The organism is Parafrankia sp. FMc2, assembly GCF_041008525.1.
Taxonomy (GTDB): Bacteria; Actinomycetota; Actinomycetes; order Frankiales; family Frankiaceae; genus Parafrankia.
This window is the reverse complement of the sequence record NZ_JBFLUG010000044.1, coordinates 1-57,671: the sequence shown is the minus strand read 5'-3', so window position 1 is coordinate 57,671 and position 57,671 is coordinate 1. Positions and strand designations below refer to the sequence as shown.

The window sequence follows — 57,671 nt, the reverse complement described above, 5'->3', positions numbered from 1 at the left end:
GGGCGGACGGATCCACAGCCGACGGCGTTCGGTGAGCAGGACGCCGGTCGGCACGAAAGCGGTTGACTGCGCCAGCCGCTTTCCCACCACGTCCCCAACGCGGACCCGTGTCCCGACGATCGCCCCACGCGATTCCAGCCAGCCCGCCAGGGCACAAACGGCCTCGCTGGCATAGCCGTCACGCCGATAGGTGTGACTCACCCGCACCCCGATCGCGGCCCGCGCACCGTGGGCGTCCGCCGCCAACAGCCCCAGAGCCGCGCCGTCCGTGTTGCGCAGCACCCAGGTCAGGATGCCCCGGCCCGCGCCCACCCGGCGACGCAGCTCTCTGCGCACGCCGGTGGGATCGATGGCGGCGGAGTCCGCCGGCCCGGCCGCGGCGGAGTCGAGCGCGCCGCCGAACAGCTCTCCCGCGGCCAACCGGACCGGCTGGCCGCGACCGGCCGCGACCATGGCCTGCGCCAGTTCCTCGGCGACGAAACCGGAGTTCCAGACAGTCAGGGGAAGCGCGCGCATCCGCGCCGTCGTGAGGGTGGGACCCTCACCCACGACGCGCAGGTTCCGCGACGCCGAGCAGCCCACGGTCTCGCAGCCAGGCGCCCGTGCGGCGCATGCCCTCGTCGAGATCCACCCGGGCCTGCCACCCGACGAGCTCGGTGATCCGCCGGCCGGAGACGGCACTGGCCCTGGTCAGATCCTGGATCGTCAGAGGGCCGAGATCCACCCGGATCCGCGGGTCCACGTGGGAGGCCAACGCCGCGCCGAGGCCCCGCAGCACACCGGGGCGGCGGGCCGCCGACGCGGGCCGGCGGCTCGGCAGGCGGTCCACCGCGTCGACGACCTCGCACAGCCGGGCGGGAACGGATCTCGGCGGTCTGACCTCGGCCAGCGCGGCGTAGCGGCCGAAGAACTCGGCGCCCGTCGACGAGCCCGGGCCTGTCACATGCAGCACCTGGCCGGCCACGACCTCGGTGGGCGCGGAGGCGACGGCGGTCACCGCTGCCACCACGTCATCGACGTGGACGGGACTGAGCTGGCCGCGCCCGCCGTCGACAAGGACGAAGCGGCCGGCGCGCATGAGCAGCACAGGCCACAGCGTCCAACGCCCGGCGCGCGGGCCGTAGGCGTCCGCGATCCGCAGCACTGTGACCGGCGCGCCGTGGGCCGCCGCCGCGCTGGCGGTCTGCTCGGCAGCGGCGATCGCGTCGGCGCGGGGCTCGCCGGTCAGGCCGATCGGCGCGGACTCGTCCGCCAGCGGCGGTGCGTCGTCGCCGAGCGCGCTCACGCAGGACAGGTGGATGACCCGCCGGACACCGGCGCGCTGCGCGGCGTCCAGCACTGTCGCGGTGCCGCCGAGCAGCACCCTGCGCATCTGGGCGGCGGTGACCCTGCTCGGCGGTGTCGGACGCCCCGCCCGGACCGGGGTCAGTTCACCCACGCCCCCCATACCGACCGCTGCGGCGTGGATGAGCAGGTCAGCGCCGTCGAGGGCCTTCTCCCAGTCGCCGGAGGCGGTGACATCGGCCAGGGTGATTCCGGGGCCGCGCCGGACGTCGAGTGCGACGACCTCGTCGCCGCGCCGACGGAGCTCATGCGCCACAGCGCCGCCGAGGAATCCGGCCGCGCCGGTGACCACCGACCGAGCCAATAGCCCTCCCACCCGCTGCCCAACCACCCGGCTGGTCCGCGCTCCGCGCGCGCCGGTGGCCGGGACCCGACACACCAGTCCGTTCCGGACCAGACAATACGTGATCTACTGGCGCCCACCTGGCCGGAGCAGGAGTACCAGGCAGCGGCCGCGCTCCGGTGCCGCAGCGCCGCAACGGCTACGGCGTGCCGAAGTCCTGCACCCAGTAGGTGCCGTAGTCGCCACCACTCGCCCGCCCGACTCCCACCTGAGTGAGCTCGCAGTTCAGGATGTTAGCGCGGTGCCCCGGGCTGGCCATCCAGTCCGCCACCACGGAGGCCGGGGCCCGCTGCCCGGCCGCGAGATTCTCGGCCGCGACCGAGAAGGAGTACCCGGCCGCGGCGATCCGGTCGAACGGCGACCGGCCGTTCTGTGCCGTGTGAGCGAAATAGTTGCCGGCAGCCATGTCCTCACTGTGGGCCTGGGCGGCTGCACTCAGCCGGACGTCGATCGCCAGCGGCGGGCAGCCGGCCGCGGCGCGTCGGGCGTTGGTCCGCTCGACCAGCTCCGCGATGAGCGCCGTGTGCTCCTCCCCGGTCCCGCCAGCGGACTCGGCCGGACGTTCGCCGGACGGCACGGACGGCACGGGAGCCCCTGGAGCCGCTGGAGCCGGCTCGGCCGGGGCGGTTTCCGGACGCGACGTGTCTGCGCCGGTATCGGTACTCGCCGCGCTGGCGCCGTCCACCGGTGCCGCTTCCGGAACCGCGGCTGGCACCGGCCGCGGATCCACCGGCGGCGCGCTGGTGGATCCGAGACGATCCTGCTCCGGATCGTCTGCCTCGGGACCGCCTGGCCCTGGACTGCCCGGACCTGGACCGCCCGGACCTGGATCCGCGCCAGGTGATGCGGCGCCGTCCGGATCCACGCGCGGAGCGCTGGGGCCGGAACCGCCCGGCTCGGGCGGCACTGGTGCAGGTCGGGCCGCGTCGGCGGGGGCTGCCTCGGAGGGGGCAGGCAGCCCAGGCGCGGCTTCGGGTCGGACAGGCCCGGTACCGACCGCTCCGGACGGCGCCGCGGTCGGGGCCGGGCGGCCGCCGCGCTCGGCGGGTTCCGCGGAACCGCGAGCCCGCGGCGGTGTCGTTACTGACGGCGGCGGGCCGGCCGCGGCATGCGTGTCGGCTCCGGGTGGGTTGGCGATCGGTACCCGCGCGGCTCGCGGCGCGTCGGGGATGGCCAGCGCGGCTCGCCGGTCCCTGGAAGCCGGTGTGGGGCTCAGGTCCCCGCCGCCGGTGGAACCGCCCGGCCGTGGGCCGGCCTCCGGTGGGAACGGCCCGCCCGTTCCCACGAGGACCGGTGGGGACTCCAGGAAGGCCACGCCTCGGGAGGGGACACCGACGCCGGCCGCGGCCACCAGCCCCAGCAGCACCACCGTCATGACCGCGCATCCGCCGGCAGCACGGCGCTGCCGGGCGCGGCCTGACCAGCCGACCGCACCGAACGGCCGTAACCGTCGCGAAGGCCGGGACGAGCCGGGCGCCCGGGGGCGCTCAGGAGATGCTGACCGCATTCCGCCTTCAGTGTGATCGGCAACCTGACCGCTCGCCCGCCTGATGGGCGCGGCGATCAGTAACCGTACGGATCGGCCGCCGCCAGGAGGAACGACACCCACCCAGCAGGAAAGCCACCCGGACCCCCCCTGTCAACCGGCACTCGTTCCGCCTGTGCCCTCCGCTCCCCGCAGCCGCGCCACCCGGCGCCGGAGCAGTTCGCCGGCCACACCGGCCAGGACGGAGACCACGATGACCACGATTCCGATCCACAACGCGGCGTCGCGCAGGCCCGGTACGGAGGACGCCGCGTAGCCGAGCAGGACGAGGCCGGTGCCCCACACCAGCGCCCCGGTGACCACGGCCGTCCCGAAGCGGTGCCGGGGCATCGACACGGCGCCGGCCAGCACCGGGGCGAAGGTCCGGGCCCAGGGGACGAAGCGCGCGGCGACGAGGGTGGCGGCACCGAACCGGCGGTAGAAGTCCTCGGTCCGGGCCAGCGCCGTGGTGTGCCGGCGCTCGAGGTACGGCCGACCGAGCCGATGACCTGTGATGTATCCCACAACGGCGCCGAGGGTGGCGGCCACCGGCACACCGATCGCGATCACGACGATCGACACGTTCGCGGCCGGGTCGGCCGCCAGCAGACCTGCCGCGAACAGCACGGTGTCACCGGGAAGCCAGAAGCCGACCAGGACCCCGCTCTCGACGAATATCACCGCGAAGAGGATTGCGTACAGGGTCATCCCAGACAGGCTCTCGATGTCCACAGACCCAGTCTGCCGGCCGGCGGCGGCCCCGAGGCGACATCCGAGCAGCATCCGGCGATGTCGCGTGGAACCACACCCGTCCGAGCCGGGTGACGACATACCCTTCGGCAAACACCTGCCGTCGGCACGCGTCGGGCGCGACCGGTCTCCGGGTATCCGGGGCCCGGTGGCGGGTTCGGCGGCGCATCCGGTGCCACGGCCCACGGTGGCTTCGCGTCACCTGGCGGCCGGGCGCCCCTACACCTTTCGAGGAGCTCCACCGATGCCCATCGCCAGCCCAGACGTCTACGCCGAGATGCTCAGCCGGGCGAAGTCGAACGCCTATGCCTACCCCGCCATCAATGTGACATCCTCGCAGACCCTCAACGCCGCGCTGCGGGGCTTCGCCGAAGCCGGCAGCGACGGAATCGTCCAGGTATCGACCGGCGGCGCCGAATTCCTCTCGGGAACTACCATCAAGAACATGGTGCTCGGGGCCGAGGCTCTCGCCGAGTACGCGCATCATGTCGCCAAGGCGTACCCCGTGAACATCGCTCTGCACACGGATCACTGCCCCGCGGACAAGCTGGACACCTATATCCGCCCGCTCATCGCCATCTCTCGGGAACGCGTGTCGCAGGGACGCGACCCGCTGTTTCAGTCCCACATGTGGGACGGCTCCGCGGTGGAGCTGGAGGAAAATCTCAAAATTGCGGACGAGCTGCTCGCCGACTGTCGCGCCGCGCGCATCGTCCTCGAGGTCGAAATCGGTGTCGTGGGTGGCGAGGAGGACGGTGTCGTCGGCGCGATCGACGAGAAGCTCTACACCACCCCCGGCGACATGTTCCGCACCGCGGAGGTGCTCGGCACCGGGGAGAAGGGAAGCTACATGCTGGCCGCGACGTTCGGCAACGTCCACGGCGTGTACAAGCCCGGAAACGTCAAGCTCCGCCCCTCGATCCTCCGGGAGGGCCAGGAGCACGTTGCGGGCAAGCTCGGCCTCGCGGCCGACGCCAAGCCGTTCAACCTCGTCTTCCACGGCGGAAGCGGATCAGATCTCTCGGAGATCCGCGAGACGCTCGACTACGGCGTCATCAAGATGAACGTGGACACAGACACCCAGTACGCCTTCACCCGGCCCATCGCGGACCACATGTTCCGTAACTACGACGGCGTCCTGAAGGTGGACGGCGAGGTCGGGGTCAAGAAGGCCTACGACCCGCGCACCTACGGGAAGGCCGCCGAGGCCGCGATGGCCGCCCGCGTGGCCCAGGCCTGTGAGGACCTCCGCTCGACCGGCCGCTCGATCGGGGTCTGACCCGCAGACCGGACGAGGGTCCGCTTTCGTTCTCCCGGGGGCGCTCGTGTCCCCCGGGAGTATCCCTCCCGCGGCAGCGCATCTCTGGCGCACTGCACGACGCCCCACCGCCCCACCTCTTCCTCTTCACCTTCCTCTTCACCTCTTCACTGCGTTCACTGCGCATCGGCGCTCCCGGTGGCCCGGGCGGCCGGTTGTCCGCCGCCCGGACCGGTCACCCGAGCCGTGTGACGACACACCCGCCCGGCGATGCCGCGCACCGATGACCATCCGCACCGCCCTGTCCGCCGGGGTGCACCGCCCTGTCCACCGGGGTGGAGGAGCGGACAGCCGGTCCACCCGGCGGCATCCCAGGAAGATCATGCGCCGCTCAGGCGCACCACCCCTCGGCATAACCGCCCAGGACACCATCAAGGGCACAGCAGCCCGCCCGTCCGCGCGCCTGGCGCTCGCGGGCCTCGTTCTGGCCGGACCGGCCTCGAGTGGCCGGACCAGCACCGAGCCGGCGGCCGTGCACCGGGCACCGGGCGCCTGCGCCGCAGCCCCCGCGAACGGGCTGTGGCCGCACCGTGTCCTCTTCTCCAGAAGTAGTCCCGCCGTGTCTGGACTCCTGAGTGGTCATACCGCGGATCCCATCCGTCCCGGTACGACCCTCCGAGACCAAAGAGACACAGAGAGGCACCAAGTGGGTCGAGGTCGCATGACTTCGCAGGCCCGCACAGATGCCCCGCAAGATCCACAAGGCCGCAACGGAAGCGTCACTCGACGCACCCGGAAGACCCCCCAGCACTCCGGGCATGGCAACGCAAGATACACTTGAGTTAACACATAGTTACAGTTGCGTATCTCACACCACGCGGCACGCGAGGTCCCATCAGCACGACGATATGAATTCTTTGACTCGCTGCTGACAGCGCGACGCCGGCCGGATAGCGTCGGCGCATATTCCGGTCGATTGACCACAGCGCAGGCATTGCCCGCGATCTTTCGCGAGCGTGATCAGCCGTCTCTAATCGCCCGTCCCGGAGCGCCAGCCAAGTTAATGAGCGCGCCTGCGCGCGCGATACCAGCGGCCCCGACGAACCTCAAGGAGGCTCGCCGCGGTGTGCTCTTCTTCACGTAGGGCATTCAATGCTTGTCGCCGGGCCGGACAGCGTGGTTATGGTCTTCGCCGTGCCCGGAGACAGGCCGGGCACCCGACGGGTGGCACGCCGAATCCCTGCCCCCATCCGCCGGAAACAGAAACCCGATGGCAGGAGCGGGGGAACCAAATCCCGGGCGCCGAAGTCAGGCGTCCTTGGGGTGAAGCCGCGAGGCCGACGACACCGATGAAGAAAATTCTTCCTCGCTGCCGAAGGCACAGGATTTCCGGAGTTCCTGGCACGCGGCCGGGCTTGTTCCCTGCCCGAACCCGACAGCTCACCTCGCAGGCGTGGGGAAGGAAAACTCACGCATGTCCGACGCACGTACCAGTGGCCGACAACGCCGCAGCAGTACCCGCAGCCGGGCCCGCACCTTCGTCCCCGTAACCGCCCTTGTAGCGGCGGTCGGAGGCACAATCGCCATCAGCCAACCGGCGAGCGCCGCGACGACCTGGGAAGGTCTGCGGCAATGCGAGTCCGGTGGCAACTACACGACGAACACCGGTAACGGCTACTATGGCGCTTACCAGTTCTCCCCCAACACCTGGCGCAGCCTCGGGTACTCGGGGCTCCCACACACGGCTCCGCCCGCCGTGCAGGACGAGGCAGCCCTGAAGCTCGCGCTCCGCTCCGGGTTCGGCCAGTGGCCGGTCTGCGGCAGCGGAATGAGTGGCAGCCAGCTTCTCCCCGGTTCCTCGTCGTCAGGCGCGGGCAGTCAGGCCTCCCGCGCGGCGGAGCGCACATCCCTGGTCGCACAACCCGCCACCGCGGGCCTGCCGACTCTGGGGCGCGACTACGCCCCGTCCGTTCACAACCAGGTCAGCGACGAGGTCAGGACCTGGCAGAGCAAGATGAACTCGCTCGGATACCCACTGACGGTTGACGGTTGTTACGGGCCTCTGTCCGCGGCCGCAGCGCGTGACTTCCAGGCGGCACGTGGCCTGATCGCCGACGGGATCCTTGGGCCGCAGACCTGGGCGGCCACCTTCGGCTGACGCCCCCATCCCACGCAGCGGACCGCCCGGTCACCTGCCCGCGCCCGCCTACCGGCGAACACGGCGCGCTGGCTGACTGCCGCCGGACACGTTGCGCCCTTCCGCGAAGGCCGCCAGTTCTCCCGCCAGGCTCTGCCAACCGACCGGGGAACCAGGCTGGACAACGCGCATCCCGTGCGAGCACAGATCACCTCCGGGCCCGGCGCCTTCCCCGCCGGCCTGCCTCAGGCCGAGCCCACGCGCCGACTTCCCCGCTCCGGTCCGGACAGACCCCGTTCCGCGCAGCCCGAGAGCCCTGGATGCAAGCGCACTCGCACCTGCCAATCGCAGCCGCCCCGTCACCACGCGGCCGCTGACCGGTCTCCCCTGATGTGCGACGGACCGACCGCCCGGCGTTGACCCCGCCGCAGGCGGCGGAACGCGACGCGGACCGCCCCAACGATCCGTGTGTCGCAGCACCGGGCGGCTCCCGCCACAGCAAGATCAGTACGGTGGCGGGGGCCTTACCACCATCTCGGGCCATGGGTACCGGTCACAACGATGCGGCGGTTCCCCCCGCGGTCCTTCTCCACGACCGCCGCCGCCCAGCCCGTCGCCGTGCCGAGCCACGCCAACAGCACCGGTCCTGGCCAGACCGACGCCGCCACACGCCGGTGACCCCGGCGGGCGAGCGTGGCTCGGCGCGATCCCCCGACAGCCCCGCCCCGTGCCCCCGGGCGCTCACATCTCCTTCACGACCACCCCGGCACCAGCCCGCCGCCGTCCCGACCAGCCCGCCGAGTTCACGCCCAGCTCGACGGCTTCACGCCCACCTCGACGGGACATCCACAACGACCGCATCCGGCCGGTCCGCGCCAGACGGGACCCGCCGCGCGACGCCCGTCGCGGCAGCGGTAACGTTGTCGGGATCAGGCGTGATGACCGCCTCATCCTTCTGTAGGGGAAAACAACCCCTTCGGGTGGCTCTCATGTGGTCCTTCCTGATACCTCACAACCACCCGGATTTGCGCCGCCCAGGGAGATCTCGCTACAGTTCCGCCCACTCGCCTCCCCCGGGGCGAGGTCGCGTGGACGGACGCCGAGTCCTGCCCCCGTCCACCCGGCCGGAACGAGAGCGGACGATACAAGGGCAGGAGCGGGGGACCCACATCCGGACGCGCACCACGCGTCCTAGGGGTTAAGCCACCGCCACAGGTACAGCGCACCGGAACGCGCCCGTCCGAGGAGACGGGCTCCGGGCACCCCTGGACGGCGACCGGGCAGCTTCCAGCCCGAACCCGACAGCTCACCCCGCAGGCGACGGGAAGGACACCTGATGCGGTCGCACGATCGTGATCCCGTCCGTTCGAACGGCCGCGGCGGCAGACACCGCGCCGTGCAGCCACCCTCGGCGGCCACTCGCGCGCTGCGGACCACCGGAGCCGTCACGGCACTGGTCGGCACCGGGCTTGCCGTCACCGCGGCCCCGGCCGGAGCAGCCACCGCCGAGGACTTCAGCCGGCTGCGCCAGTGCGAGTCCAGTGGCAACTACGCCATCAACACGGGCAACGGCTTCTACGGGGCCTACCAGTTCGACCAGCGCACCTGGTCGGGGCTCGGCTACCCCGGCCGGCCGGACCAGGCACCGCCCGCGATGCAGGACGAGGCGGCCTACAAGCTCTACAACAGCCGTGGCTGGTCGCCGTGGCCCGGCTGCACCAGCAAGCTCGGCCTCACCCGCAACGGCCCGGCGCCGGCGTCCTCGGGCGGCGGGGGCGATGTCATCGCCCAGGCGCTGACACCCGCCGAGCCGCCCATGACCCTTGACCGCGCACGGTCCGAGGTCGGCAGCAGCTTCGGCGGCGAGGCGCTCAACGTCGGGATGGGCGACGAGGTCCGCGCCGACGCCTTCGTGTGGCAGGCGGAGATGCGCGAGCGCAGGTTCGTCCTGACCGTCGACGGCAAGTTCGGCCCGGAGTCGCAGGGCATCGCCGCCCTGTACTCGTACCTGACGAGAGTCAGCGACGGCCAGGCCGGTGTGGTCGGGCAGAACCTCTGGGGCGCGACAGTCAACGGCTGACGGGCGACGGGCCCGTCATGGCGGGCCCTCCCCCGGGCCTCATGCCTGTCTGGCAGGTCGCGATATGCCTGTCTGGCACGAGGCCCTCCTGCTTCGTCCCCAGAACTGACCAGGACCGGTCCAGCGCGGCTCCGCCGGGCCGCACCGCCCGGCGACGGCGGCGGGCGGGCGTCCGGCAGGATGGTGCCCATGACGACACCGCCCGCAAACCCGAACCTGTTGTCGGGCCCGCCGCCCACGCTGCTGCCGTCGGACGCGACGGTGGCTGAGGCGGTCGCCTCGGGTGCCGCCGCGGAGACCATCGCCGCCCGCTTTCCCGCTGCGAGCATCGGCTGGGCGCTCCTCGCCGAGGAGGCGATGCGGGACGGTCGGCCGGTGGCCGCGTACGCCTACGCGCGAACCGGCTACCACCGGGGCCTCGACCAGCTGCGGCGCTCCGGCTGGAAGGGGCATGGGCCCGTTCCGTGGTCGCATGAGCCGAATCGCGGGTTCCTTCGCGCGCTCGCCGCGCTGTCCCGTGCCGCCGCGGAGATCGACGAGACGGACGAGGCCGCCCGGTGCCGGCAGTTCCTCAGCGACAGCGACCCGGTAGCTGCGCGTGAACTCGGCCTCGCATAGTCACCGACGAGGCACCTGACGTGGCCGGCTGGCCCGGCTCTCTTCCGGACAGGCCCCGACGGGCCGATATCCCTAGTAACCTCGCCCGGTGCCCGCTCTAGTCCTCATCGGCGCCCAGTGGGGTGACGAGGGAAAAGGAAAGGCGACCGACCTGTTGGGCGGCGCCGTCGACTACGTCGTCCGCTACCAGGGCGGTAACAACGCCGGCCACACCGTCGTGATCGGTACGGAGAGCTACGCTCTGCACCTGATCCCGTCCGGTGTGCTCCGCACCGACTGCGTACCCGTGATCGGGAACGGTGTCGTCATCGACCCCGGCGTGCTGCTCGCCGAGATGGACGGGCTGCAGGCCCGCGGGGTCGATGTCACCCGGCTCCTGATCAGCGCCGACGCGCATCTGATCATGCCGCATCATCGCGCGCTGGACCGGGTCACCGAGCGGTACCTGGGCAAGGCACGGATCGGCACGACCGGCCGCGGCATCGGACCGGCCTACGGCGACAAGGTGGCCCGTACCGGCATCCGTGTCCAGGATCTGCTCGACCCGGGCATCTTCCGGCAGAAGCTGGAACTCGCGCTGCGGGAGAAGAACCAGGTCCTGACGAAGGTCTACAACCGGCGCCGGATCGAGGTCGACGAGGTCGTCGAGGAGTACGCCGCCTACGCGCGGCGGCTGACGCCGCACATCGCCGACACCGGCCTGCTGCTCGACACCGCCCTACGCGACGGCAGGGTCGTCCTGCTCGAAGGCTCGCAGGGCACCCTGCTGGACGTCGATCATGGCACGTATCCCTTCGTGACCTCCTCGAACCCGACGGCCGGCTACGCGGCGACCGGCGCGGGGATCGGCCCGACCCGCATCAGCCGGGTCGTCGGGATCATCAAGGCCTACACCACGCGGGTGGGGTCCGGCCCGTTCCCGACCGAACTGGACGACAAGGTCGGCGAGGAGCTGCGCCGCATCGGCGGTGAGTTCGGGGTGACCACCGGGCGCGCCCGCCGCACCGGCTGGTTCGATGCGGTGATCGCCCGGTACGCGGTGCGGGTCAACGGCCTCACCGACCTCTTCCTCACCAAGCTCGACGTGCTCTCGGGTTTCGACACCGTGCCGGTCTGCGTCGGCTACGAGATCAACGGTCGGCGGACCAACGAGATGCCGATGACCCAGACGGACTTCCACCACGCGAAGCCGATCTACGAGGAACTGCCCGGCTGGCACGAGGACATCTCGCAGGTCACCGATTTCGACGATCTTCCGGAGGCCGCACGGGCCTATGTGTCGACGATCGAGGAGATGGCGGGCGCCCCGGTGTCGGCCGTCGGCGTCGGCCCGGGCCGCACGCAGACCCTGGTGATCAACGAGCTGATCTGACGCGAGGGCTCCACGCCAGGCGCCGTTCCCCGCCGGCTTGCGCCACGGAGAGCTACGGTCGACGCTTACATCGTCACAGTGGGCGACGACCGGGGGTGATACCGATGGCGGGGCTACCACCACGTGCCTCCTGGGATGACGAGGGCGCCAACACCATCGAGAACGCGTCGGTCCCGTCGGCGGAACTCGACACGACCGGCCCGACCGCCCTGAGCACGTCGACCACACCGACCGCGCCGCGCCAGCCGAGCCCCGCGCGCTGGTCGCCGACGGTCCGGCCGGGCGGCTCGTTGCGACGCGGGATCGACCCGGCCACCTGGCCGGTCGGCTTCTCCCCCACCGGGGAGGCGCTCCCAGAGACGCTGACCGACGTCCTGCTGCGCGGCAGCCATGCGATCCGCAGCTCGAAGCGCGCCGAGGCCCTGCGACTGGAGCGGGCCGCGGCCATCGCCGATCATGTCGAAGCTCAGATCCTGGACTTTCTGACGTTCTGCACGACGGAGGATCTGGTTCCTCCGGTCATCGTCCGCACGAACGGACGTCGCCCGGACCGGGCCTGGGAAAGCGACCTGGCGGCCGGTCTCCCGGGACGGTCGCACGGGCTCGCCGCCGCCGAGGAGGCCGGGCTCGACCAGGACGAGGACCAGGACGACGATGATCGCGCTCCCGGCCACGGCGCCGCCGGGGGCGATGACGCGACACGGCGGCCACCCACGGCCCGCCCCCGGGCACCGCGGGCGGGAACGCCGTCCGGGCGCCGGCGGCGGCTGCGCCGGGAACGGCTGCAGGCCTGGCCGCTCCTCTACTGGCGGTGTGAGAGCTTCCCCGCGCCCGGCCGGTCCCTGCACCTGTTCGTCGAGCCCGGCGGGCGCACCTTCGAGGGCCGGGACGACCCGGCCCCGCTGACCGTGCTCGGCCGGGAGGTCCGGGTGTGGCAGGTCGACGCCCCCGCGATCGTCGCGGGCATGGCCGAGGTGGATGCCCGGCGCTGCGCGTTGCACCTGGTGCACGGGATGGCTCACATGCTGTGGCAGGCGGGGGTCGGCCTGTAAGCCTGGTGGAGCAGGGACGTCCGATGCCGACGGCGGCATGACCGTGGTCTCGTGTTGCGCCAGCGCAAACGGCCGTTGCCGAGGCCGGCCAGGGGCCGGGAGACTCGTGGGGCACCGCCGACCGCGCAGTCCCGCGCACAACGGCAAAGGATGATCAACGTGCACGCTAACCTGGACCCCGTGACCTCCTCCTGTCCCTCCTTGTCCCTGCCTGTCCGCACCGGCCGATGAAGCTCCTCGTCGTCGGTTCCGGCGGGCGGGAGCACGCGCTGTGCCGCGCGCTCGCCCGGGACCCGGCGGTGGACGCGATCGTCTGCGCCCCGGGCAACGCCGGTACCGCCCAGATCGCCGAGCCACGCCCGGTGCAGGTGGCTGATCCCGACGCGGTGGCCGGGCTGGCCGAGGCCGTCCAGGCCGACCTGACCATCGTCGGTCCGGAGATCCCGCTGGTCGCCGGCGCGGCGGACGAGATCCGGGCCCGGGGCATGGCGGTCTTCGGCCCGTCCGCCGCGGCAGCCCGGCTGGAGGGCAGCAAGGCCTTCGCGAAGGAGGTCATGCGCGCCGCGGGCGTCCCGACCGCCGACTCCCGAGATCACACCGAGATCTCCTCGGCGCTGGCCGACCTCGACACGTTCGGCCCGCCCTACGTCGTCAAGTACGACGGCCTGGCGGCGGGCAAGGGCGTCACGGTCACGACCGACCGGGATGCGGCGGTCGAGGCTGTCCGAGCGAGCCTGCGCGACCCGGAGGACCGGGTGGTCCTCGAGGAGTACCTCGACGGGCCCGAGGTCTCGCTGTTCGCCATCGTGACCACCGCCGGCGCTGTCGTACCGCTGCTCCCCGCCCAGGACCACAAGCGGGTCGGTGACGGCGACACCGGGCCGAACACCGGCGGGATGGGCGCGTACACCCCGTTGCCGTGGGCGCCGCCGGGCCTGACGGCCGAGGTGGTCTCGACCGTGGTCCAACCGACCGTGGACGAGATGGCCCGGCGCGGGACGCCGTTCAGCGGGCTTCTCTACGTCGGGCTGGCTCTGACATCCCGTGGCCTTCGTGTGGTCGAGTTCAACGTCCGGTTCGGCGATCCCGAGGTGCAGGCCATCCTGGCCATGCTGAACACGCCGCTGACCGAGGTCCTGTCCGGCCGCCGGGCTCCGGTGTGGCGCTCCGGTGCCGCGATCACCGTCGTGGTCGCCGCCGCCGGGTACCCGGCGAAGCCGCGGCTCGGTGATCCGATCCGTGGTCTCACCGCGGCCGGCGCGCTGACCGGGGTCGACATCCTGCACGCCGGGACCCGCCGCGACGAGCAGGGGCAGGTCGTCACCGCGGGCGGCAGGGTGCTGTCAGTCACGGCCATCGGCTCGAACCTCGAATCCGCGCGAGGATCGGCCTACGAGGCCATCAGCCGGATCTCGCTCGACGGTGCCCACTACCGCACCGACATCGGGGATCCGTCCCGGATGCAGCACCGCAGTACCCGCACAGCCGGCAGGACGTCAGAGGAGTGAGCGTGTCACAGGGCAGGTCGTCGCAGGGCAACGGATCGCGCACCGGTTCCGCCGGGCCACAGGTGGCGATCGTCTACGGCTCGCCGTCGGACACCCAGACCATGAGCAAGGCCGGCGCCACGCTGGAGCGGTTCGGCGTCACCTACGAGGAGGTCTCGCTCTCGGCGCACCGCGCCCCCCGCACCCTGGCGGAGTACGTCGGCCAGCTGCGCACGCGCGAGATCTCCGTGGTGATCGCGGGCGCCGGGCTCGCCGCCGCGCTGCCCGGGGCCGTCGCCGCGATGACCACGCTCCCGGTCATCGGTGTCCCGATCTCCGGTGGAGCGCTGGACGGCATGGACTCGATGCTGGCGATCGCCCAGATGCCGCCCGGAGTGCCGGTGGCGACCGTCGGGCTGAACAACTCGACGAACGCGGCCATCCTGGCGATCCAGATCCTCGCGCTCGGCGATCCGGACCTGGGCCTCAAGCTGGCGACCTTCAAGGACGAGTTCGAGCAGGCGGCGGCCGACTCGCTCGCCGACGTCGCGGCAGCGCGCGCATGATCGGTCGTTACACGCTGCCCGACATGGGCCGGGTGTGGTCCGAGGCCAACAAGTACGAACTGTGGTGCAGGGTCGAGGTCCTCGTCATGGAGGCGCACGCGGCGGCGGGGCGCATCCCGGCCGACTCGGTCGATCCGGTGCGCGCCGCACCGGCCCCGACACCCGAGGCCGTCGCCGAGATCGAGGCCGTCACCCAGCACGACGTGATCGCCTTCCTCACCGCCTGGGCGGACCGGACCGAGCCGCGGTCGGCCGCTGCCTACGTGCACTTCGGCATGACCTCGTCCGACCTGCTCGACACCGCGCTCGCCTGCCAGCTCGTCGAGGCCACCGACCTGCTCCTCGCCCGCGCCGACCGCCTCGTCGCCGCGCTGCGCGACCTCGGCCTGGCGCACCGGGCGACCCTGCGGGTCGGGCGCACCCACGGCATCCACGGCGAGCCCACCGTGTTCGGGCACCGCGTCGCCGATCTCGCCTTCGGCATGGCGCGCTGCCGTGACCGGCTGCGTGCCGCGCGCGCGGACGTCGGCGTCGCCAAGATCTCCGGGGCCGTCGGCACCTACTCCAACATCGACACCGACGTGGAGAGCTACGTCGCGGACCGGCTCGGGCTGACCGCGGCCCCCGTCGCGACACAGGTCGTGCTGCGGGACGGGATCGCGTCCTGGGTGGCGGCGCTCGCCGGCCTCGCGACCGTCTGCGAGGCGATCGCGCTGGAGGTCCGGCACGGGCAGCGCACGGAGGTCCGTGAGCTGTCGGAGCCGTTCGGGTCGGGCCAGAAGGGCTCGTCCGCGATGCCACACAAGAAGAACCCGATCATGTCGGAGCGCATCGCGGGGCTCGCCCGGATCGTCCGGGCCCAGTACGTGCCCGTCCTGGAGGGGGTCGCGCTCTGGCACGAGCGGGACATCTCGCACTCGTCGACGGAGCGGATCGCGCTTCCGGACGCGGCCTGTGGGGTGGACTACCTGCTGCACCTGACCACCCGGCTCGTCGACGGCCTCGTCGTCGACGGTGCGCGGATGCGCGCGAACCTCGACGCCACCGGCGGGCTGGTCTACACGTCCGCGGTGCTGCTGGAACTGGTCGAGACCGGGCTGTCCCGTGAGGACGCCTACGCCGTCACCCAGGCGGCGGCGATGGAGACCTGGCAGACCGGCGTGCCGTTCCGCGAGACGCTGCGCAAGCACGCCGGTGACCGCGGCCTGCCGGTCGACGAGCCCCGCCTCGACGAGGTCAGCCGGCCGGAGCGCTACGTCGAGCGGCTCGCCCCCGTCTTCGACCGGCTCGCCGCGCTGAGCTGAGGCGCAGCCGGGCGCAGGCCCGGCCCGGCCGGGTCCGGACAGACCCGGCCGGGAGCCGGCCGGGAGCCGTCGTCCGCGGTGGTCCGGCCCCGTGGCCTGCGGCCTGACGGTACGGTCAGGACATGCCGCTGACACATGAGGAGTTCGCCGGGCTGACGCATCTCGGCTCCGGGAAGGTGCGGGAGCTGTTCGCCGTAGGGGACGACGCGGTGCTGCTCGTCGCGAGCGACCGCATCTCGGCGTTCGACGTGGTGCTGCCCACCGAGATCCCCGACAAGGGTGCCGTGCTCACCGGGCTGTCCCTGTGGTGGTTCGACCAGCTCAGTGACCTCGTGCCGAGCCATGTGATCAGTTCGAGTGTGGACGAGTACCCCGCGGAGCTCGCGCCGTACGCCGAGCAGCTCCGCGGGCGCTCGATGCTGTGCCGGCGCCTCGACATGGTCCTGATCGAGTGCGTCGCCCGCGGCTACCTCACCGGCAGCGGGCTGAAGGACTACCGCCGCACCGGCGCGGTCAGCGGGCACCCGCTACCCGCCGGGCTGGAGGACGGGAGCAAGCTCCCGGCGACGATCTACACGCCGTCGACGAAGGCTCCGATCGGCGAGCACGACGAGAACATCAGCCGGGACGACGCCGCCGACCGGGTCGGCGGGGAGCTCGCGGCCGAGCTCGAGCACCTGACGCTGCAGATCTTCGGGCGGGCCAGCGACCTGGCGGCCGAGCGCGGGATCCTGCTCGCCGACACGAAGTTCGAGTTCGGCCATGACAAGGACGGCGTGCTGCGGCTCGCCGACGAGGTGCTGACCCCGGACTCGTCCCGCTTCTGGCCCGCCGACACGTGGGTGCCCGGCGGCGCGCAGCCGTCCTTCGACAAGCAGTTCATCCGCGACTACCTGGTCAGCACCGGCTGGGACCGCAACCCGCCGGCGCCGGAACTGCCCGACGACATCATCGAGTCGACCCGCGCGCGTTACGTCGAGGCCTACGAGCGGCTGACCGGGATCTCGTTCAAGGACTATCTCTCCACCGCCTGACCCTGCCGCGGGGCGGACGGCCGCGCGTGCTGGGGACAGCCCCACCCCGGCTCCGGCGGCTTCCCGTACCGGCAACCCGGTAGTGAGCTCCAATGACGTTGAACGCATGGAACGAGATCGTCGTTCCATGCGTTCGAGACCTCCGACGGCACCGTCGTCGCGCCACTCGTCCACCCCACGCGGGCCCGAGTCCTCCCCCGGCAGCCCGGCGGCGGCGGGATCCGGGTCAGCCCGCCACGCCACCCATCTGGCCGCCCGGGCGGCCAGATGGAGCGTGCGCCACCGGCGGCTGGCGATCAGCGGCTGGTTGCTCGGCGTGGTCCTCCTGACGGTGCTCGGCTCGCTGGTGGGGACGCACACGCTCAAGGACAGCGACTACAGCGTCGGCGAGGACGGGCGGGCCCAGCGCACCCTCGCCGATCACGGCTTCGCGACGCCCGCCAGCGAGAGTGTGCTGATCCAGCGGGCGCAGCCGGCCGCGGACCGGGCGGCGGTGCTCGCCGACGCCGACCTGCGGGCCGCCGTCGCCGACGTCTCGGCCCGGATCACCGAGACCGGCGAGGTGGACGGGCTGCGGGCGCCGATCCCGCTGCCCGGCGCCGAGGCTGATCCCAACCTCGTCTCCACCGACCTGCGCTCGGTCCTCGTCACCTTCGAGATGCGCGGCGACGAGGAGACCGCGGCGGACCGGATCGAGCCGGTCCTCGCCGCGGTCGACGCCGCGGCGGGGGAGCATCCGGGCCTGCTGGTCGAGCAGGTCGGGGAGGCGAGCGCCGACAAGGCACTCGGAGACACCGTTGGCAAGGACTTCAAGCGCGCGGAGCTGCTCGCGATCCCGCTAACCCTGGGCATCCTGCTGGCGGTCTTCGGCGCCGTCGTCGCCGCGCTGATCCCGGTCGCGCTCGCGCTGACCGCCTTCGTCGCGGCGCTGGGCGTGGTCGCCTTCACCAGCCGGCTGCTGCCGACGGACGAGACGGCGACGTCCGTCATGCTGCTCATCGGCCTGGCGGTCGGCGTCGACTACGCGCTGTTCTACGTCCGCCGCGAGCGGGAGGAGCGGGCCGCCGGGCGCAGCCCGCGGGAGGCGCTGGAGATCGCCGCGGACACCTCCGGGCACGCGGTCCTGGTCTCCGGCCTGACCGTCGCCGTGTCCATGGCCGGCCTGCTGATCACCGGCCTGAGCGTGTTCAGCGGGATCGCCGGCGGCACCGTGGTCGTGGTCCTGATCGCGGTCCTCGGCTCGCTGACCGTGCTGCCGGCCGTCCTGTCCGCGCTGGGTGACCGGGTCGAACTGCTGCGGCTGCCGTGGCACCGGCGTCCCGAGCAGCGCGGACGCCGCGCCCGGGCCCGGGCGCACGCCCAGGCCCAGGAGCCGGCCCGCCCGGGGATCATGGGCCGCCTGCTGCGCCACCCCGGGCCCGTCGCCGTGGTCACCGGCGGGCTCCTGATCGCACTCGCCGTTCCCGCGCTCGGGCTGCGGACCAGCGAGCCGGGCATGGACGACCTGCCGGACGACCTCCCGATCATGCAGTCCTACGACCGGGTGCAGGACGCCTTCCCGGGCGAGCAGACAGCGGCGGTGGTCGTGGTCTCGGCCGACGACGTGCGCTCGCCGGACGTGTCCGCGGCTCTCGACGGCCTGCGGCGGCTGGCGGTCGACAGCGGCGTGATGTTCGAGCCGGTCACGACCGAGATCAGCGCGGACGGCGAGGTCGCGAAGGTCGCGATCCCGATCGCCGGCAGCGGGACGGACGAGGAGTCCCAGCAGGCACTCACGCGGCTGCGGGAGGAGGTCATCCCAACGTCGATCGGCACCCTGTCCACCGTGACGGCGGACGTCACCGGGTGGACCGCCGGCTCGGTCGACTTCAACAAGCAGCTCAACGGGCGGACGCCGCTGGTGATCGGGTTCGTCCTGGTGCTGGCCTTCCTCCTGCTGCTGGCCGCCTTCCGCAGCGCGATCGTCGCCGCGGCCGCCGTGGCGCTGAACCTGCTGTCGGTCGCCGCCGCCTACGGGCTGCTCGTGGTCGTCTTCCAGCATCACTGGGCGGACGGGCTGCTCGGCTACACCTCGACCGGCGCCATCACCAACTGGCTGCCGCTGATGCTCTTCGTGATCCTCTTCGGCCTGTCCATGGACTACCAGGTCTTCGTGCTCAGCCGGGTCCGCGAGGCCTACGACTCGGGCCTGCCGATGCGCGAGGCGGTGCTCGTCGGCGTCCGCCGCAGCGCCGGTGTGGTGACCAGCGCGGCTGTGATCATGGTGGCGGTGTTCAGCATCTTCGCCACGCTGTCGCAGGTCAGCATGAAACAGCTCGGTGTCGGTCTCGGCGCGGCGATCCTGCTGGACGCGACCGTGATCCGGGTGATCCTGATGCCCGCCGTGCTGACCCTGATCGGCGACCGTGCGTGGCCCCGCAAGGCCGGCACTGGCGGCCCCGCCGGCCATGGCGACGCCGAGCGCAGCGCGGACACCGCGGACACCGCGACGACGGAGCTGCTGGCGGCCACGGACCGCCGCTGACCGGGACGCGCAGGACGCACCGTCCCGAGGCCGCGCCCCACCCGTTTCGAAACGGGTGGGGCGCGGCCTCGTCATGTCCTCTCCGATCGGAGCGGGAAGAAAGACAGGCAGGTCACAGAGGGGTTCTGAGGACGTTGCGGGCGAGCTACAGTGTCCGCGACGTCCGGTACCCCGTCCGAGGACTGGAACTGACCCCATGCCTGTTCACATGCCTGCACAGACCCCTGTCGCCTCCACCCTCGTCGTCCGCACCCGCGCCGAGCTGGCGGCGGCGCTGGGCGGCCCCGCCCGCGGCGTCCGCGGGGTCGTCATGACGATGGGTGCCCTCCACCGCGGTCACGCCACCCTGATCAGGGAGGCCCGCCGCCGCGCCGACCAGGTGATCGTCACGATCTTCGTCAACCCGCTGCAGTTCGGGCCGGGTGAGGATCTCGACCGCTACCCCCGCACGTTCGACGCTGATCTCGACGTGTGCAGGCGGGAGGGCGCGGACATCGTCTACGCGCCGAGCGCGGTCCACGACCCGGCGCCACTGGTCACGCTGAGCGCCGGGCCGCTCGGCGGCATCCTGGAGGGGGCATCCCGGCCGGGCCACTTCGACGGGATGCTGACCCTGGTGGGAACGCTGTTCCACCTGGTCCGCCCGGACGTGGCCTTCTTCGGCCGCAAGGACGCCCAGCAGCTCGTCTGCATCCGCCGGATGGTCGCCGACCTGGCCTTCCCGCTGGAGGTCGTGGGCGTGCCGACCGTGCGTGACGACGACGGCCTGGCGCTGTCCAGCCGCAACGCCTACCTCGACGCCGGTCAGCGGCGCAGCGCCCTCGCGCTGGTCCGGTCCCTCACCGCGGGCGCCTCCCGCGCGGCGGAGGGCCCGACGGCCGTCCTCGCCGCGGCCCGCGAGGTACTGGCCGGGGAAGCCGGTGTCGACCTGGACTACCTGACGCTGGCGGACCCGTCCGATCTGGGCCCGGTGGCGGAGGGGCCGGCGCTGCTGCTGGTCGCTGCCCGGGTCGGCACCACCCGTCTCATCGACAACATCGATCTGGTACTGGCCGGGGCCTCCCAGCCGGCCGGGGTCTTCGCGCACGACGGTTACCAGGGGGTCTGACCGGTGTTTCGAACCATGCTCACCTCCAAGATCCACCGAGCGACGGTCACCCAGGCGGACCTGAACTACGTGGGTTCCGTCACGATCGACGCCGACCTGATGGAGGCCGCCGACCTGCTGCCCGGCGAGCAGGTCACCATCGTCGACATCAACAACGGGGCCCGGCTGGAGACCTACGCGATCACCGGCCCGGCTGGCAGCGGCGTCATCGGGATCAACGGGGCCGCCGCGCGGCTGGTGCACCCCGGCGACCTCGTGATCATCATCTCCTATGGGATCATGGACGACGCCGAGGCCCGCCGGCACACCCCTCGGGTCCTTTTCGTCGACGCCGAGAACCGGATCATCGGGCGGGGCGGCGACCCCGCCGAGGCACTCCCGGACGACCCGTCCAGCCTGCGCGGTGACGTCCTGGACGCGGCCGGGCTCATCAGCCAGAGGACGGCGTAGCGCGGTGCGTGCCCTCCCGCACCGGCTCGGCGCCCCCCGCCCGGGCTGGACCCGGGACGCCGACGTCGTGGTCATCGGGTCGGGGATCGCCGGTCTCACCGCGGTCCTGCGCATCCGGGCGGCCAGCCCGTGGCGCCGCGTCCTGCTGGTCACCAAGGCCCTGCTGGACGCCGGGTCGACCCGCTGGGCCCAGGGCGGCATAGCCGCGGCCCTGGGCGCGGAGGACTCGCCGGCCGAGCACCTGCGTGACACCCTGGTCGCCGGTGTCGGCCTGTGTGACCCGGCGGCGGTCGAGATCCTGGTCACCGAGGGCCCGGCGCGGGTGCGCGAGCTCGCCGCCCTAGGCGCCCGGTTCGACCGTGATCCCGACGGGGCGTTCTCTCTCACGCGCGAGGGTGGGCACCTGCGGGACCGGGTCGCGCACGCCGGCGGCGACGCGACCGGCCTGGAGGTCGAGCGGGCGCTGATCGCCGCTGTGCGCGCCGACCCGTCCATCGAGGTGCTGGAGCACGCGCTCGTCCTGGACCTGCTCACCGACCAGTCCGGCCGGGCCGTCGGCGCGACGCTGCACGTGCTCGGCGAGGGCAGCCAGGACGGTGTCGGCGCCGTCACGGCCCGCGCGGTGGTCCTGGCCACCGGCGGCATGGGGCAGATCTTCGCGTCGACGACCAACCCGGCGGTCTCCACCGGCGACGGGGTCGCACTCGCCCTGCGGGCCGGGGCCGTCGTGACCGACCTCGAGTTCGTCCAGTTCCATCCGACGGCGCTCTGGCTGCCCGAGGCGGGCCCCGGGCAGCAGCCGTTGGTCAGCGAGGCGATGCGGGGTGAGGGCGCGCTGCTGGTCGACGCGGCCGGGCGGCGGGTGATGGCGGGCGTCCACCCGCTGGCCGACCTCGCGCCGCGGGACGTCGTCGCCAAGCAGATGTCGCGGGTGATGGCCGAGCAGGGCGTCGACCACCTCTACCTGGACGCTCGGCACCTGGGGGTCGAGACCCTGCTGCGCCGCTTCCCGACCATCACGGCGCGCTGCCGGGACGCCGGCGTCGACCCGGTGACCAGCCCGATCCCGGTCGCCCCGGCGGCGCACTACGCCAGCGGCGGGGTCCGGACGGACATGTGGGGCCGCACCAGCGTCCCCGGGCTGTACGCCTGCGGCGAGGTCGCCTGCACCGGGGTGCACGGCGCCAACCGGCTCGCGTCGAACAGCCTGCTCGAGGGCCTCGTCTTCGCCGCCCGGATCGCCGGGCACATCGCCGGCGGCAGCGGCAGCGGCGACGGCGACGGCGTGGGTGGGCCCGGCGCTCCGCAGGCTCCCCTGCCGGCGGGCGTCGCGGTCGGCGCGCGCGGCTCGGGCCTGACGGACCCGGCGGAGCGGGCGGACCTGACCCGGGCCATGACCGACGGCGCCGGCGTCCTGCGCAGCGCCCAGAGTCTGCGGGCGACCGCGAAGATGCTCGCCGGCCTCGGTGACCTGCGGGTCAGCGGCGCCACCGTCAAGGCCGGCCCCCAGGCCTGGGAGATGACGAACCTGCGTACCGTGGCGGCCGCGCTGGTCGCGGCGGCGGCGCTGCGCACCGAGACCCGCGGCTGCCACTGGCGCGAGGACTTCGCCGACCGCGACGACGAGGACTGGAACGGACACGTGCTGACCAGGCTGGACCCGGAGGGGGAACTGATCGTTACCTACGAGGCGCAGCCGGCCGCCCAGATCGGGCCCGCGTGAGCGTCGCGCCCGTGCCCGCCGGACCCCCGGCGGCCGCCCAGCGGCTCACCGGGGCCGTGCTCACCGGTCTGCAGTCCGCGGGACTGGCTGAGTCCGTGGTCCTCGACGTGATCCATCGAGCGCTGACCGAGGATCTCCCGGAGTCGGGAACCGGCTGGGCGGTGGACGCGACGTCCGCGGCGACCGTGGATGCCGCGCTGACCAGCCATGGTTCGGTCGTGTCCCGCGCCCACGGCGTGGTCGCCGGCGTGCCGGTCGCGGCAGCGGTGTTCGAGACGCTGCTCGGCGACGCCGTCACCGTTCTTCCGGTGATCGCCGACGGTGACCGGGTCGCTCCCGGTACCGAGGTTCTCCAGGTCAGTGGCCCGGTGCGTGGTCTGCTCACCGCCGAACGGACCGCGCTGAACCTGCTCTGCCACCTCTCCGGTGTGGCCACGGCGACCAGGCTCTGGGTGGACGCGGTCGCCGGCACCGGCGCCGCCGTCCGGGACACCCGCAAGACACTCCCCGGCCTGCGGGCGCTGGAGAAGTACGCGGTGCGCTGCGGCGGTGGGCGCAACCACCGGATGTCACTGACGGACGCGGCGCTGGTCAAGGACAACCACGTGATCGCGGCCGGCGGGGTCGCGGCGGCCTTCGCCGCGGTGCGTGCCCACTTCGCGGACCTGCCGGTCGAGGTCGAGTGCGACACCGTCGAGCAGGTCGCCGAGGCGGTGGGCGCCGGGGCCGACCTGATCCTCTGTGACAACATGTCGCTGGATGATCTGCGCGCGTCGGTGGCCATCGCCCACCCGGCCGGCGTCCTGCTGGAAGCGAGCGGCGGCCTGACACTCGATGTCGCCGCGGCGGTGGCCTCGACCGGGGTGAACTATCTGGCGGTCGGCGCGCTCACCCATTCGGCGCCCGCGCTGGACCTCGGCTTCGACCTCGCGGTGACCACCGCCTCCTAGCACGCACGGCGTGCGCAGGATCCCCCGCCCGCAGAAGATGGAGCCAGGACGGCCGACTGATGCTGTTGACGATCGACGTAGGCAACACGAACACCGTCCTGGGGGTGTTCGACGGTCACCGGCTCGCCAGTTCGTGGCGCATCCGCACCGACCCGCAGGCCACCTCGGACGAGCTGGGCTTCCTCTATGCCGGCCTGCTCGGCGGCCACCAGATCGATGGTGTCTCCGTGTGCTCCACCGTGCCGGCCGCGCTGCGCGAGATCCGCCGGATGGTGAGCCGCGCCTACCAGGACATCCCGACCGTCGTCGTCGAGCCGGGAACGCGGACAGGGGTGCCGATCCTCATCGACAACCCGAAGGAGGCGGGCGCCGACCGGATCATGAACACCCTCGCGGCGCACCACCTCTACGGCGGCCCGGCGATCGTGGTCGACTTCGGGACGTCCACGAACCTCGATGTGGTCTCCGAGCGCGGGGAGTTCCTCGGCGGCGCGCTGGCGCCCGGCATCGAGATCGCGCTGGACTCGCTGGCCTCCCGGGCCGCCCAGCTCCGGAAGGTCGAGCTCACCACCCCGCGCTCCGTCATCGGCAAGAGCACCGTCGAGGCGCTCCAGTCAGGCATGATCTACGGTGCCGCGGGGCAGGTGGATGCGCTGGTCCGGCGGATCCGGGCCGAGCTGGGCACGCCGGCGACCGCGATTGCCACCGGCGGCCTGGCCTCCCTCGTACTCAAGGAAAGCGAGACACTCGACAACCACGAGCCGCATCTGACCCTGATCGGGCTGCGGCTGGTCTTCGAGAAGAACACCGATCCCCGCTGAGGCCGACAGGCACCACTCGTTCCTTTCTCCGCAGGCCCGGCACACCGGGCGTTCCGACCGTGGTCCCCAAGTTGTCACCCTCGAAGCGGGCGAGAATTACGTCGCGGAGCGGCGGGCCGGGTTAGCCTTTCCTCCATGCGACACAGAGCGTGGGCGATCTCACGATTCAGCGGCCCACGCGGGCGACGTATGGCGGGGCCAGCTCGGACCTTCCCGTCCGGCACCGGCAGCGCGGAACACACGGCGCCCTTCCCGAACACGCCGTTCCCGAACACGCCCTTCCTGCGCACACCCGTCGCCTGGGTCGCGTTCACGGCCGCAGCGGCCCTGTTCCTCCTCGTCGGAGCGCCGGCCACGTCAGCGGGGGCGGCACCCACGACGCCGGGCCGGCTGACGGTCGCCGCGCTCGGCGACTCCTATTCGTCCGGGGAGGGGACGCCCCCGTTCGATCTCGCCATCGCGAGCTGCCGGCGCAGCGCCGGAGCCTGGCCGAGACTGCTGGCAACGCTGGATCCACCGGTCACCACGGTCCTGCACGCCGCCTGCGGCGGGGCGACGACACGGAACCTGACCTCCTCCCAGCGGGACAACCCGCCGCAGCTCGACCAGCTGCGCGGCCTGGCGACGGCGCCCGACGTGGTCACGATCACCATCGGCGGGAACGACGCCGGATTCAGCCGGGTCGTCCTGAGCTGCGTGGCATGGAAGTGTTTCTGGAGCGGTGACGACAAGCGCAAGCGGAAGTACCTGCAGGACGAGCTTCCGGGCATTCTTGTCACCACTTACAAAGAAGTCAAAGAAGCCGCACCGAACGCCCGGATCATCGTCGTCGGATATCCCGACATCTTCCCCCGGTCGCAGCGCGACAACACCTGCCGCTGGCTTGACAGCGGCGAACGCAGGCAGCTCGTCAGCCTCAACAACACCCTCAACCGGACGATTCGCAACGCGGCTCGCGAGGCCGGGGTCGAGTTCGTCTCCACCAGCCGCTCGCTACGCGACCACGAAATGTGTACGGATGACTCGTGGGTCAACCCGGTCGGGCTTTTCGGCGCGGGGCGGGATCTCAGCGCCCATCCCACCCAGGCAGGTCAGGAAGCCATAGCCCGGACGGTTCACGAGGCGATCGTCGACGACCGCCGCTGACGTCGGCGGCCAGCGGGCCGGCGGGAGGCCGGCGGGAGGCGGGAGGCTGCCGGTAGGCCGGAACGCTGTCAGCCGGAAGCGGCCGTCGGGGTGCCGAGCTTTCGGAGCACCCGCTCGCTGTCGGCGGCGTCCCAGCCGCCGGCCTGGTCGGGGCCTCGTGGCGACCAGCGGTCCAGCAGCTGGACTCCAGCCCCGCGCAGGGTCCGGCAGGACGTCTCGTAGGCGGGGTGCGCCGCCTGCGCCGCGGCGAGGCAGGGCGCGGCGACGATGGGCAGCCGCAGGCCGAGGGCCTCGGTCAGCAGCCCCAGGGCCAGGGTGTCCGCGATACCGGCGGCCCACTTGTTGATCGTGTTGAAGGTCGCCGGAACGACCGCGAAGGCGTCCGGCGGCGGCAGCACGTCCGGCTGGCCGGGACGTTTGTAGTCGGTCCTCACCGGGTGCCCGGTCAGTTCGGCGAGCGCCGGCAGATCGAGCCACCCGCAGGCACGGGCCGTGGTGATGACGCAGACGTCCCATCCGGCCTGCTGCGCCTCGGTCACGAAGCCGGCGGTGGCCAGAGCTGGCGATGCAGCGCACACGACGTGGTACAGCACCGGCTGCGCAGTGGTCATACGCCCAGTCTGGACCGAGTGGCCCCGTTCGGAGACAACCTGCCACGGAGCGGCGGCGAGGCATCGCTCAGCACACCAGGGTAAGGTGAGCCTCACCTGGTGATCTCGTCATGTGATGCCCACTCGGCCCGCTCGGTTCGGATGCTGGACGCACCGTCGGCGGCAGAGTCTGCGCGAGGCCACCGGGCAGTGCGTGGAAGCCGGGCGGGCCCCGATGCCAGGGGCGGCGCCGAACTTCCACCCCACTCTCGCTCATGCTCGCAGGATTGTGACCTTCTTCAAATACCGAGCCTGCCGAGCTCGAAGCCGCAGGCCAACGGCCTGTCGCCGGGCAACAAGCGCCCGGGGGCCGGCACGCTCGGCCGAGGTCGAGTTGACTGGACAGATGAAGTTAGGCTTACCTAACAACTATGTCTCCCGTGTCATGCCGCCGGCCACGCCCCACGCCGACGGATGCCTCCCTGGCTCCGGCCTCGTCCGCACTGGCCGCCGCCGGGTGCCGGGCCTTGCCGCAGGCGCCCGCCCGCAGCGGGGCGCCCACGCGCACGGCCGTCCGCACCGCCACGGCCACGGCCACGGCCAGCACGAGACCCGTGACATGAACCCGCCATCCCCTCTTGCCGCCGACCCGGCGGACCTGGTCGCAGCCGGCGTCACCGAGGTCACCTCCGTCACCAACCTCGCCGGCACGAACCTCGCCGGCACGGCAGGCCTCACCGTCGTGGCGGGTACGGCGAGCCTGGCCGGCCTCGGCGCGACGCTGCAGGCGGTGGGCCCCGCGCTCGACCACCGCTGGGCGATCGTCGGGCCACCGCCGTCGCCCGACGGCTGGATCCGGGCCTCCGACCTGCTCGACCCCGGACGCCTGGACGAGGCTCTCGCCGTGGTGCGCGAACACCACCAGGCCACCCCGGAGGTAGCGGTCAGCTACTTCACCGCCTGGTACGCCGCGACCATCGTCGGTCCGGCGATCGCCACCTTCGTCCTGACACGCCGGGTCCCCGACCTCGACCCCGCCGAGATCTGGGTGCACTGTCACGAAGGGGGATGGTTTGACGCCACCGCCTTCCATCGCCCCCGCATGACCCTCCTGCCGGGGGACCCGGCGGTTGCCGGGTGTGCGCCGGAGGCGACCCCGACCGAGGTCGTGGCGGTCGCGGCGGATCTGGAGGCACTGCGCGCACGGCTCGCGGAGGAGATCATCGGCCATCTGGAGCCGATCATCGCCAGCCTGCGCAGGCGCGCGCGGCTCGGGCTGGCGGCGCTGTGGGGCGCGGTGGCCGCCCAGTGCGGCCGCACCTTCCTTCTCACGGAGCGGGTGAGCCGCGATCCGCACCTGGGCCGTCTGGAGGCGGACGCCTTCTTCGCCGCCGCCGCGCCCACCCTGCGGGCCCGGCCGACCTGGCAGCAGTTCATCCACCACGGCCGGTGCTACACGGGTATGCGGCGCGGCTCCTGCTGCCTGGCGCACCGGGTCACGGAGGAGTTCTGCACCGCATGCCCCTTTGTGGCCGCGCCGGAACGCGAGAGCCGGCTGCGGGAGTGGATCGACAGCCAGGGACCAGGCGGGCTGGCCGTCTGAGACCGCCTCCGGCCGGGCAGGGGAGCCCTGGGGAGCGGCAGCGTCCCAGAAGACGCCGCAGGAGGAACGAGTCGAATCGAGGTGGCCGTGATGCGTTGATCACCAGCCAGGAGTGGCACGCGACATGCGGCGCGGCGGAACGCGACGACCACACGAGACCACGTGTGACCTGAATCACTCCAACCGCCCGACGACATCAGTTACCGTCGGTAGTGCCGGCCTCGAGCCGGCCGGCGGCTGGACCCTGCTCACTCCGTTCCCGCCGCCAGCACGGAGCACCGCGGCTCCGAGCGCGAATCTGATCATCATCGCCCGTCGAGGCCCCACACCGGAGTTGTCGGGGCCGGCATGTCCGTTCCGCTCTTGGCGGAACCACGTGACGGAATCATGCCTGGTCGGCCACGGTTGCCATGAACGTCTCCGCTGGTCGGCCGGCGATCCGGCCGCAGAGCTGTCCCCGACGAAGGGGGCGGTTCCGGCGGGTAGGTTTCTGTTCGATGCGTGAGGACATGCCTCGGCGGAGCTAGCATGCGGATACCGGCTGTCGTGTGGTCGGTCGCAGCTCGAAGGAGCGCACATGTTCGAGAGGTTCACCGACCGGGCACGTCGGGTCGTCGTCCTGGCTCAGGAAGAAGCCAGGATGCTCAACCACAACTACATCGGGACCGAGCACATCCTGCTCGGCCTGATCCACGAGGGCGAGGGCGTCGCCGCTAAGGCCCTCGAGTCGCTCGGGATCTCGCTCGAGGGTGTGCGGTCGCAGGTCGAAGAGATCATCGGCCAGGGTCAGCAGGCGCCGAGCGGGCACATCCCGTTCACGCCGCGGGCCAAGAAGGTCCTTGAGCTCTCGCTGCGCGAGGCCCTCCAGCTCGGTCACAACTACATCGGCACCGAGCACATCCTGCTCGGCCTCATCCGCGAGGGCGAGGGCGTCGCCGCCCAGGTGCTGGTCAAGCTCGGAGCCGACCTCAACCGGGTCCGCCAGCAGGTCATCCAGCTCCTGTCCGGCTACCAGGGCAAGGGCGACCCGGCGACCGCCGGCGCCCCCGCCGAGGGCACGCCGTCGACCTCGCTGGTCCTCGACCAGTTCGGCCGCAACCTCACCGCGGCCGCTCGTGAGTCCAAGCTCGACCCGGTCATCGGGCGCGAGAAGGAGATCGAGCGCGTCATGCAGGTGCTGTCGCGCCGGACGAAGAACAACCCGGTCCTCATCGGCGAGCCCGGCGTCGGCAAGACCGCCGTCGTCGAGGGGCTCGCGCAGGCGATCGTCAAGGGCGAGGTCCCGGAGACCCTGAAGGACAAGCAGCTCTACACCCTCGACCTCGGCGCTCTGGTCGCCGGGTCCCGCTACCGCGGTGACTTCGAGGAGCGGCTGAAGAAGGTCCTGAAGGAGATCCGCACCCGCGGCGACATCATCCTGTTCATCGACGAGCTGCACACGCTCGTCGGTGCGGGTGCCGCCGAGGGCGCGATCGACGCCGCCTCCATCCTCAAGCCGATGCTGGCGCGCGGTGAGCTGCAGACGATCGGCGCGACCACCCTGGACGAGTACCGCAAGCACCTGGAGAAGGACGCTGCGCTCGAGCGCCGCTTCCAGCCCATTCAGGTCGCGGAGCCGTCGGTGGCGCACACGATCGAGATCCTCAAGGGCCTGCGCGACCGGTACGAGGCGCACCACCGCGTCTCGATCACCGACGCCGCCCTGGTCGCCGCGGCCTCCCTGGCCGACCGCTACATCTCCGACCGGTTCCTGCCGGACAAGGCGATCGACCTGATCGACGAGGCCGGTTCCCGGATGCGCATCCGTCGGATGACCGCTCCGCCGGACCTGCGGGAGTTCGACGAGCGCATCGCGAACGTCCGGCGGGACAAGGAGTCCGCGATCGACGCGCAGGACTTCGAGAAGGCCGCGTCGCTGCGTGACAAGGAGAAGACCCTGCTGGCCGAGAAGGCCAAGCGGGAGAAGGAGTGGAAGGCCGGCGACATGGACGTCGTCGCCGAGGTTGGCGACGAGGAGATCGCGGAGGTCCTCGCGATCTGGACCGGCATCCCGGTCTTCAAGCTCACCGAGGAGGAGACCGCGCGTCTGCTCCGCATGGAGGACGAGCTCCACCGCCGGGTCATCGGCCAGGAGCAGGCCATCAAGGCCGTCTCCCAGGCGATCCGGCGTACCCGCGCCGGTCTGAAGGACCCGAAGCGCCCCGGCGGCTCGTTCATCTTCGCCGGCCCGTCCGGTGTCGGTAAGACCGAGCTGTCGAAGACGCTGGCGGAGTTCCTCTTCGGCGACGAGGACGCGCTCATCCAGCTCGACATGTCCGAGTACATGGAGAAGCACACCGTCTCGCGGCTGGTGGGCTCCCCGCCCGGCTACGTCGGGTACGAGGAGGGTGGCCAGCTCACCGAGCGGGTGCGGCGCAAGCCGTTCTCCGTGGTCCTCTTCGACGAGGTCGAGAAGGCCCACCCGGACGTGTTCAACACCCTCCTGCAGATCCTGGAGGACGGTCGCCTGACCGACTCCCAGGGCCGGCTGGTCGACTTCAAGAACACCGTCCTGATCATGACGTCGAACCTGGGCACCCGGGACATCTCCAAGGGCCCAGGCATCGGCTTCGCCACCGGTCAGGGCGCCGTCGACTACGAGCGGATGAAGGCCAAGGTCCAGGACGAGCTCAAGCAGCACTTCCGGCCTGAGTTCCTGAACCGGATCGATGACATCATCGTCTTCCACCAGCTCTCCGAGGCCGAGATCATCCAGATCGTGGACCTCATGCTGGCCCGGGTCGACAGCCAGCTGAAGAACAAGGACATGGCGCTGGAGCTCACGCCCGCCGCCAAGGTCCTGCTCGCCAAGCGTGGCTACGACCCGGTGCTGGGTGCCCGTCCGCTGCGCCGGACGATCCAGCGGGAGATCGAGGACGTTCTGTCCGAGAAGATCCTCTACGGGACGCTGCGTCCCGGCGAGATCGTCGTCGGCGACGTCGAGGGCGAAGGCGAGGAGGCGAAGTTCGTCTTCCGCGGCGAGACCAAGCCGAACTCGGTCCCGGACGCTCCCCCGATCGACCTGGCCAAGTCCAGCGAATGATGTGACCGAAGGGCGGTCGCGCGACCCGCGTGACCGCCCTTCGGCATGTCCGTCACGCCGCTGCCTCCGGAAGTCATGCCTCGACACCACGACGAAGATCTGCCCAGTTCCCCCACTGTGCCCGGTTCCGGTCCGAGCGCCGAGCACGGCGTGCACCTCACCTTCGGTGCGGACCCGGCGGCCTCGATGGTCGTCTCGTGGATCACTCGGGCGCCGGTCCGGCAGCCCCAGGTCCACGTCCGCGGCACCCGCCCAGGCGCCCCGGCGGGCTCGTCCGTCGGGGCCGTCACGCGCCACTACACCGACTCGACCACGCGGCGTGAGATCTTCGCGCATCACGCGCTGCTGGACGGCCTGCAGCCGGACACCGAGTACCGGTACGAGCTGTCCTTCCGGGCAGGCCGGGCCCGCACCGCGACCGGCGCCACCTTTCGCACCGCACCACGGGGGCGGGCCGCGTTCACCTTCACCTGCTTCGGGGATCACGGCACGGACCGGCCCGCCGACCCGCACGGGACCGCGGCCTCCGGCACCCTGGTGACCGGGCTCGAGCGACTCGCACCGCTGTTCACCCTGGTGAACGGCGACCTGGCCTACTCGAACGTGCGGGACGTCCCGCCGACCGCCTGGTCGGACTGGCTTGCGATGATCAGCCCCTCGGCCACCCGCCGCCCGTGGATGCCGGCTCCGGGGAACCACGAGACCGAGCGCGGCAACGGCGCTCTCGGCCTGGCCGCCTACCAGACCTACTTCCGGCTGCCGGACAACGGCGCGGAACCGTACCTGAACGGCCTCTGGTACGCCTTCACCGTCGGCGGGGTGCGGTTCATCGTCCTCAGCGGCGACGACGTCTGCTACCAGGACGCCGGGCGGGTCTACCTGCACGGCTACAGCTCCGGGCGGCAGACCGCCTGGCTGGAGCAGGAGCTGAAGCAGGCCCGTGCTGACCGGGACGTCGACTGGGTGATCGTCGCCGTGCACCAGGCGGCCGTGTCCACCGCCGAGTTCCACAACGGCGCCGATCTGGGCCTGCGCGAGGAATGGCTGCCGCTGTTCGATCGGTACGGGGTCGATCTGGTGCTCAGTGGGCATGAGCACCACTACGAGCGCACCCATCCGCTACGCGGCGTTGTCGCGGGGACGCCGACGCGCACTCCGCGGCCGGTACCGGGAGCGACGACCGTCGTGGACGGAGAGACCACCATCGACACCTCGGCCGGCGGTGTCCACATGCTCGTCGGCACGGGTGGCTCGTCCACCCCCTCCGCGCATCAGTTGTTCGACCCCCCGGCCTGCCGGGTGACCGTCGGGGTACGCGAGCCCGAGCCGGGCCAGCGACATCATCCGTCGGTGCGGGTGAGGGAGTCCGCGCCCTGGCTCGCGGCCCGGTTCCCGGAGCATCCCTACGCCTTCGCCGGCTTCGCCGTGGAGCCCGGAGCCGACGGCGGGCCGACCCGGATCCGGGTCACGGTCTACGACTCGTCGACGGCCGAACCCGTCCCGTTCGACACGTTCACCCTGGTGCGCCCCAGCGGTGACAGCGGTGGCAGCGGCGGCGCCTGACCGGGGGGAGGTCTGACCTTCCGGCGCCCCGGACATCTTCCCGACACCCGCGCCCTGCGACCCGACAAGCCGAAACGCCGCGTCTCTGACGACTGGTGGCCCCGTGTCGGTGTCCTGACACGGATCCGATCGTCCCCAAGTTGACGCCTTTGATTATGTATGGGGACGGCTACCGACACGTCCTATAGCGTGATCGGGTTGGCGTGGCGGGGACGGAGGCCATGGGTAGCTCACTGGTACCAATCATGCTCATTGTGGTGCTGCTCGTGGGCGCCGTTGTCTTTGTGGTGCTCTCCAGTCGAGCCCCGCGCACCGGCTACGAGTCGGGGCGCCGGCGGACACTGGAGACACGACGCGCCCGCAGGGGCGGCATTCCGCTGCGGGACACTCCGCCCCCCGAACCGCCGGACGGCGCGGGGCCGGACCTCACCGCCGCGCCTGCCACTCCTGCCACTTCGGCCGCGCCCGTCGCCGCCGCCCCCGTGATCACGGTGGCGGACGGGGGCGAGTCCGGCGGCGGATCCGACAGCGACCCCGGGGCGGCCGGCCCGGCCTGGGGCGACGGTACCGGATGGGTCGACTGGGACGGTGCGGAGGCGACCCGGGTCACCAGTCTGAGCGACCCCGGGGCAGACTCGCCCGACGTGACCGGAGCCACAGTCGTGGGCGGGTACGCCGACACAGCCACCTCCGTGACAGACGGTGCCCCGGGGGCAGGTCACAATATCGGTGGCGCGTACCCAGCACGTGCCGGCACCGCCGCGGACCAGGCGGATACCCCGTACCACGGGGAGTACTTCGCCGCCGGAGCCCAGACCGGTGAATCCCATGCCAACGCATACAGCAGGGACACCTCTATGAACGACAGCCGGGACCCGGATGCCACCGGGTGGACCCCGCCGCCCAGCGGCCGTCCGCACCACGCCGAGGTGGACGACTCCGCCTACCGGTTGCCGATGGACGACCAGGGCCGGCATCCGGCCGACGGCGCGTACCACCAGCCGGGCCTGAGCGGCTACAGCGGGCCGGCGTCCTACCCCGACCCCACGGCGGGTGAGACGCAGCGCGTCAGCGCCGGCTCGGACGGCCTGGACGCTCCCGGCCCGGCACCGACCTGGCCGGATCCGGCCTGGGGCGGTGCTGGCACTGGCAGCGACGCGGCTGTCACGGTGGGGGATGCGGCCCTGTCGCCCGAGTCGGGAGCGGCCGGGATCGTGGCGCCCGAGCCGGCCCAGACCACCGCGCCCGCCCTGCGGCTCGCCGCCGCCGGCCGCACGCGGCGCGGCAAGCGCGGCGGTCCCAACGAGGACGCCTACGTGGTCTCCGACGGCCTGCTCGCGGTCTCGGACGGGGTCGGAGGCGAGGCCGCCGGCCAGATCGCCTCCACCCTGACGGTCACCACCGTCGCCGGTTTCCGCCCCCAGTACGCCCGGGACCCCGCCGACGGGCTCCGGCAGGCTGTCGCACGCGCCAACCAGGTGGTGCGGGAGAAGCCCCGGGAGGAACCGGCCTGGCGGGGCATGGCGTGCACCCTCGACGTCGTCATCCTCGGCCGGCAGCAGTCCACCGGCGAGACGCTGTTCATCGCGCACGTCGGCGACAGTTCGGTGTGGCTGCAGCCGCAGAAGGGGCGCCCGCACCAGATCACCACCCCACACGCGATCAAGAACGGCCCGCTGCTCAACGCGGTCGGCCTCGCGGACCACATCGAGGCCGACATCCTGCGTGAGCCGGTCCGGTCCGGCGACCGGGTCATCCTGGCCAGCGACGGCATCACCAAGGTGATGACCCCGGAGCAGCTGCTCGGGCTGATGACCGAGCTCGGTGCCGAGCCGCCGGAGCGGGCCGCCGACGCTCTCGTGGAGGCCGCGCTGCTGGCCGGCGCGCGTGATGACACCACGATCGTGGTCGCTGACGTGGTCTCCGAGCCCGCCGCGCGGTGACAGCTCGTTGGCCGGGGTGACCGGCGGGCTGGTCGGCCGGACAGGCCGGTGGCTGCGCCGGCACCTGCTCGGGCTGTTCGGGGTCCTCGGGCTGATCGCGATGGCGCTGAGCCTGATCGGCACCTATCAGCACTTCGCGGCGACGCCGGAGACCTTCACCTGGGCCAACGTGGTCTTCTTCGCCTCCACCCTGTTCCTCGCGGACGGGACGATGTTCGAGGGCGGCGGGCAGTTCCCGCCCGCCCTGGAGGTGGCCCGCTTCCTCGCTCCGCTGGCGACCGCGGTCGGTGTCGCCGACGCTGTGAGCACCCTGTTCGCCCACCGGTTCGAGCGGTTCCGGGCCCGGCACGCACGCCGGCACGTCGTCGTCTGCGGCAGTGGGCCGACCGCGTCCGCACTGGTCGACAAGCTGGTCGGCAGCAACCGCGTGGTGCTGGTCGCCCAGGACGCCGGGCAGGAGTACCCGGACGCCGAGCGGCCCCCCAATCTGCTGCGGATCAACGGTGACCCGGTGGAGCGGATCGTTCTGCAGGGCGCCGGGATCGCGCGCGCCGACGTCGTCTACAGCTGTCTGGGCGACACGGCGTCCAACCTGGCGGTGACCCTCACCGCCCGGGGGGTGGTGCGGGCCGGGCGTACCCGGTACCGCCGCACCGCGGACGCCCGGGTGGACAACCCCCTGCGCTGCCTGGCACAGGTCGGCGACCTGTCACTGCTGCCGCACCTGCGGGCCCGCCGGATCGGGCTGGAGAACGACCCCGGCTTCCGGCTCGACTTCTTCGCGATCGAGGTGCTCGGCGCGCATTCCCTGCTCAACAGCAATGCACCGGCCTGGGCCCGGCCCAACCGGGCGCCTGATCTGCCCGCACGGCCACCGCACCTGGTCGTGCTGGGGATGTCCGGCCTGGGCCTGGCGCTCGTGATGGAGCTCGCCCGGCGCTGGCGGGATTCCAGCGCCCCCGGCGACCCCCTGCTGCGCATCGTGGTGTCGGGGCGGGACGCCTCCGGGCACGCCGCCGCGATGCGCTCCCGCGAGCCGGCGCTGGCACGGGTCGAGCTGCTGGCCCACGACAGTGCGTCCGGGGAGCTGCCCACCGGGCTGATCCTTGCCCAGGACGGCCCGGGCGAGCCGCCGGAGTTCGTCTACGTGTGTCACCGCGACGAGGAGGAGGCCCTGCTGCGCGGCCTGGAGGTGCTGCGCGCGGTCGGCGCCACCGGCCTTGGCGAGCGCCGGACCAGGATCGTCGTGCGCACCGGCCGCCAGCGCAGCTTCGAGGACGTCTTCGGTTCCCGCAACCCGCCCGTCGACGAGAACCCGCTGCCGCTGGATGACAGCGGGCTGCTGGACAGCGTCCAGGGCGGGCTCCGTTTCTTCGCTGTGAACGATCAGGCACTGCCGCTCGACCCCGGCGCGAACGACCTCATCGAGCGGTTCGCCCAGATCATCCACGAGAAGTACCTGGCGAAGGAGCGGGCCGGCGGCGCGGCGATGGGCAGCCGGCGCAGCCTGCGCCCGTGGGAGGAGCTGGACCACGACCTCCAGGCGTCGAACCGGGCGCAGGCGATCGGCTACAGCGACGTCCTGCGGCGGCGGAACTGGATGCTGGTGCCGCTCGGCGAGCACGATCCGGAGTTCTCCTTCACCGCGGACGAGGTGGACCAGCTGGCGCGGGAGGAGCATCTGCGCTGGTGGCGGGAGCGGGAGAGCCGCGGAGTGCGGTACGGGCCGCTGGAGCTGGAGGGCTCGGACCCGCGCCACCCCTCGCTCGTCGACTGGGAGAACCTCTCCCGTGACGACCGGTTGCGCAGTGAGGCGGTCGTGCTCAACATGCCCGCCGTCCTGGCCGCCGCCGGGCTGGGCATCGTGCGGATGACCCCGCGGCCGCCGGACCCCGTCGCCTGAGCCATCAGTGCAGGCGCTGGTCGGCGGGGCAGTCGAGGGCGCTGGCGCGGGTCAGGCCGTCCACCGAGAGGCGAGCCGACAGCCGTACCGCGCCACTGGACTGGGTGAGGATGCCCGTCCACCCACCCGCTGCCCGGAACACGCAGGCATCACCTTCGGTGATCTGCCAGTACGGCGTGTAGTGCACCAGGACGGTGGCGACGCCGGGGTTCGCGAACGACACCGCGACCGAGCTGACGTCCAGCTCGGTGAGGGTCGCCGGCCCGTGGACGAGGCCGGAAGAATCCCGGACCAGCCACACCATCCAGTCGGCGTTGCGCCAGGCGAGCTCCAGGTAGGGCAGCCCGGACCGCAGCAGCTCGGCCTCCGCGACACCGGCCGGGTCGAGCTCGACGTTCGGCAGGGCGACATACGTGACGCCGCGGGCGAGCAGCCATTCGTGGTAGGTCGCCGCCGACAGCGTCCCGTCGTAGAACAGGGCGTTGTACTTGCTGTCGAGCTGGCGCAGCCAGCCACGGGTCATGGGAACCCGCGGCGGGACGTAGCGGGCCTCCCAGTGCGACCGGGTGAACGGGATCTCGACCCGCCCCCCCGGGACCGGACTGTCGTTGTCCAGGTAGTCGAGAAGCTCCGTGTAGTAGTCGGGCGAGGCGGACGGGTCGCCGTGGGTCACCAGCGCCCCGTGGACGGGACCGATCTGCCAGGCGATCAGGGGGATCGAGGCGAGCGCGAGCGCGCGCGGCCGGCTGGCCAGGAAGACCGCCGCCGCCGGCCCGGCGAGCATCGTCGCCGGGCGGGTGATGTTGCCTCCGACCTGTGTCGGGACGAAGAAGAAGACGATCGCCGACGCCGCCCACAGCAGCAGGCCGTTGCGGACCGCCCGCTGCTCCCGGGGAACCAGGACGAGCCCCACCCCGATCAGCGTCAGCAGGGAGAGGAAGGTGACCGCCGGGAAGGGCTGATAGCCCTCCTCCGGGAAGGCGAGCGCCACCGCGATCCCCGCGCTGGCTCCGAGGAACCCGACCAGCACCCGCCGCGGCAGCGTCCCGAGCAGCGCGAGCCCCACCATGAGGACGAATCCGGCGGCAAGCGGCGACGCGAGGGATGACAGCACCGCCCCCACCCACACCAGCCGCACCCGCCGCTCACGCGCGCCCAGCAGCGCCAGCGCGCCGAACGCCATCCCGAGCGCGAACGGCATGCGGCCGACGACGAGGTTCGCCACCGTCGCGACCGCGAACCAGACGAGCGCCAGATCGTGACCGCGCCGGGCACCGGGCCCGCGCAGCAGCCGGGTCACGACGACCGTCGACGCGATGCAGGCGAGCGCGCCGACGGTCTGGACGCCGAGCAGGGCGCCCAGCGGGGGAAAGAGCACACTGTAGCCGGGTATGGTGTGGCCGCCGTACCAACCGTCGTCCCACAGGACCGCGCCGCCATGCTCGAAGAGCCAGACCCGATACTCCTGGGCAGGAGTGTCCGGGCCGGTGACGCCGAGGCACACCGAGATCAGGCACAGCACCGCGGTGAGCAGCCAGGGCCGGCGCACGACCGCGGTTCCCAGGGCGGCGGCGCCCTCGGCCACCCGACTGCGGCGCCGAGGACCAACGGCGAGGCAGGAGGTCTGCGGGAGTGAGTCTCGGCGACGGCCGTTCTCGCCGACGGTGGTTCCGAGCGGCGGATCAGGCGTCGCGAGCAGACCCACCCGTCACCTCCCCGCCCTCCGCGGCCGGCCCGTCCGGCGCCACGACAGTCGACATCTTCACCGCGGGCGCCGCGGGTGCGCGGACCGGCACGGACACGCCGCCTGGGCGTGGGACGTCATGGCTGATCGCAACCGGCACGATCGCCGCAAGCGCCGCCATGATCGGCGAGGCTCGGCTCGGCCCCCGGGACCCCCAGGCGAGCGACCCGTCATCCTGGTGGGGAATTCTCCCATCCACGCCGCCTTCGGACACCGACAGGGGCGTGCTTGCGGCCACAGCGGCCGTGGCTGTGATCCTTCTGTGCCTGAGCTGGCTGCTTCTCCTGGCCCGGGCGCTCCGCCACACGCTCCCCCCGCGCGCGGCCGTCATCGCCGCCCTCGCGTGGGCAACCCCGTTCGCGCTGGGACCGCCGCTGTTCAGCCGGGACGTCTATGCCTACGCCGCGCAGGGCGAACTCGCCCGACACGGACTGGATCCGGCCACCCACGGCGTCAGCGACCTGCTCGCCCGCGGCCCGACCGGGGAGATCTTCGTCGCCGCCGTTGATCCGCGCTGGCGTGAGACCCACGCCCCCTACGGCGGGCTGGGCGTCGGCGCCGAGCGGCTGGCCGCCGCCCTCGGCGACCTCTTCGGCACCGGCCCGGCCGGGGCGATCGTGGTGCTGCGTGTCGTCGCGGTGCTGTCGACCGTCGCTCTCGTCCTGCTCGCGCTGCGCCTGCTGCGCGCCCAGTGCCCGGCACCCGGCTCGGGCAGCCGCCTCGCGGTGGTGCTCGTACTCCTCGCCGCCAACCCGTTCGTGATCATCCATCTGATCGGGGGCTCCCACCTGGACGCCCTCGCCGCCGCCCTGCTCGCCGGGGCGCTGGTGGCCGATCAGGCGAGGCGGGCCACGACGGACACCGGCCGGGCACTCGGCCTGGCGGCACTGGCCATGGTCCTCGCGTGCCTGGCCGGCAGCGTCAAGGCCACCGCCTTTCTCGGCGCCGGCTGGTTGCTCCTCGTCCACCTGCGGGACGCCCAGCGCGTCCGGCACCTCCGCGCGGCAGCGGCGGCTCTCGGCACCGACCTGATCGCCGGTTCCGCGGCACTGCTGGCCGCCATGGCCGCGGGCGGATTCGGACCGACCTGGATCAGCGCCCTCGCCACCTCCGGCACGCTGGAGACCGGCGTTGCCCCGGCGTCGATGCTCGCGACCGGGCTGGCCGCGCTGGCGGGACTGGTCGGGCTGGACGTCGCCGACGGCACGGTGCTCGACGCGACCCGCGCCCTGACGCTGGCTCTGGCCGGCCTGATCGTCGTCTGGCTCGCGCTGCGGACCTGGCCGCGCCCCCGTCCGCGCGACGGCCTGGCCGTCCTGGGATACGGAGGCATGGCCGTCGTGCTGGGATCCCCGGTGGTCTATCCGTGGTATCTCGCACTGAGCGTGCCGTTCCTGGCCGTGCTTGTCGCGCTCGAGTTCGACCGGGCGGAGCCGCCGCCGCACCGCACCGGACCCGTGGTCTGGCTGGTCGTCGTCACGTCGGTGTGGCTGTGCGCCGCCACGCTGTCCCCGCTCGCCGCCACCTGGCGGCTGCTCGGGCGAGCCGGGCCGCTGCCGGTCGTCGTGGTCGCGGTACTGCTGGGCGGGATGGCGCTGGCAGCGGCGGGCTGGCCACGCTGGTCCGGAGCGCGTACCAGGCGACGATGACCAGCAGGACGTTGCGCGCAAGCAGCAGCAGGCTGCCGACGACCCGGCCCTGAACCACGTCGTTGTACCGCCAGGGATAGACGACCTGCGTCAGCACGGCGGCGACGGCGAGCAGCACCGCCGGGTCCATCGACGGGCCGCGTCCGTCCAGGCGGACCGGCCGGACCGCCCGGACCCGCCGGGTCGGTTCCGCGGAACCGTCAGGGGTGAGGGCGATGCGGGCCGCGACCAGGACGAGCATCCAGATCAGGTACTGCGGGCTGAGTACGCGGGAGGTGACAGAAATGATCATTACCAGCGCCAGGCCCCGGCCGGCGGTGTCAGCGGCGGCGGGCTGCCCGGCGTCCGGTCCGGGCCGCCGCGCCCACCAGAACAGCACCGCGGCCAGGACAAGGATCATCTCGACCACCGAGCAGGCGGTCGCGACAGCACGGGCGGCGGTTCCGCCGAACTGCAGCGACCCGTGGGAGTACGCCGGCGCCTCCCCGGCCCCGAACATCCGGGCCACCACGAACGGTGTGGCCGGCACCGCCTCGATCTGCAGGCCCCGTGCGCTCTGGGCGTCGAGAAACCCGAGGGCGCCCCGCCACCACCCGGCGAGCGCGAGGGTCACGCCCAGGCCCGCCACCACCACGGCCGCCCCGGCCGCGATCCGCCCGCCCCGTGCCAGGACATTGCCGTTCCGGCCCGCCAGCCCACCCCGGCCGAGCGCGACGAGCAACAGACCGGGCCACACCTTGACGGCCGCGCCCAGCGCCACCCAGCCGCCGAAACGGCCGGGGCGGGCGTCGAGCGCCAGCACGGCCGCGAGGGCGGCAGCGGCCGGCACCAGATCGAAGCGGGCCACCGTGACCGGCCCGAGGGCCAGCGTGGTGAGCAGCCAGTAGCGCGCCGCGCGGTGGGAGCGGCGGGCGAGTGCCCAGGTCACGGCCGCGTCGACCGCGAGGATCAGCAGGAGGAACGAGACCTCGTAGGGGACACCGAGCCACTCGCGCGGCGCTCCGGGGAGCGCGAGCAGGACCGCGGCACCCGGCGGGTACTGCCACTTCTCGTCGCCGGGGACGGCCCCGTCATGGACAAGGATGCGGCCCCAGGCCCGGTAGAGATCCAGGTCGCCGCGCACGCTCTGCTGCGCCCCGAACACCTGGCCGTGCACCGCGAGGAGGAGCAGCAGGGCGCGACTCAGGATCCACCCGGCAAGCAGCGGCCTGTCCCCGTAACCGTCCCGTGCTCGGCGCATCCCTCGGAAAGTACCGGCCATGGCGACGACCGTGGCACCGGCATGGGAAAGTCATAGCTATGCGAGTACGCTTCGCCACCTAGCGTCACCACTCCCTTTAGCTTCCCGACAGCCACGAGCCACTCCACGGCGTGACCGGCGCCGTGAGCGCGGAGCCCGACGGCGCGTTCCGCGCGTGCCGGGTGGCCCACGCGCCGCGGAGGTGTTCTGTGATCCTCGGGACCGGTTCCGCCTGGGACACGGCGTGCGTGCAGCTCGCCGATGCCGCCCAGCACCTGGGCCTGGACGACGGCATGCACGATCTGCTGCGGACCCCGCGCAGATCGATCACCGTCTCCGTCCCCCTGCTGCGCGACGACGGCCAGCTCCTTGTGCTGTCCGGCTACCGGGTCCAGCACAACCTCGCCCGCGGGCCGGCCAAGGGCGGCCTGCGCTACCACCCGGCCTGCGACCTGGACGAGGTCAAGGCCCTCGCCATGTGGATGACCTGGAAGTGCGCGCTGATGGGGATTCCCTACGGCGGAGCCAAGGGCGGCATCGCGGTCGAGCCCGGCCTGCTCTCCCGGCAGGAGCGGGAGCGGATGACCCGCCGCTACGCCGCCGAGCTGGTGCCGCTGATCGGCCCGGACAAGGACATCCCCGCGCCGGACGTCGGCACCGACGAGCAGACCATGGCCTGGATCATGGACACCTACTCCACGCACACCGGTCACACCGCGCCTGGCGTGGTCACCGGCAAGCCACTGTCGATCGGCGGCTCCGCGGGCCGGGCCGGTGCGACCAGCCGGGGCGTCCAGCTCGCCGCCTTCGCCGCGCTCCGCGAACTGAACAAGGACCCGCGGGAGACAACGGTCGCCGTCCAGGGGTTCGGCAAGGTCGGCGCGCTCGCCGCCCAGTACCTGCACGACGCCGGCTGCCAGCTTGTCGCGGTGTCCGACGTCAAGGGGGGTGTCCACAACCGGGCCGGGCTGAACCCGACCGCGCTGATCCGCCACGTCGCCCGCGGGGGCGACACGGTCGTCGGCTACCCGGGCACCGACACGATCACCAACACCGAGCTGCTCGAACTGGACGTGGACATGCTGGTCCCCGCCGCCATGGAGGGTGTGATCAACTCCGGGAACGCGGACCGGGTGCAGGCACCGCTGATCGTCGAGGGCGCGAACGGCCCGGTGACGGCGGAGGCGGACAAGGTCCTGGCCGGCAACGGCACCGTGATCGTGCCGGACATCCTCGCCAACGGCGGCGGGGTCGCGGTCTCCTACTTCGAGTGGGTACAGGACATCCAGGCCTACTTCTGGTCCGAGGACCAGGTGAACGACCGGCTGCGCGAGCTGATGCAGCGCGCGTACCGGGAGGTCTCGGCGCTGGCCCGGGAGCGGCGGGTCAGCCTGCGTACCGCCGCGCACATCATCGGCGTCGCCCGCGTCGCCGAGGCGCATCGGACCCGGGGCCTCTATCCCTGAACTCCCCCGCCACCCGGGCGGCCAGCGCGAACAGGGCGTCCTCGTCGTCGGCCGGTGACGTCCGGTTGCGCCGCTGATGGCCGCAGCTCTCGCAGTGGTGGGTCAGAACGGTCTCCCGGGCCCGCAGCTCCACCGCCACCGGCCGCATCAGCCCCTGGCAGGCCGCCGCGCGGTCGCCCGGGTGGACGTCCACATGGCGTGACCACAGACAGGACGGACAGTGGTTGGTGTAGCCGTTGCCGCGGACCGCGCGTCCGCAGACGAGGCAGGCGAAGTTCTCGGGCGTGCGGGCGAACCGCCGGCCGGAGACGTCATCAGGCGGCTGCACCCGTCAACGGTATGGGGCCCACGGACTTTCGGGTGTACGGACTTTCGGGTGTACGTGACCGACGCGCCGGGTGTGTCCGCGGGACGAACGGGGATGTCGGACCCACGGGGTGAAATAGTGGGCGCGTGGACGCGGAGGGCCTGAGCGAGCGGGACGCCCGGGTGCTGGCCTTCGAGAAGCTGCGCTGGCAGCACCCGGGAGCCAAGGACGCCGCCATCCGCGCCGAGTTCGGCCTGTCGTCGACCCGTTACTACCAGCTCCTGCACGTTCTGATCGACTCACCAGCTGCGCTGGCCACGGACCCGATGCTCGTCCGCCGGCTGCAGCGGCTGCGTGACGAACGCCGGCGCGCCCGCTCAGGCCCCCTGGACGGCGCCGACGAACCCGGCCACGACGGTCCCGACGACGCCTGAGGAGAGCCCCGTGCCCAGTGGCTCCCACGACACCTTCCGGCACCGCGAAGGTGACCGCCTGCGCATGGCGGCTGCCACCGCCGTAGCCGTGCTGGCCGTACTGGCCGGCATCCTGCTGGTGAACCTGTTCAACGGCCCACCCGACTCCGACCCGGACGAAGCCGCCTCGGCCGCGCCCGCCGTGGGCACCCCGTCACGGCCGTCGACGCCGCCGCAGACCCCGTCGGGGAGCCCGACGCGGTCCCCGACGCCGACCGCCGTCCCGACGCCGCCGCCGACGCCCATGCCGCAGTCCGCTCCGGCGGAACCGCCGACCGCTGCCCCTCCGCCGGCGGCTCCGCGGGTCTTCGCCCCCGTCGTCGTGCTGAACAACTCCCGGGTGGCGGGCCTCGCGGACGACGCCGCCGACCGGGTGGAGGCGGCCGGCTTCCGGGTCGAACGGGTCGGAAACTACCTGTCCAGGTACAACGTTCCCGTGTCGACCGTCTTCTACGATCCCGAGGACGCCGACGCCGCCCGCACCCTGCTGGAGACCGTTCCCGGGGTCGAGCGCATGGTTCCCCGCGAGGAAACGAGGATCATCGAGACGGACACGCTCATCCTGGTCATCACCCGGGACTTCCCGGCCGGCGACCAGCCCTGACGGCAGCCCACCAGCCACTCACCCCTCACGTGACCGGGGAAGGGACCGTGACCGAACCCTCGCCACCCGCCCGCGCCGGCTCTCCCGCCACCGTCGAGCCCACTCCGACCCCGCGCACCCCTGCCGGCGGCGCGGGCCTGGCCGCGCTCCTCACGGCCCCGGAGAAGGCTCTGGTCGCCCTCGACTACGACGGCACCCTCGCGCCGATCGTCTCCCGGCCCGGTGACGCTGTCCCCGCGCCCGGTGCCATGGCGGCGCTGCGCCGGATCGCCCGCCGGGTCGGCACCCTGGCGATCATCACCGGCCGGCCGGTGGAGGCCGTCCTCGAACTCACCGAGGCCAAGCGGTTCACCGACCTGGACCGGCTGCTCGTCCTGGGCCAGTACGGCCTGCAACGGTGGGACGCCCAGACCGGGCAGACCGTCAGCCCCGAGCCACTGCCCGGGGTCACCGCCCTGCGCGGCGCACTGGCCCAGGCCCTGCTCGACGCCCCCGCCGGGACGTCCGTCGAGGACAAACGGCACGCCCTGGTCGTGCACGTGCGGCGCACCGCCGACCCGGACGCGGCACTTGCCGCACTCACCCCCGCCCTCAGCCGGCTCGCGCAGGAACACGGGCTGGAGGCGGCACCCGGCAAGCGGGTCCTGGAGCTGCGCCCACCGGGGCATGACAAGGGCGGGGCGCTGCGCGCACTGGTCGCGCAGCGCCACGCCCGCTCGGTGCTGGTGGCCGGCGACGACCTCGGCGACCTCCCGGCCTTCGAGGCCGTCGACGAGCTGCGGGCCGGCGGCATCGGCGGGATCACCGTGTGCAGTGACAGCCCCGAGGTGCCGGATGTGCTGCGTTCCCGCGCCGACCTGGTGGTCGGCGGGCCCGCCGGCATGGTCACGCTGCTCGAGGTCCTGGCCGACCGCATCGGAGCCTGATCTAGGGACCCGAGCGGATCTCCGCGAGCTGTGCGCCGAACCAGGCGCTGGGCGGCAGCGCACCGGCGACGGTGGCGAGCCGCCCGGCCCGGGCGCGCCGCTCGGCCGGGGGCATCGTCAGCCCCGCGTACATCGCGTCCGCGGTGGCGGTGACGTCGTACGGGTTCACCACGAGGGCGTCGGCGGCCATCTCCGAGCAGGCACCTGCCTCCCGGGAGAGGACGAGCACGGCACCCTCGGCCGAGACGACCATCCCCTCCTTGGCGACCAGGTTCATCCCGTCCCGGATCGGGTTCACCACCAGCACGTCGGCCAGGGTCATGGCGGCCAGTGACCGCGGGAAGTCGTCGCTGATCTCCAGGTGGACCGGAAGCCAGGTGTCCGTGCCGAACTCGTCCTCGATCTCGGCGGCGAGCCGCTGCACGGCCGCCGTGTACTCGCGGTACTCCGGCAGGTCGTGCCGGGACGGGTAGGCGCACACGAGGTGCATGACCCGCCCGTGCCACTCGGGGTGCGCGCGCAGGAACTCGCGGTAGGCGTCCAGCCCGCGGACGATGTTCTTCGACAGCTCGGTGCGATCGACCCGGACCACCAGGCGGCAGTCCCCCGCCAGTTCCCGCAGCTCGGCCGCGCGGGCGCGGACGTCCGGGTGGGAGGCGCGGTCCCGCAGCTCGGGGGCGTCCACGCCGAGTGGGTACAGACTCGTCCGCACCGAACGGCCGCCGGCCGAGACGGTGTCACCCTCGATCTGGGCGCCGAGGATCTCCGCACAGCAGTCCCGGAACGCCGCCGCCCAGGCGGGGGCGAGGAAGCCGAGACGGTCGGCGCCGAGCATGCCCTGCAGGATGGCGGCGGCGACGCTGTCCGGCAGCATCCGGAAGTACTCCGGCGGCGACCACGGGGTGTGGCTGAAGTGCGCGATGCGCAGATCCGGCCGGATCTGGCGCAGCAGGGCCGGCACCAGTGTCAGGTGGTAGTCCTGCACGAGCACGCACGCCCCCGGAGCGGCCTGCTCCGCGAGCGCCTCGGCGAAGGCGCTGTTGTAGTGCTCGTAGGCGGCCCAGTCCCGCCGGAACGACGCGCCGAAACTCGGTTCCACCGACGGCGAGTGCAGCAGGTGCAGGACGAACCAGAGTGTGCGGTTCGCGACCGCGTTGTAGGCACGGTCGAACAGCACCCGGTCCAGGTCGAGCATCTTCACCGAGGCACCGCCGGTGTCGAAACCGACCTGGTCGAGGCGCCCGCCCGGCGCCGAGCGGGCGGCCCTCCGGTCGGCCTCGCTGAGCGCCGTGCAGACCCACAGCAGCTCGCCGTCGCCGTCCGGGGTGTCCTGCACGACCTGGGCGAGGCCGCTGACCAGCCCACCGCCGCCGCGCCGCGCAAGCAGCTCGCCGTCGTCCCCGATGGCGAAGGACACCGGGCCCCGGTTCGACGCGACCAGCAGTTCCGCCTGGGGCGAACGCTCACCCCCCGGCGCCGCGAGCTCCCCGATGCCCGGCATGTGACGCACACAGCGGAGCGTAGGCCATCGAGTGCCGTGCTGTGGCGTCATCCGGTCAGGGAGCGGCGATGGCGGCGCGCACGGCGCTCGCCCAGCCGAGTCCGACCGAGCCGGCTTCCACGACCGCGTTGGTGTGCGCGGTGAGCAGCGCCGCGATCTCCGGATGGCGGATCGCGTTGGCCACCAGGTGCATCCGGCCCACCGAGCGGGCCATCTCCAGGTCGCTGGCCGAGTCGCCGATGGCGATCGCCTCGTTCGGGTCGAGCCCGCGCCGCTTGAGGTCGTAGGCCACGGCCTCGCCCTTGCTGACCCCGTCCGGCACCAGGTGGTACACGTGCGGGACCACGCCGAGATCAGGCATGTTGGCTGGCGAGATGAGACCGTTGTCACGCATGCTCAGCCACCCGAAGCCCGTCTCAGCGAGCCAGGCGTCGACCTCGGCGACATCGATCCGGCCACGGAGCATGACGTCGATCTCGCGGCCGGCGTGCCACGGTGTGTGCAGCTCCAGCCGGCCCGGATGCAGCCCGATCAGCTCGTCGAGCAGGCTCTCGGGCACCTGCTCGTACGACTCCGGCATCGCGCCGCGCAGGATCTCGCTCTCGATCAGGCGTTCGCCGTTCCAGCCGATGATCGCGCCCATCTCACCGATGAACCCGTCCGCACCGAAGATGCCGGCGGCCTCCACCAGCTGCGGCCTGGTCCGGCCCGAGACCAGGACGAGCGCGATGCCCGCGTCAAGCAGCTCCACGAGCGCGCGGGCCGGCTCGAGGGTCGTCGGGCCCCCTTCCGCTCGGAAGAAGCAGCCGCGCGGACCGACCATCGTTCCGTCAAGATCGGTGTAGACGACACGTACTGTCACGCTACGGTCTCCCTGCGGTGGTCGGACGGGTCACAGGCCTATAGGCAACAGCATGCGACAGACAGGTACGTGACAGCGATCCGACCGGAGAAACTACGGTGCACGTCCGCCCACACGCGGACTACAGTACGGACAGACAACTTCATCTGGCTCATCCAGAGGGGCAGAGGGAACGGCCCAGCGAAGCCCCGGCAACCACCGACGCATCCCTGCGCGGCAGGTGCTAATTCCGACCCGGGGCGCACGCCGGCGCCCGGGAAAGATGAGGAGTTCCCGCATGACTCTCGCGCCCGAGCGCGCCTCTCTCCCGAGCGCGGAAGCCGCAAATCCTGCCGTTTCGCTCTCCTGTCGGCACTGCGGAGCCACCTACCCGCTGTCCCCCACCCATGTCTGCATCGAGTGTTTCGCCCCCCTCGAGATCGCCTACGACGAGGACCGGCTGCGTACGGTCACCCGGGAGTCGATCGAGGCCGGGCCGCGCAACCTGTGGCGTTACGTGGGCCTGCTGCCCGCCGGGCACGTCGCGGAGCGGCGGGTCTCCCTCGACGCCGGCTGGACGCCGCTGCGCCCCGCGCCGCGCCTCGCCGCCGCGCTGGGGATGCGCACCCTGTGGGTGAAGGACGACAGCGCGAACCCGACCCACTCGTTCAAGGACCGAGTCGTCTCGGTGGCGCTGACCGCCGCCCGCGAGCTGGGGTTCACCACCGTCGCCTGTGCCTCGACCGGCAACCTCGCCCAGTCCGTCGCCGCGCACGCGGCGTCCGCCGGGCTGCGGTCCGTCGTGCTCGTCCCGCACGACCTGGAGGCCGGCAAGACCGTGTCGACCGCCGTCTACGGCGGCGCCCTGGTCGCCATCAAGGGCAACTACGACGACGTGAACCGCCTGTGCAGCGAGCTCGCCGGCGAGTACGAGTGGGCCTTCGTGAACGTCAACGTCCGGCCGTTCTACGCGGAGGGTTCGAAGACCCTCGGCTACGAGGTGGCCGAGCAGCTCGGCTGGCGGCTCCCCGGCCAGGTCGTGATCCCGATCGCCTCCGGTTCGCTGCTCACCAAGGTCGACAAGGCCTTCGGGGAGCTCGGCCGGCTCGGCCTCGTCGAGCCCACCCCGTACAAGGTTTTCGGCGCCCAGGCCGCCGGCTGCAACCCGGTGGCGTCCGCGTTCGCGCGGGGTGTCGACACGGTCGCTCCGGTGAAGCCCTCGACGATCGCCAAGTCGCTGTCGATCGGCAACCCGGCAGACGGCCCGTACGCCCTCGATGTGGCCCGCCGCACCGGCGGGGCCATTACCGACGTCACCGACGAGCAGATCGTCGACGGCATCCGCCTGCTGGCCCGCACCGAGGGAATCTTCGGCGAGACCGCGGGTGGCGTCACTGTCGCCTGCCTGCGCCGCCTGTTGGACGAGGGGCGCCTCGACCCTGATGTCGAGACCGTCATCTACAACACCGGCGACGGTCTCAAGACCCTCGACCCCCTCGTGCCCACCGGCGGCCCGACCGCGACGATTCCCCCTTCCCTTGCCGCCTTCGAAGCCGCGGGGCTGGGTGACTAGCAGCCAGCCCCGCACGTCCGGGGCTGGAGAAGGACGTAGAGCGATTCGTCGAGGTTCAGCGGACCCCCCTCGCGGGTGACGATCGCGCCCGGCGAGATGTGCTCTGTCCCGCGCGCAAGGGCGGTCGCGGGATGCCGCCCGGAGTCGATGGATGGCGCGGGGACCAGGGTGCGCCGATCAGGAAGATCCGCTGTGATCGTTCCGTGGGAGTTCCGCCGAAGCGTGACACCTTCGTCATGGATGTAGCGGTGATGTGCGCTGCAGACGAGGGTGAGGCCGTGCAGGTCGGTGCGGCCACCTTCGGCCCACGGGGTGAGGTGGTGGATGTGCAGCCAGCGTGTGTGGGTGCAGCCGGGGTACTGGCAGGTGCCGTGGTCGCGGGCCTGGACGGCCGCGCGTAGCCGGCGGGTGGGCAGTCTGCGGCGACGGCCGAGGCGCAGCGGGTTGCCTTTCTGGTCGGTGAGCAGGGTGCGGATCATGCCGTCGCACCCGAGGCGTTGCAGCACGGCGCGAGGAAGGGTGATCTGCGGACGGTTGTCCACCCATCCCGTCGCCTCGGTGGGGTCCTCCCGGCCGGTGGGCTGTGTCAGCAGGTCGCTGGCCTTCACGTGCACGGTGAGCGTGTGGGTGGGCTCGACCAGGCCCGGCGCGGCGTGGTGCAGGAAGGCTTCGGCGAGTGCGGCCAGGGCCTCGGCGTCACGTTCGGCGGTGGGTTCGGCCGCGCTGCCGACAGGACTCTGGCGGGCGGCCTCCATGGCGGTGATCAGCTGGGCGCCCTCCTCCGGTGCGAGGACGGCGGCGACGTGAACCATGCCGTCGTCATCGATGCGCCAGGTCACCCGCCGGGCGGAGCGGGTACGAGCACGGTCGTCCGGGTCAGCGGTGCGCTGCCGGTAGGCACGGGCCAGTCGTTCCAGCGCGCCGGCGGTGCAGTGGTGGGCGTGGTTGAGCCAGGTTTCCTCGGTGTCGGCTCGGGCGACCCTGGCGATCGCGCGGACCTTCGAGTAGGACACCGTTCCCGCGGCGAAGGCGGCGCGGATCGCGGGAAGCCGGGTGAGGGCGTGTGCGGTTGCGATGTGGTCACGGGCCGTTCGCTCGTTCAGACCACAGCGCCAGGACAGCCGGTGCGCGCAGGACCGCAGCCCGATCCCCGACCAGCCGCCCCGGCGGTCGAAGGCGGCGAGGAGGAGCAGCCAGTTGCACGTCGAGGAGGCGATGCGCCCGGCCCAGCCGCAGATCGCAGCCTCCAGGTCGGCCAACGGTACGCCGTCCGGATCAGCGGGAAAGCCGGTTTCCGCGCTGGCGGGCAGGCTGGTCTCGGGCGCTACGTGAGGTACGCCTGTCATGATGATCACCGGGCCAGGGGTGTCGTCGGTCATCGGACGCGGCCACCATCACACTCGCCTCCGACAGTTTCTCGACACCGCAAACCCACCGGAACAACAACGGACTTCCGTGGGCGGCTCCGCGGAACCCGCGCCCGAGCAACCAACCGGCCGCAGCCGAAGCGCGGAGCCCGCGGCGCCGGACCGAACACCGATCGTGCGGCGCCAGTCCGCGGATGGGTGGCGTTCAGCCGGATTTCCCGTGCGCCACACCGTCCGACCCAGGGGCACGAGCTTGCACTCTCCCATGCCGAGTGCTAAACAGGACCTGGCACTCTCGACATGGGAGTGCCAAGGGCTGAAACGACGAGGCCTCCTGGTCGTCCTCCCGCTCAGGCGGGGAGCCAGGTCGGGCCGTCCGTCGCGGGCGTCGTTGTGGCCAGGCCATCGAACTGCCATCCCCCTGGGAGGACCCAGACACCATGCCGAAGATCATTGCCTTCGACGAGGAGGCACGGCGCGGCCTGGAGCGCGGCATGAACCAGCTGGCCGACGCTGTCAAGGTCACGCTCGGCCCCAAGGGTCGCAACGTTGTCCTGGAGAAGAAGTGGGGCGTCCCCACGATCACCAACGACGGCGTCAGCATCGCCAAGGAGATCGAGCTCGAGGACCCGTACGAGAAGATCGGCGCGGAACTCGTCAAGGAAGTAGCGAAGAAGACCAACGACGTCGCGGGTGACGGCACCACCACCGCGACGATCCTGGCCCAGGCGCTTGTGCGCGAGGGCCTGCGCAACGTCGCCGCCGGCGCGAACCCGATGGGCCTGAAGAAGGGCATCGAGGCCGCCGTCGAGAGCGTCTCCGAGGAGCTCTCCCGCGTCGCCAAGGACGTGGAGACCAAGGAGCAGATCGCCTCCACCGCCTCCATCTCGGCCGGGGACCCGGCCATCGGCAGCATGATCGCCGAGGCGATGGACAAGGTCGGCAAGGAAGGCGTCATCACCGTCGAGGAGAGCAACACCTTCGGCCTGGAGCTTGAGCTCACCGAGGGCATGCGCTTCGACAAGGGCTACATCTCGCCGTACTTCGTCACGGACACCGACCGCATGGAAGCTGTCCTCGACGACCCGTACATCCTCATCGCCAACAGCAAGATCGCGGCGGTCAAGGACCTGCTCCCGATCCTGGAGAAGGTCATGCAGGCCGGCAAGCCGCTGGCCATCATCTCCGAGGACGTCGAGGGCGAGGCCCTGGCGACCCTGGTCGTGAACAAGATCCGCGGCACCTTCAAGAGCACCGCGGTGAAGGCCCCCGGTTTCGGTGACCGCCGCAAGGCCATGCTCACCGACATCGCCGTGCTGACCGGCGGCCAGGTCATCTCCGAGGACGTCGGCCTCAAGCTCGAGGGCACCACCATCGACCTGCTGGGCCGCGCCCGCAAGGTCGTCATCACCAAGGACGAGACCACCATCGTCGAGGGTGCCGGCGACGCGGACCAGATCGCGGGCCGGGTCAGCCAGATCCGTAACGAGATCGAGAAGTCCGACTCGGACTACGACCGCGAGAAGCTGCAGGAGCGGCTGGCGAAGCTCGCCGGCGGCGTCGCGGTCATCAAGGTCGGCGCGGCCACCGAGGTCGAGCTGAAGGAGAAGAAGCACCGCATCGAGGACGCCGTCTCGAACGCGAAGGCAGCCGTCGAGGAGGGCATCGTCGCCGGTGGCGGCGTCGCCCTGCTGCAGGCCGCCACCAGCGCCTTCGAGAAGCTGGACCTGTCCGGCGACGAGGCGACCGGTGCGAACATCGTCCGTCTCGCGCTGGAGGCGCCGATCAAGCAGATCGCGTTCAACAGCGGTCTCGAGGGCGGCGTCGTGGTCGAGAAGGTGCGCAACCTTCCGACCGGGCACGGCCTGAACGCGGCCACCGGCGAGTACGTCGACATGGTCGCCACCGGGATCATCGACCCGGCGAAGGTCACCCGCTCGGCGCTGCAGAACGCCGCGTCGATCGCCGGCCTCTTCCTCACCACCGAGGCCGTCATCGCGGACAAGCCGGAGAAGGACAAGGCCCCGGCCATGCCGGGTGGCGGCGGCGAGATGGACTTCTGAGTCCAGCTTTCCCGCTCTGCGCGAGCAAGGGGCGGTCCCGGCTTCGGCCGGGGCCGCCCCTTTCGCGTTTCTGGTCGGTCACCCGACCGCCGGGTGGGAGGTGCCACGGCGGCGGGTGACCATTCACGGGGCGCGCCGGGATGCGGGACGGAGCCGTCGCGACCCACGTATCGACCACGGGACAGCCACGAAACCCCTGATCGACGCACGTGAAGTTACCAGGCAGTAATAATGCTGACAAGACCGACGGGTCAACGCCTCTGACTTAGACAGTGGACGATGCAAGGAGCACGATGAACAACGTGGTACAAGCTCCCGCTCCGCTCCGGGCCCACCGCCCGACCCTCACGCTGCCCTCCCCGCCGGTCACCGTCGATGATCTGCACACGACCACCCAGGGCAACGCTCGCGTCGAGATCCTCGACGGGCTGTGCGTCGCCCGCCCGTGGCCGACCCCGCTGCGCGCCCGGGTGACAGACCGGCTGCGGGGGCTGCTCAGCGAGGCGGCGACGTCCGGCGCGCAGGTGTTCACCGGGCTGCAGGTGGAGTTGTCCCCGCGTTGCCTCGTCGTGCCGGACGTCGCCGTGGTCGCGGTCGGCGACCCGCAGCGGCGGCGGATCGCCGAGACTCCGTTCGCCGTGCTCGAGGTCGCCGACACCAGCACCCGGCGCTACGACCGGACGCTCAAGCTCGACCTGTACCGCGAGTTCCGGATCCCGGTCTGCTGGCTGGTGGACCCGGACGCCGCGACCATCGAGGCGTTCGAGCTGGTCGGCTCCGGCTATGTGCCGGCCGGCGTGGTGCGCGGCGACGAGGAGCTGACCGTCACCCGCCCCTTCCCGGTGACCGTGACACCGGCCGCCCTCATCGACCCGCCCGAGGACTGACCGGCCCGGCGGTCAGGCCAGGTCGTCGGCGTCGACGATGGTGTAGGCGTAGCCCTGCTCGGCGAGGAAACGCTGGCGGTGCGCCGCGTACTCCTGGTCGAGGGTGTCCCGCGAGACCACGGTGTAGAAGTGGGCGGAACGGCCGTCCGTCTTCGGGCGAAGCACCCGGCCGAGCCGCTGGGCCTCCTCCTGCCGCGAGCCGAAGGTGCCGCTGACCTGGATCGCCACCCCGGCTTCGGGCAGGTCGATCGACACGTTGGCCACCTTCGAGACCACCAGCGTCGTGATCTCCCCGGTGCGGAAGGCCTCGAACAGGCGCTCGCGCTCCTTGTTCCGGGTGGATCCCTGGATGACCGGCGCGTCGAGCAGCCGCCCGAGCTCGTCGAGCTGGTCCAGGTAGGCGCCGATGACCAGGACCCGGTCGTCCGCGTGCCGCTCGACAAGCCGGCGCACCACGGTGCTCTTGCTGTGTGCGGTGGAGCAGACCCGGTAGCGCTCCTCGGGTTCGGCGACGGCGTAGGTCATCCGCTCGTCGTCGGTGAGGGTGACTCGCACCTCGGTGCATTCCGCGGGCGCGATCCAGCCCTGTGCCTCGATCTCCCGCCACGGCGCGTCGTAGCGCTTTGGGCCGATCAGGGAGAACACGTCGCCCTCCCGCCCGTCCTCGCGGATGAGGGTGGCGGTGAGGCCGAGCCGCCGGCGTGACTGGATGTCGGCCGTCATCCGGAACACCGGCGCGGGCAGCAGGTGCACCTCGTCGTAGACGATGAGACCCCAGTCGCGGGCGCTGAACAGCTCCAGGTGCAGGTACTCGCCCTTGCGGCGTGCCGTCATCACCTGGTAGGTCGCGATCGTGACCGGGCGGATCTCCTTGCGTTCGCCGGAGTACTCGCCGATCTCGTCCTCGGTGAGGGACGTCCGGCGCAGCAGCTCGGTGCGCCACTGGCGGCCCGCGACGGTGTTGGTGACCAGGATCAGCGTGGTGGCGCCGGCCCGGGCCATCGCCGCGGCGCCGACGACGGTCTTGCCCGCCCCGCTGGGCAGCACGACCACACCAGAGCCGCCCTCCCAGAAGCCGGCGACCGCCCCCTTCTGGTAGTCGCGCATGGACCAGCCGTCCTGGCGCAGCTCGATCGGGTGCTTCTCCCCGTCGACGTAGCCGGCGAGATCCTCGGCGGGCCAGCCGACCTTGAGCAGGGCCTGCTTGAGTCGCCCCCGCTCGGACGGGTGGACGGCGATCGTGTCGTCGTCGAGCCGCGTGCCGAGCATCGGCGCGACCCGCTTCGACCGGGTGACCTCGGTGAGGACCGCGCGGTCGAACGCACGCATCACGAGGCCGTGCACCGGGTCCTGTTCCAGCCGCAGCCGGCCGTAGCGGTCCATGGTGTCGGCGACGTCGACCAGCAGCGCGTTGGGCACGGCGTAGCGCGAGTAGCGGACGAGAGCGTCGACGACCTGCTCCGCGTCGTGACCGGCGGCGCGCGCGTTCCACAGTGCGAGCGGCGTCACCCGGTAGGTGTGCACGTGCTCGGGGGACCGCTCCAGCTCGGCGAAGGGTGCGATCGCCGCACGGGCCTGGCTGGCGAGCGGGTGATCGACCTCCAGCAGCAGGGTCTTGTCCGACTGGACGATCAGGGGGCCGTCCGGCAAGCCGCCACCGCCTTCCGCAGTTCTGGTTCCGTCGCGACGCATCCGACGGTACAGCCGGCAGCGGCCGGTGCTCGACCCGCCGCTCAGGCGGGCTCGTCCGCGGTGGGGGGCACGATCCAGTCGCTGGCCTCGGGCACCGGCGGCGACTCGAACGATCCCTGGATCTCCGCGACCCGGGTGATCCGGTGCAGAGCGAAGCGGCGGGGGGCCGCGCTGCGCTCGTCCCAGGCGGTGAGCCAGCCGCCGTCCAGCTGGCTCGGCCGCACCACCCGGTCGCTGGGCGTCCCCTGCTGGTCGACGTAGCCGAGCAGGACCCGCCGGCCGTCGCGCACCGCGCCCTGCAGGGTGACCAGGATGAGCGGTGCGGAGCGGACGGACGTGAGGTCCTCGCCCGCGGACTCCCGCGCCGCGCGGGCGGCGCGCGCGATGTCGTCACCCCGCCGGACCAGTCGGACGACGTCCAGCAGCTGCTCGGGGTTCCCACGGCCGCCCGCGGCACCGCCGGGACCGGCGGCGCCGGCGGGGATGCGCGGTCGGGCGGGGGTCCGGTGCACCTCGGGGCGGGGCAGCACGATCCGCCCGTCCGGGGCCTCGGCGACGGGGGCGAAACCGGCAGCGCGCAGCCCCTCCAGCAGCTCCGCGACGGGCAACGAGGAGATCGCGATCGTCGGGGCCACCCGGCGCATCGCCAGCGCCTGGGTGTGCCGGGAGGCGACGACCTCGGTGAGCAGCGCCAGGTCGTCGCAGCGCAGGTAGGACGCGGCCGGCCCGGACCGCAGGCGGCCGTGCCGCCGGGCCGTGTCGTCGATCAGGTACGTCAGGGTCTGCGGGACGCCGCCGCGCGCCAGCGAGCGGAGAAGTTCGTGCAGGTCCTCGGCCGCGCTGCCCGCGTCCATCGCGCGCCGCAGCGAGGCCTCGGTGAACCGGTAGACGGTGGCCGCTCCGGCCGACTCGATGTCGGCCATCCGGGCCAGCTCACCGGCGACCCGCGGCACCAACGGGCCGGGGGCGACGGCGGTCAGGTCCGCCTGGATGAGCAGCTCCTCGACGGGTTCGGGCAGCAGCGGTTCCATCGCGTCCGCGAGCTGGCGGATCAGGCCCTCGCCACCGCCGGCCGCGCCCCGGTCGGCGACCAGGCGCCCGGGTGTGCTCGGCACGCCGCGACCGGTGAGGCCGAGCAGCTCCGCCTCTGCCATCGTCCCGTCGATCACGCTGTCGAGCAGCGCGCCGGTGCGGCGGGGCGTGTGCCAGGTGAGCCGCGCGCGAACGGAGTCGGCGGTCGGTGCGACCCCGTCCGGCGCGGCGGCGATCGCGCGCAGCACCTCGGCTCGCAGTTCCGGCACGCCGGGGCGCCGGGTGTCGAAGGACATCGCGGCGAGCTGGCGCCCCCGCTCGTCCCGCCCCCCGACCAGCCAGGACGCCGACGGTGAGCGCAGCCAGCCCTCCGCGAGGACGGCCCAGCGCTCGGCCACCGACTCGGTGCACCAGCGGTCGTAGGCGTTGGTGGGCACGAACTGCACCTCGGTGCCCGGGGTGGCATCCACCAGCCCGGCGGCGGCGGCCGTCTCGATGACCAGCGCCGCCGCCGGCTCCGGCAGATCCATCAGACGGGCACCGGCGCGCAGGTCACGCACACTGAGTCCACCCGTGCGCAGCGGCGTGACCGGCACGGACCCCCAGGCCGTCAGCAGCGTGGTCACCGCCCGCACCAGCGCTTCGGCGGCCAGTGCGGCGGCCGGGTCGGCAGCACCCGCGCCCACCTCACGGCCGGTGACCTCCGGCGGCTCGGGATGCAGCTCGCCGGCCGGGCGATCTCCACGCAGCAGCAGGCCCACCTCCCGCGGCAGCTCCACGGTGGCGGCGTCGATGCCGACCAGCAGCCCGCGGGCGAGCAGCTCCTCGACCGGGCTGCGCGCCGCTGCCACATCGAGGAGCCGCTCGGCGTCGTTCGTCGCGCCGAGCGCCGGACCACCCGCAAGACGTCCGGCGACCTCCCGGGCCCGCGGCGAGCACCCGTCGAGCAGGGCGGCGGCCCGAGCGGGCTCGGCGAGCACGGCGGACACCATCTCGATGAGGCCTTCGCGCCGGCTCTGCTCGGCGACCACCGACGTGTCGGCGAAGACGGCCGCGGGCAGCCCCACGGCGGCGGCCACCCGCGCGAGCTGGGAAAGCTGGTACACCCCCAGGCACTTCCGGGCCGGGCGGCCGAGGCCGAGCGGGCGGTCCCCCAGCAGGTCGACGGCGACACCGACCAGCCGGATCGCCTCGTCAGGCCCCCAGATCACGGCGCGCTCACGCAGGGAGTCGACCGCGGTGCGCACCTCGAGACCGCCGCAGAACACGGCCAGCTCACGGTAGGACGCGGGGCTGGGCAGCACGGTGAGCGCCTGGACGATCTCGAGGGTGAACGCGTCCAGCCGTTCCAGCGCTCGGGCGACACTCCCCCGGATCTCCAGCCGGGCCGCGAGGATGTCGAAATCGGGCGGCGGTGGGGTGGCGAGGTCCGGCCGGAGGCTGAACAGCCGGGCCAGAGCGTCGTCCGGCAGCGCGCGCAGCCAGGCTGCCAGCGAGGACGAGGACATCCTGATGACGGTAGCCGCCCCGCCGAGCCCGGTCAGGCGGGACGTGGCCGGGCAGGCCCGGTCAGGTCCATCCAGATCGGTCAGCGCAGGTCCTGGACGGTGTCGACCACGACCGAGAGGTGGTTGTCGCGAGCCCAGCCCGCCAGCCGGGACAGGATGTCCTGATCGCCGGGCAGGGCCAGCGCGCGGCCCACCGAGACCCCCACCACGAGCATCACGCAGACCAGGAGCGCCTTGCACACGGTCGACAGCGGCCGGCGCCGATGGTGGCTCGGCCGGGACGCGGAGCCGGGCTGAGGGGCGGGGCGGGACCGGGCGATCTCCGCCCACTCCTCACCGAAACGGCGCGGAGGCTGCCGCGGGGCCGCTGGCGGGCGGGCGGCGACGCGCTCCTGGTGGCCGGTGGTGCTCACGCTCTCCAGCCCCGATGTCCGCGCGACGGGAGGGGGGGTGCCGGCGCTTATACACATCTCCGAGCCCACGAGCCCAGAGAGGCACCCGTATGCCGTCCTCTGCTCCTTG

The 57,671-nt window shown here is 72.3% G+C and carries 43 protein-coding genes, 2 pseudogenes and 2 riboswitches (1 of these 47 running past the window's edge); of the genes and pseudogenes, 30 read left to right on the top strand and 15 right to left on the bottom strand.

All coding sequences use genetic code 11. The features are described from left to right. The 4 genes from AB1460_RS17270 to AB1460_RS17255 form a co-directional block, all read right to left on the bottom strand. On the bottom strand, nucleotides 1-549 hold the 5' portion of the coding sequence (locus tag AB1460_RS17270; protein WP_368962493.1) for a GNAT family N-acetyltransferase. 6 nt of this gene lie to the left of the window's left edge; only the first 549 of its 555 coding nucleotides appear in the window; its start codon is at nucleotides 547-549; the stop codon falls past the left edge of the window. Then, nucleotides 542-1,648, bottom strand: a complete 1,107-nt coding sequence (locus AB1460_RS17265) for an NAD-dependent epimerase/dehydratase family protein (RefSeq protein WP_368962492.1) — start codon at nucleotides 1,646-1,648, stop codon at nucleotides 542-544. Before AB1460_RS17265 ends, AB1460_RS17270 begins: the two co-directional genes overlap by 8 nt. Before the next feature lie 178 nt (nucleotides 1,649-1,826). Next, nucleotides 1,827-2,273 (bottom strand): CAP domain-containing protein, encoded by a 447-nt coding sequence (locus tag AB1460_RS17260; RefSeq protein WP_368962491.1) that lies wholly within the window; start codon nucleotides 2,271-2,273, stop codon nucleotides 1,827-1,829. Between the two features lie 1,053 nt (nucleotides 2,274-3,326). Further along, nucleotides 3,327-3,995: a DedA family protein gene (locus AB1460_RS17255; RefSeq protein ID WP_368962490.1), complete on the bottom strand. Its 669-nt coding sequence runs from the start codon at nucleotides 3,993-3,995 to the stop codon at nucleotides 3,327-3,329. Between the two features lie 211 nt (nucleotides 3,996-4,206). Between AB1460_RS17255 and fbaA the strand changes: the two genes are divergently transcribed. The 17 genes from fbaA to AB1460_RS17170 all read left to right on the top strand — a co-directional run bounded on the left by fbaA (nucleotide 4,207) and on the right by AB1460_RS17170 (nucleotide 25,592). Then, nucleotides 4,207-5,241, top strand: coding sequence for a class II fructose-bisphosphate aldolase (gene fbaA, locus AB1460_RS17250; protein WP_368962489.1), 1,035 nt, complete (start codon nucleotides 4,207-4,209; stop codon nucleotides 5,239-5,241). A gap of 1,199 nt (nucleotides 5,242-6,440) precedes the next feature. Next, a riboswitch (cyclic di-AMP (ydaO/yuaA leader) is annotated at nucleotides 6,441-6,689 on the top strand. Between the two features lie 5 nt (nucleotides 6,690-6,694). Beyond that, entirely contained in the window at nucleotides 6,695-7,378 is a 684-nt protein-coding gene (locus AB1460_RS17245; protein ID WP_368962487.1) for a transglycosylase family protein, read from the top strand. 1,315 nt (nucleotides 7,379-8,693) lie between these two features. After that, a complete protein-coding gene (locus tag AB1460_RS17240) occupies nucleotides 8,694-9,437 on the top strand; it encodes a transglycosylase family protein (RefSeq protein ID WP_368962485.1) in 744 nt (247 codons plus the stop codon). Between the two features lie 189 nt (nucleotides 9,438-9,626). Beyond that, nucleotides 9,627-10,055 carry a DUF3151 domain-containing protein gene (locus AB1460_RS17235; RefSeq protein WP_368962484.1) on the top strand — a complete coding sequence of 143 codons (429 nt, stop codon included), beginning with the start codon at nucleotides 9,627-9,629 and terminating at the stop codon, nucleotides 10,053-10,055. 88 nt (nucleotides 10,056-10,143) lie between these two features. Next, nucleotides 10,144-11,427, top strand: a complete 1,284-nt coding sequence (locus AB1460_RS17230) for an adenylosuccinate synthase (RefSeq protein ID WP_368962482.1) — start codon at nucleotides 10,144-10,146, stop codon at nucleotides 11,425-11,427. Between the two features lie 104 nt (nucleotides 11,428-11,531). Continuing rightward, on the top strand, nucleotides 11,532-12,479 hold the full coding sequence (locus AB1460_RS17225) for a hypothetical protein (protein WP_368962480.1): 948 nt from the start codon (nucleotides 11,532-11,534) through the stop codon (nucleotides 12,477-12,479). 227 nt (nucleotides 12,480-12,706) lie between these two features. Beyond that, nucleotides 12,707-13,987: a phosphoribosylamine--glycine ligase gene (gene purD / locus AB1460_RS17220; RefSeq protein ID WP_368962478.1), complete on the top strand. Its 1,281-nt coding sequence runs from the start codon at nucleotides 12,707-12,709 to the stop codon at nucleotides 13,985-13,987. After that, the gene (purE, locus tag AB1460_RS17215) at nucleotides 13,984-14,532 is read left to right on the top strand and encodes a 5-(carboxyamino)imidazole ribonucleotide mutase (RefSeq protein ID WP_368962477.1); all 549 of its coding nucleotides are present in this window, start codon (nucleotides 13,984-13,986) and stop codon (nucleotides 14,530-14,532) included. Before purD ends, purE begins: the two co-directional genes overlap by 4 nt. Continuing rightward, the gene (gene purB / locus AB1460_RS17210; protein WP_368962476.1) at nucleotides 14,529-15,836 is read left to right on the top strand and encodes an adenylosuccinate lyase; all 1,308 of its coding nucleotides are present in this window, start codon (nucleotides 14,529-14,531) and stop codon (nucleotides 15,834-15,836) included. The genes purE and purB overlap by 4 nt, the downstream gene beginning before the upstream one ends. A 122-nt stretch (nucleotides 15,837-15,958) precedes the next feature. Further along, nucleotides 15,959-16,870: a phosphoribosylaminoimidazolesuccinocarboxamide synthase gene (locus AB1460_RS17205; RefSeq protein ID WP_368962475.1), complete on the top strand. Its 912-nt coding sequence runs from the start codon at nucleotides 15,959-15,961 to the stop codon at nucleotides 16,868-16,870. A 127-nt stretch (nucleotides 16,871-16,997) separates the two neighbouring features. After that, the gene (locus AB1460_RS17200) at nucleotides 16,998-19,394 is read left to right on the top strand and encodes an MMPL family transporter (RefSeq protein WP_368962473.1); all 2,397 of its coding nucleotides are present in this window, start codon (nucleotides 16,998-17,000) and stop codon (nucleotides 19,392-19,394) included. A 196-nt stretch (nucleotides 19,395-19,590) separates the two neighbouring features. Then, complete coding sequence (panC, locus tag AB1460_RS17195; protein WP_420497298.1) at nucleotides 19,591-20,502, top strand: pantoate--beta-alanine ligase; 912 nt, start codon at nucleotides 19,591-19,593, stop codon at nucleotides 20,500-20,502. 3 nt (nucleotides 20,503-20,505) lie between these two features. After that, on the top strand, nucleotides 20,506-20,952 hold the full coding sequence (gene panD, locus AB1460_RS17190; RefSeq protein WP_368962470.1) for an aspartate 1-decarboxylase: 447 nt from the start codon (nucleotides 20,506-20,508) through the stop codon (nucleotides 20,950-20,952). Nucleotides 20,953-20,956: 4 nt separating this feature from the next. After that, nucleotides 20,957-22,675 (top strand): L-aspartate oxidase, encoded by a 1,719-nt coding sequence (locus tag AB1460_RS17185; RefSeq protein ID WP_368962468.1) that lies wholly within the window; start codon nucleotides 20,957-20,959, stop codon nucleotides 22,673-22,675. Next, on the top strand, nucleotides 22,672-23,625 hold the full coding sequence (nadC, locus tag AB1460_RS17180) for a carboxylating nicotinate-nucleotide diphosphorylase (RefSeq protein ID WP_368962466.1): 954 nt from the start codon (nucleotides 22,672-22,674) through the stop codon (nucleotides 23,623-23,625). The genes AB1460_RS17185 and nadC overlap by 4 nt, the downstream gene beginning before the upstream one ends. A gap of 59 nt (nucleotides 23,626-23,684) precedes the next feature. Beyond that, complete coding sequence (locus AB1460_RS17175; protein ID WP_018636275.1) at nucleotides 23,685-24,446, top strand: type III pantothenate kinase; 762 nt, start codon at nucleotides 23,685-23,687, stop codon at nucleotides 24,444-24,446. Nucleotides 24,447-24,635: 189 nt separating this feature from the next. After that, complete coding sequence (locus AB1460_RS17170; protein WP_368962465.1) at nucleotides 24,636-25,592, top strand: SGNH/GDSL hydrolase family protein; 957 nt, start codon at nucleotides 24,636-24,638, stop codon at nucleotides 25,590-25,592. Between the two features lie 68 nt (nucleotides 25,593-25,660). On the opposite strand, the gene AB1460_RS17165 is transcribed toward AB1460_RS17170, so the two are convergent. After that, entirely contained in the window at nucleotides 25,661-26,203 is a 543-nt protein-coding gene (locus tag AB1460_RS17165; RefSeq protein ID WP_368962464.1) for a flavoprotein, read from the bottom strand. Between the two features lie 598 nt (nucleotides 26,204-26,801). On the opposite strand from AB1460_RS17165, the gene AB1460_RS17160 reads away from it, so the two are divergent. The 5 genes from AB1460_RS17160 to AB1460_RS17140 all read left to right on the top strand — a co-directional run bounded on the left by AB1460_RS17160 (nucleotide 26,802) and on the right by AB1460_RS17140 (nucleotide 36,276). Continuing rightward, the gene (locus AB1460_RS17160; RefSeq protein ID WP_368962462.1) at nucleotides 26,802-27,785 is read left to right on the top strand and encodes an IucA/IucC family C-terminal-domain containing protein; all 984 of its coding nucleotides are present in this window, start codon (nucleotides 26,802-26,804) and stop codon (nucleotides 27,783-27,785) included. Between the two features lie 577 nt (nucleotides 27,786-28,362). Beyond that, nucleotides 28,363-30,867, top strand: coding sequence for an ATP-dependent Clp protease ATP-binding subunit (locus AB1460_RS17155; protein WP_368962460.1), 2,505 nt, complete (start codon nucleotides 28,363-28,365; stop codon nucleotides 30,865-30,867). 150 nt (nucleotides 30,868-31,017) lie between these two features. After that, nucleotides 31,018-32,430: a purple acid phosphatase family protein gene (locus tag AB1460_RS17150; RefSeq protein ID WP_420497297.1), complete on the top strand. Its 1,413-nt coding sequence runs from the start codon at nucleotides 31,018-31,020 to the stop codon at nucleotides 32,428-32,430. A gap of 245 nt (nucleotides 32,431-32,675) precedes the next feature. Further along, the gene (locus AB1460_RS17145) at nucleotides 32,676-34,373 is read left to right on the top strand and encodes a PP2C family protein-serine/threonine phosphatase (RefSeq protein ID WP_368962457.1); all 1,698 of its coding nucleotides are present in this window, start codon (nucleotides 32,676-32,678) and stop codon (nucleotides 34,371-34,373) included. Between the two features lie 16 nt (nucleotides 34,374-34,389). Beyond that, entirely contained in the window at nucleotides 34,390-36,276 is a 1,887-nt protein-coding gene (locus tag AB1460_RS17140) for an NAD-binding protein (protein ID WP_368962495.1), read from the top strand. Nucleotides 36,277-36,280: 4 nt separating this feature from the next. Here the strand turns inward: AB1460_RS17140 and AB1460_RS17135 are convergent, their stop codons facing one another. Next, on the bottom strand, nucleotides 36,281-37,981 hold the full coding sequence (locus AB1460_RS17135) for a hypothetical protein (protein ID WP_368962456.1): 1,701 nt from the start codon (nucleotides 37,979-37,981) through the stop codon (nucleotides 36,281-36,283). After that, entirely contained in the window at nucleotides 37,959-38,141 is a 183-nt protein-coding gene (locus tag AB1460_RS17130; protein ID WP_368962454.1) for a hypothetical protein, read from the bottom strand. Before AB1460_RS17130 ends, AB1460_RS17135 begins: the two co-directional genes overlap by 23 nt. 103 nt (nucleotides 38,142-38,244) lie before the next feature. On the opposite strand from AB1460_RS17130, the gene mptB reads away from it, so the two are divergent. Next, nucleotides 38,245-39,669, top strand: coding sequence for a polyprenol phosphomannose-dependent alpha 1,6 mannosyltransferase MptB (mptB, locus tag AB1460_RS17125; RefSeq protein ID WP_420497296.1), 1,425 nt, complete (start codon nucleotides 38,245-38,247; stop codon nucleotides 39,667-39,669). Between the two features lie 400 nt (nucleotides 39,670-40,069). On the opposite strand, the pseudogene AB1460_RS38360 reads toward mptB, so the two are convergent. Continuing rightward, nucleotides 40,070-40,909: pseudogene (locus AB1460_RS38360) on the bottom strand (glycosyltransferase 87 family protein); the annotation flags it as partial. A 209-nt stretch (nucleotides 40,910-41,118) separates the two neighbouring features. Here AB1460_RS38360 and AB1460_RS17115 point away from each other — a divergent pair. Continuing rightward, a complete protein-coding gene (locus AB1460_RS17115; protein ID WP_368962451.1) occupies nucleotides 41,119-42,375 on the top strand; it encodes a Glu/Leu/Phe/Val family dehydrogenase in 1,257 nt (418 codons plus the stop codon). On the opposite strand, the gene AB1460_RS17110 is transcribed toward AB1460_RS17115, so the two are convergent. After that, nucleotides 42,320-42,703, bottom strand: coding sequence for an RNHCP domain-containing protein (locus tag AB1460_RS17110; RefSeq protein WP_018636287.1), 384 nt, complete (start codon nucleotides 42,701-42,703; stop codon nucleotides 42,320-42,322). The genes AB1460_RS17115 and AB1460_RS17110 overlap by 56 nt on opposite strands. Before the next feature lie 125 nt (nucleotides 42,704-42,828). Here AB1460_RS17110 and AB1460_RS17105 point away from each other — a divergent pair, with 125 nt between their 5' ends. The 3 genes from AB1460_RS17105 to otsB are packed head-to-tail and all read left to right on the top strand — an operon-like array spanning nucleotide 42,829 to nucleotide 44,685. Then, on the top strand, nucleotides 42,829-43,116 hold the full coding sequence (locus tag AB1460_RS17105) for a DUF3263 domain-containing protein (RefSeq protein WP_368962449.1): 288 nt from the start codon (nucleotides 42,829-42,831) through the stop codon (nucleotides 43,114-43,116). A gap of 10 nt (nucleotides 43,117-43,126) precedes the next feature. After that, nucleotides 43,127-43,759, top strand: coding sequence for a LytR C-terminal domain-containing protein (locus AB1460_RS17100; protein WP_368962447.1), 633 nt, complete (start codon nucleotides 43,127-43,129; stop codon nucleotides 43,757-43,759). Nucleotides 43,760-43,806: 47 nt separating this feature from the next. After that, on the top strand, nucleotides 43,807-44,685 hold the full coding sequence (otsB, locus tag AB1460_RS17095; protein ID WP_368962445.1) for a trehalose-phosphatase: 879 nt from the start codon (nucleotides 43,807-43,809) through the stop codon (nucleotides 44,683-44,685). A 1-nt stretch (nucleotide 44,686) separates the two neighbouring features. Here the strand turns inward: otsB and AB1460_RS17090 are convergent, their stop codons facing one another. Together AB1460_RS17090 and AB1460_RS17085 are read right to left on the bottom strand one after the other, a co-directional pair. Further along, nucleotides 44,687-46,186: an alpha,alpha-trehalose-phosphate synthase (UDP-forming) gene (locus AB1460_RS17090; protein ID WP_368962443.1), complete on the bottom strand. Its 1,500-nt coding sequence runs from the start codon at nucleotides 46,184-46,186 to the stop codon at nucleotides 44,687-44,689. A 55-nt stretch (nucleotides 46,187-46,241) separates the two neighbouring features. Next, entirely contained in the window at nucleotides 46,242-47,048 is an 807-nt protein-coding gene (locus AB1460_RS17085; RefSeq protein WP_368962441.1) for an HAD family hydrolase, read from the bottom strand. Nucleotides 47,049-47,196: 148 nt separating this feature from the next. After that, nucleotides 47,197-47,317, top strand: a riboswitch (SAM riboswitch). A gap of 8 nt (nucleotides 47,318-47,325) precedes the next feature. Here AB1460_RS17085 and thrC point away from each other — a divergent pair. Further along, nucleotides 47,326-48,600, top strand: coding sequence for a threonine synthase (thrC, locus tag AB1460_RS17080; RefSeq protein ID WP_368962440.1), 1,275 nt, complete (start codon nucleotides 47,326-47,328; stop codon nucleotides 48,598-48,600). On the opposite strand, the gene AB1460_RS17075 is transcribed toward thrC, so the two are convergent. Next, nucleotides 48,597-49,979, bottom strand: a complete 1,383-nt coding sequence (locus AB1460_RS17075) for an HNH endonuclease signature motif containing protein (RefSeq protein ID WP_368962438.1) — start codon at nucleotides 49,977-49,979, stop codon at nucleotides 48,597-48,599. The two genes, thrC and AB1460_RS17075, sit on opposite strands and share 4 nt — an antisense overlap. Nucleotides 49,980-50,407: 428 nt before the next feature. On the opposite strand from AB1460_RS17075, the gene groL reads away from it, so the two are divergent. Beyond that, nucleotides 50,408-52,030, top strand: a complete 1,623-nt coding sequence (gene groL / locus AB1460_RS17070; RefSeq protein ID WP_368962437.1) for a chaperonin GroEL — start codon at nucleotides 50,408-50,410, stop codon at nucleotides 52,028-52,030. Between the two features lie 293 nt (nucleotides 52,031-52,323). After that, nucleotides 52,324-52,917 (top strand): Uma2 family endonuclease, encoded by a 594-nt coding sequence (locus tag AB1460_RS17065; RefSeq protein WP_368962436.1) that lies wholly within the window; start codon nucleotides 52,324-52,326, stop codon nucleotides 52,915-52,917. 12 nt (nucleotides 52,918-52,929) lie between these two features. Here the strand turns inward: AB1460_RS17065 and AB1460_RS17060 are convergent, their stop codons facing one another. The 3 genes and pseudogenes from AB1460_RS17060 to AB1460_RS17050 form a co-directional block, all read right to left on the bottom strand. Continuing rightward, nucleotides 52,930-54,567 carry a DNA repair helicase XPB gene (locus AB1460_RS17060; RefSeq protein WP_368962434.1) on the bottom strand — a complete coding sequence of 546 codons (1,638 nt, stop codon included), beginning with the start codon at nucleotides 54,565-54,567 and terminating at the stop codon, nucleotides 52,930-52,932. 83 nt (nucleotides 54,568-54,650) lie between these two features. Further along, nucleotides 54,651-57,149, bottom strand: a complete 2,499-nt coding sequence (locus AB1460_RS17055; RefSeq protein WP_368962433.1) for a helicase-associated domain-containing protein — start codon at nucleotides 57,147-57,149, stop codon at nucleotides 54,651-54,653. 80 nt (nucleotides 57,150-57,229) lie between these two features. Continuing rightward, a pseudogene (locus AB1460_RS17050) lies at nucleotides 57,230-57,671 on the bottom strand (hypothetical protein); the annotation flags it as partial.

Coding starts and splice junctions, on each gene's coding strand:
- AB1460_RS17255 (WP_368962490.1), bottom strand. CDS start 3,995: ATGCTGCTCGGATGTCGCCTCGGGGCCGCCGCCGGCCGGCAGACTGGG.
- AB1460_RS17065 (WP_368962436.1), top strand. CDS start 52,324: ATGAACAACGTGGTACAAGCTCCCGCTCCGCTCCGGGCCCACCGCCCG.
- AB1460_RS17205 (WP_368962475.1), top strand. CDS start 15,959: ATGCCGCTGACACATGAGGAGTTCGCCGGGCTGACGCATCTCGGCTCC.
- AB1460_RS17090 (WP_368962443.1), bottom strand. CDS start 46,186: ATGCCGGGCATCGGGGAGCTCGCGGCGCCGGGGGGTGAGCGTTCGCCC.
- AB1460_RS17130 (WP_368962454.1), bottom strand. CDS start 38,141: ATGGCGGCGCTTGCGGCGATCGTGCCGGTTGCGATCAGCCATGACGTC.
- AB1460_RS17175 (WP_018636275.1), top strand. CDS start 23,685: ATGCTGTTGACGATCGACGTAGGCAACACGAACACCGTCCTGGGGGTG.
- AB1460_RS17155 (WP_368962460.1), top strand. CDS start 28,363: ATGTTCGAGAGGTTCACCGACCGGGCACGTCGGGTCGTCGTCCTGGCT.
- AB1460_RS17240 (WP_368962485.1), top strand. CDS start 8,694: ATGCGGTCGCACGATCGTGATCCCGTCCGTTCGAACGGCCGCGGCGGC.
- AB1460_RS17075 (WP_368962438.1), bottom strand. CDS start 49,979: ATGACCGACGACACCCCTGGCCCGGTGATCATCATGACAGGCGTACCT.
- groL (WP_368962437.1), top strand. CDS start 50,408: ATGCCGAAGATCATTGCCTTCGACGAGGAGGCACGGCGCGGCCTGGAG.
- purD (WP_368962478.1), top strand. CDS start 12,707: ATGAAGCTCCTCGTCGTCGGTTCCGGCGGGCGGGAGCACGCGCTGTGC.
- AB1460_RS17235 (WP_368962484.1), top strand. CDS start 9,627: ATGACGACACCGCCCGCAAACCCGAACCTGTTGTCGGGCCCGCCGCCC.
- AB1460_RS17200 (WP_368962473.1), top strand. CDS start 16,998: ATGCGTTCGAGACCTCCGACGGCACCGTCGTCGCGCCACTCGTCCACC.
- AB1460_RS17145 (WP_368962457.1), top strand. CDS start 32,676: ATGCTCATTGTGGTGCTGCTCGTGGGCGCCGTTGTCTTTGTGGTGCTC.
- AB1460_RS17160 (WP_368962462.1), top strand. CDS start 26,802: ATGAACCCGCCATCCCCTCTTGCCGCCGACCCGGCGGACCTGGTCGCA.
- thrC (WP_368962440.1), top strand. CDS start 47,326: ATGACTCTCGCGCCCGAGCGCGCCTCTCTCCCGAGCGCGGAAGCCGCA.
- fbaA (WP_368962489.1), top strand. CDS start 4,207: ATGCCCATCGCCAGCCCAGACGTCTACGCCGAGATGCTCAGCCGGGCG.
- AB1460_RS17245 (WP_368962487.1), top strand. CDS start 6,695: ATGTCCGACGCACGTACCAGTGGCCGACAACGCCGCAGCAGTACCCGC.
- AB1460_RS17055 (WP_368962433.1), bottom strand. CDS start 57,149: ATGTCCTCGTCCTCGCTGGCAGCCTGGCTGCGCGCGCTGCCGGACGAC.
- AB1460_RS17170 (WP_368962465.1), top strand. CDS start 24,636: ATGGCGGGGCCAGCTCGGACCTTCCCGTCCGGCACCGGCAGCGCGGAA.
- AB1460_RS17165 (WP_368962464.1), bottom strand. CDS start 26,203: ATGACCACTGCGCAGCCGGTGCTGTACCACGTCGTGTGCGCTGCATCG.
- panC (WP_420497298.1), top strand. CDS start 19,591: ATGCCTGTTCACATGCCTGCACAGACCCCTGTCGCCTCCACCCTCGTC.
- AB1460_RS17225 (WP_368962480.1), top strand. CDS start 11,532: ATGGCGGGGCTACCACCACGTGCCTCCTGGGATGACGAGGGCGCCAAC.
- purB (WP_368962476.1), top strand. CDS start 14,529: ATGATCGGTCGTTACACGCTGCCCGACATGGGCCGGGTGTGGTCCGAG.